Source organism: Mucilaginibacter dorajii, from assembly GCF_024808255.1.
Lineage (GTDB): Bacteria > Bacteroidota > Bacteroidia > Sphingobacteriales > Sphingobacteriaceae > Mucilaginibacter > Mucilaginibacter dorajii.
This window is the reverse complement of the sequence record NZ_JANTYS010000009.1, coordinates 180,915-238,585: the sequence shown is the minus strand read 5'-3', so window position 1 is coordinate 238,585 and position 57,671 is coordinate 180,915. Positions and strand designations below refer to the sequence as shown.

Below are 57,671 nucleotides of genomic sequence, written 5' to 3'. Positions count from 1 at the left end.
TTCAATTGGTTTTACTGCTTTTTCAATAATGTGCTCTGGTACAGTAATTTCCGGCATCCCGTTTTTTAGGCACAGGTACAATTTTTCTATCGTGTTGCGCTTCATGTGCGGGCAGTCGTTACAGGCACAGTTGTTGTTTGGCGGCGCCGGTATAAATGTTTTATCCGGGTTTTCCTTTTGCATCTGGTGCAAAATACCGGATTCGGTTGCTACTATAAATTCTTTATCCGGGTGGCTGCCTGCATATTTTAAAATCCCTGTTGTCGACCCAATATAATCGGCCATTTGCAGTATCACATCCTCACATTCGGGGTGGGCCAGTAGTTTGGCTCCCGGGTGTCTTTCTTTGAGCTTGGTGATCTTTTCACGACTAAAAATCTCATGTACCATACAGGCCCCATTCCACAATACCAGGTCGCGGCCGGTTTTTTTGGCTACATACGCGCCAAGGTTTTTATCGGGGCCAAAAATGATCTTTTGATCCTTTGGCAGGCTCTCCACTATACCTACCGCGTTGCTCGATGTGCATACAATATCACTTAAAGCTTTCAGTTCCGCCGTACAGTTTACGTAGGTGATCACCAGGTGATCGGGATAGTTTTCCTTAAATTTTTTAAACAAATGAGGCGGACAACTATCTGCTAATGAGCAACCTGCCTTTAAGTCTGGCAGTAAAACCTTTTTTGTTGGTGATAGGATCTTGGCTGTTTCGGCCATGAAGTGTACACCGGCAAATACGATAACATCGGCATCGGTTTTAGCAGCTTGCTGCGATAACCCAAGGCTGTCGCCAATATAATCTGCAATATCCTGAATATCGGGATCCTGGTAGTAGTGGGCCAAAATGACTGCATTTTTTTCCTTTTTTAATTTTTCAATTTCATCAAACAGATCAAGCGTGGGGTCAATGTATTCGTCCACAAATCCTGTCACATTTATTTCTTCGAAGGTATCCATTTCAACAAATCAATTAATAACAACTAATTTTTTATATAAATAAAACTATTGTTTGTTATGGTGTTAGTTATGTGCAAAAGTGAGTATAGTTTTTGTTTTAAATGTTAGTTTTCACATTTTATTAACACTTATCAACATGTTTTGGGTTTGTATTCATTTGATTTTGTGATTTGTATGACAATCAAATTTTACTTTTAAAAGTTATATGTTAATATTTTGTTGGTGTGTAAAATGTTAGCTTTGGTGTTTAAACTATGCAAAAGTCGCTCAAAAATTGTTCAGTTAACAGCCCAAAAACGGGGTTATCCACACATTGATTATTTATTAGCTTTTTGTTTACACGAAATTAACATGTTTTACCCCTGTTATTAACACAAGTAGTACTTTTACACAACATACACGTATAATATGACCCGAACTGTTGATTTCCTGATCGTGGGATCAGGCATTGCCGGACTCAGTTTTGCCCTTAAAGCTGCAAAACATGGTAAGGTTCTGATAGTTACCAAATCAAACGAAGATGAATCAAACACTAAATACGCCCAGGGAGGTGTTGCGGTGGTTGTGGATAAAAAAGAAGATTCTTTTGAAAAACATATAGAAGACACCTTAATTAGCGGTGATGGCCTTTGCGACCGTGAAGTTGTGGAAGCCGTTGTTAAAGAAGGTCCGGAGCGGATTAATGAAATTATTGATTACGGAACCAATTTTGACAAGACAAACGAAGGTATTTATGACCTGGCTAAAGAGGGTGGCCACTCCGAATTTAGGGTGCTCCATTATAAGGATGTAACGGGTTTGGAAATTGAAAGATCGTTATTAGAAGAGATCCACAAAAATCCCAATATTGAGATACTAACACATTATTTTGCTGTTGATTTGATTACACAACACCATTTAGGTGAGTTGGTAGGTAAATCAAGTACCGATATTACCTGTTATGGTATTTACGCGCTAAATACAGAGACCAATGCTGTTGAAAAGATCTTATCAAAAGTAACGGTGATGGCAGCCGGTGGTGCAGGGCATATTTATTCCATTACCACCAACCCAACCATTGCCACCGGCGATGGTGTTGCTATGGTTTACCGCGCAAAAGGTAAAGTGCGCAATATGGAGTTTATGCAATTTCACCCTACAGCTTTATATAATCCGGGAGAATATCCATCCTTTTTAATATCAGAGGCGGTGCGTGGTTTTGGTGGTATTTTAAAGCGTACCAATGGCGAGGAGTTTATGCAGGAGTATGATTCGCGTAAATCACTGGCACCAAGGGATATAACAGCAAGGGCTATTGATGCCGAGATCAAAAAATCGGGTGAGGATTTTGTTTATTTAGATATTCGTCACCGCAGTAAAAAGGATATTTTAAATCATTTCCCTAATATATATGCCAAATGCCTGGAGATAGGTATCGATATGACCAAGGATATGATCCCTGTAGCGCCGGCCTGTCATTACATGTGTGGTGGCGTAATGGTTGATCATGTTGGGCAATCATCTATATTAAGGTTATATGCCTGTGGCGAATGCTCATCAACCGGCTTACATGGTGCTAACCGTTTGGCATCCAATTCGTTATTGGAGGCGTTGGTTTTTGCACATCGTATTTATGAAGATGCGGTCAAACAATTCGAAGATAATGTGATCCCTGATAATATTCCGGATTGGGACGAGCATGGTGTACAGTTATCAAACGAAGATATCCTGGTAACACACAATGTGCGCGAAATGCAAAAGCTAATGAATGACTACGTAGGTATTGTACGCTCCGATTTCAGGCTGGAAAGAGCATTGCGTAGGTTAAAGCTGCTTTATGAAGAAACCGAAGATTTTTATAAAAAGACAAAATTGTCTGTAAAACTGTGTGAGTTGCGTAATTTGATTCAGGTATCGTTCATCGTAGTAAAATCGGCCATGTTACGTAAGGAGAGCAGGGGCCTACATTATACAACGGATTATCCGGTACACGCGGAAGAGGTTAAGGATACGGTGTTTTAGCCAGTTATTGAGTTCTAATAGAACCGTTATTGCGAGGAGGCACGACGAAGCAATGACGGGTAGATAAAATGACGTACAAGAGGAAATATAAAGAGAATTAAGAGCGGAAAACGGGATTCGAACCCGCGGCCTTCAGTTTGGGAAACTGATGCTCTACCAGCTGAGCTATTTCCGCTTAAATTTGCATTCAAACATAAAGAAAAAATCACTAATTCACCCACTCACTAATTCACTAATTAAAAAACATATGCCTGTTATATTACCTGTTAAAGATAAAAGCCCAAGCTGGGGAGATGATTGTTTTATTGCGCCTAATGCTACTATTGTTGGCGATGTGGTAATGGGCAATAATTGCTCGGTTTGGTTTAACGCGGTGATTCGGGGGGATGTGCATTATATTAAGATAGGAGATAATACCAATATACAGGATAATGCCTGCATCCACGCTACTTATTTAAAGGCACCTACCAATATTGGCAGCAACGTATCTATAGGGCATAACGCTATTGTGCACGGCTGTACGGTTCATGATCATGTGCTGATAGGCATGGGCGCCATTGTGATGGATGATGCCGTGGTTAACGAGTTTGTGATCATAGGTGCAGGCTCCATAGTATTGGAGAAAACCATTTGCGAAAGTGGTTTTCTATATGCAGGATCGCCGGCTAAAAAGATAAAGCCCTTAACCGACGAACAAATAGCGCTGCTTAAGAAGCTCCCGAATAATTATATCATGTATTCGGGTTGGTTTAAGGAGTAACGCGCTCCTTAGGTACTACAATGGGCTCCTCGGCCTCCCAATTGGGGCGCAATACTATTTCTTTTTCGTTTATCCAGATGTTTTCTGGTTGCTTTTTTAAATGCACATTACCGCTATCCCATTTGCCGTTGCGGTTTTCGTCGTACACAACGCGTACCACATATTTGCCGGTCAGGATAGCTTTATAGGCTATTAACTTATTTTTGGTGATGGGGTCACTTTGAAGTATTACTTTTTGTTCGTTTAGCAACTCAACCACATAAGCCTTTGAAGTATCTGGCACCGTAACTTTTAAAGTTAATGAGCTATAGTTTTCGGGCTTATCAACGGTGAATCTTTTGAAGCTATATTTATTTTTGGTGCCGTAAATATCGGTAAAAGCGCCGGCAGCAAAATCGAGTTCGTATTTGGCATTTTGCCGCCACCTATATTTAAGGGTTAAACTTTTGACACCGCCGGTATCTTTTTGTAAGGTATAGTCTGATGACCCTAAACCAATAGAATCTTCCTTTAGGGTAATTTGTGCCGCATCGATATTATCTATCGGCAGGTTGCTGTAAATTTTAAGATCGGTACCTGGTTTCAGTTTATCGTTAGATATGTTGTATTTAAACTGGAATACCCTGGTAAACGTTTCCTTGAGCTGTTTCTTTAAAAAGGTAGTATCAACAGGTTTGCCATTGTCATATACGGCTACCCTTATCGAATCGAAATTCATGTACTTTACAAATACGGAAGCGGTATCCTTGGTTTTGCTGAACTCTACGTATTTCTGGTTATTAATATCAGCCGGGTAAAGAACTTTTAAGGAGGGGTTCAATAAGGCCTTATTGAATATAAAAAGCATCTTACCATCTATATCAAATCGTTTTTCAGAAAACCTGAATTTTTCTGGGTTTTGTTTAAACAGGTTCAACTTAACATTCGAGGTATCTGTTTTAAGGTTGATCGGCTTTTTAAGAAAAGCGATCAGTTCATTATCATTATCAAAAATTTTATTTGGGCTTGCTTCCTTCAACGCGTAAATACGGTACTTGTCTTCATGTAAATTATTCAGACTAAAATTACCCGATGAATCTGTTGTTGTGAATATGGCGGGTTTCTTTTTGCCAAATAGGAGGGAGTCCTGTTTCAAAGGAAAAATCATTACGGTGATATCTTTCTCTTTTTCCTGGGTGAGGGTGTTGGTCACCGTACCGGATATGCTCAACGAATCTATATGCGGACCGGTTGAAAAAACGTAGGTGAAATTTTTCATCACGTTACTTTCGTTCACGTCTTGTATGGCTTTTCCAAAATTAATCACGTAAGTGGTATTTTTTTGGAGCGTATCTTTTAACTGGATGCGCAGCTTCTTTTTGTTGGCCGTGTACTCGGGTTGTTTTTCCATGGCGGGGCTCATGGTAATTTCCTGGTAGGCATTGCTCAGTTTTATAAACTCGTCAAATTCCAGGTTAATTTCTTTGCCTACAAAATTTCTTGTTTTATTAGCCGGCGTTGCCTTCACCAAAACCGGTGGGGTAACGTCTCGTGGCCCGCCCTGGGGCTGTTGTTGCGCCGCGCAGCCGGAAAGGAGCAAAATGATAAAAAAGGCGAAGGAAAAATTGCAAAAATTAACCCGTTTTTTGTTTAACATAGTTTTTAGGCGATATAAGCTACTTTTATATTTTTACGACCTGTAATATTAAAAAATCAAAATAATTGATTTAATGCGATTTTTTATAAGTTACTAATTATCAGTATTTTATGATTTATCTTGATACATGAACCAGTAAAACTGAAATATCAGACGGCGAAACGCCCGAAATCCGGGAAGCCTGGCCTAAAGTGCGCGGTTTTATACGCGCCAGTTTTTCGCGGGCTTCTTTTGATAACGATACTAAAGTTTGATAATCAAAATCGGGATTGATGGCTCGGTCTTCCATTTTCTTCATCCGGTCAACAATCTCCAATTCTTTTATAAAGTAACTCTCATATTTGATTTTTATTTCAGCCTGCTCAATAGTTTCTTTATCATAGGCCGATAGCAATTCAGTTAAACCACTATCGGCTTTTTTCAGGTCGTTAAAACCAACCTGCGGGCGGCTTAATAAATTGAAAAGCTTGGCTCCCTGGTTAATGGCCGATGTACCTAACTCCTCCAATAAACCATTTACTACGGATGGATCAATAGACTTGCTGCGGGTGTAGGCAACAATATCATCGGAGTTTTTAACCTTTTGATTTACCTTTTCTAAACGCTCATCGCTGATCAATCCCAAATCATGACCCATAGGGGATAGGCGGATATCCGCGTTATCTTGTCTTAATAACAAACGATGCTCGGCCCTTGAGGTGAACATACGGTAGGGTTCTTCGGTACCTTTAGTTACCAGGTCATCTATCAATACACCGATGTAGGACTCTGATCTTTTAAGGATCAATTCATGTTTATCGTTGATCTTTTGGTGTGCGTTGATGCCTGCAATAAAGCCTTGTGATGCTGCTTCCTCGTACCCGGTGGTACCATTGATTTGCCCGGCGAAGTACAGGTTGCTGATCAATTTGGTCTCCAGTGTTAATCCTAATTGGGTAGGCGGGAAGTAATCATATTCGATGGCATAACCCGGGCGAAACATTTTGGCGTTCTCAAATCCGGGGATTTGGGTGAGCGCTTTGTATTGTACATCCTCGGGCAGGGAGGTTGAGAAACCATTTACATAGATCTCTACGGTGTTCAATCCTTCGGGTTCTACAAAGATCTGGTGACGGTCGCGCTCGGCAAAGCGGTTGATCTTATCTTCAATAGAGGGGCAGTAACGTGGCCCTAAACCTTTAATTCTACCGGTAAACATTGGCGACTTTTCGAAGCCTTCTTTCAGCGTTTCGTGTACATTGGTATTGGTGTAGGTGATCCAGCAGCAACGTTGTTCCTTAATCATTTCTACATCGGTGTACGAGAACCTACCACGATCTTCATCACCCCATTGTTCTTCCATCAGGGAATAATTCAGGCTCCTGCCATCAATGCGGGGAGGGGTACCAGTCTTCATTCTGCCGGCATCAAAACCCAATTCATTGAGTTGTTCGGTAAGGCCTGTTGCCGATTTTTCGCCTGCCCGGCCTCCTCCAAATTTCTTCTCACCTATGTGAATGATACCATTTAAAAAGGTACCATTGGTAAGCACAACAGAGTCTGCTTCTATCTCTACACCCAAGGATGTACGTACACCAGCTACCGTATTTCCTTTAACTAAAAGAGAGGAAACGGTGTCCTGCCAGAAGTCTACATTGGGTGTTCTTTCCAATGCCAAACGCCATTCTTCAGCAAATCTCATCCTGTCGCTTTGCGCTCTGGGGCTCCACATGGCAGGGCCTTTTGACTGGTTCAGCATCCTGAATTGGATAGAAGTTTTATCTGTAATAATGCCAGAATATCCTCCCATTGCATCTATCTCGCGCACTATTTGCCCCTTGGCAACACCGCCCATAGCGGGGTTACAACTCATCTGTGCAATGGTGCCCATGTTCATAGTAATGAGCAAAACAGACGATCCCAGGTTGGCTGCTGCCGCCGCCGCTTCACAGCCTGCATGCCCTGCACCAACTACAATTACATTGTATTTCCTAAACATTTTATACCTCCATGTTCCACGTGGAACAGTAAAATTCTTGTATTAAATTGATTTAAATAATGAATATTCAAAACGATTTTTAGCCCTTTATTATATATAACCTTTAACGTTCTTCGCGCAGAACTCGCTAAGGCGCTAAGAAAAATACTTTGCGCCTTAGCGATCTTTGCGCGAAAATTTCCTCTTTATTTGAGGTGATCCTTGTATTACTTAAACCAATGTTCCACGTGGAACATTGGTTTGTTTTAGCAAAATAGTTTAATCATATACACTGATCCAGGTGTTGTCGCTGTAATTTATACCCGATGTTCCACGTGGAACATCGGGTATAAGCGTTTATTTCCCTTTGATTATTGTTTACTATTTCTTTATTTAAACGTATACGTTAGTCGTTTTTTAATAGCTAATTAAATAGCTATTATTAGCTATAATTCACTTAATAATGGTGGTATTTACAGCTAAACATCGCAAAATTAGCGCCTTTATACCGATGTTCCACGTGGAACCCTTAATAATGACACCAATGCTACAGTACCCCAAACGCCTTCTAACACCACAAAAGGGTAGAAGCTTACCATGTACGATGCATAGCAGCAAGTGCCTGCACCAATTAAATTCAATAACATATATACCCTGCTTTTGGCCGATAATTTATTTGATAAATTAAGTACAAAAGCGATCAAAAGGATGATCACACCTATAGATGCTATGATATCAGATGTCTTCATTTTTATGCTTCATTTAACTCAATCAGTTCCATCCAACGGGCGCTTTTTGCATCCAGTTTTTTGGTTAATTCTGTTATTTGGGCTACGGTTTCGTTGAGCTTTACAAGCTCAATGCCTACCTTGTTTAACTCTTCGTTTTTAGCTTTTACCCGGTTTTCTAAAGCTGTAATTTCCGCCTCGATGGTCTCCAGCTCTTTAGCTTCTTTAAAGCTTAATTTACTTTTTTTAGCTACCGGAGCAGGCGCAGGAGTAGGGGCAACATTGCCTTTTTTGTTTTGCTGTTTAGCCTCGTCCAGCTCTACCCGGTACGATGAATAGTTACCATTATAGATACGTACATGACCGTTACCTTCCATAATAAACAGCTGGTCGGTTAGTTTATCTAATAAATATCTATCGTGCGATACCATCATTAATATGCCCGAATAGTTGGTTAAAAACTCCTCCAACACATTCAGCGTATCAATATCCAAATCGTTGGTAGGCTCATCCAGGATCAGAAAATTTGGATTCTTCATCAGGATGCTCATCAGCTGTAAGCGCTTCTTTTCGCCACCGCTCAGCTTAGATATGAAACCATATTGTTTTGCAGGCGGAAACAGGAACAAGGTAAGCAGGGCCGAGGCCGAAATCATTTTACCATCGGCCATGGTGATAAACTCCGCCACGTTTTTTACAATATCAATAACCCGCTCATCATCCTTAAAGGTAATACCTGACTGGTGGAAATAACCAATCACGGTAGTTTCTCCTTTGATCACCGCTCCCTTATCTGGCTGTAAACCGCCGGTAATAAGGTTCAGTAAAGTAGATTTACCGGTACCATTCTTCCCGGCTAAGCCAATCCGGTCGCCTTTTTTAAATACGTAGTTAAAATCGCTGATGTAGTTATTGCCATTAAAGCCTTTATACAGGTGCTCCATCTCCATGATCTTGTTACCCTGGCGTGCTGTTTTAACACTCAGTTCAACTTTATCACGGGCGCCACCTTGTTTTGTTTTCTCCTCCAGGTCATAATAAGCATCAATACGTGCTTTTGATTTGGTACCCCTGGCCTGCGGCTGGCGGCGCATCCACTCCAATTCCTTACGCAGTAAATTGCTGTTCTTTTGAAACGAGGCTTCATCAGAGGCATCACGCTCGGCTTTCTTTTCCAGGTAGTAGGCGTAGGTGCCATTGTAAGGCACCATTTTGCCGCGGTCAATCTCCAGTATCTCGTTACAAACATTATCCAGGAAGTACCTGTCGTGCGTAACCATCAATATGGTTTTTGATCCGTCGGTCAATAATTTCTCCAGCCACTCAATGGTATCGATATCCAGGTGATTGGTAGGCTCATCTAATATGTACAGATCTGGGTCCTCAATTAAAAGCTTAGCCAGGGCCAAACGTTTCTTTTGCCCGCCAGATAGGGTACTGATGTGCTGGTTAAGGTGGTGGATATCCAGCCTGCCCAAAATGGTTTTTATTTTGTACTCATATTCCCAGGCATCAACCTCGCTCATCTCTTCCATGATCTTTTCAAGCGCCTTGGCATTATCCGGGTCGTTTTCCAGTAATTCCTCGTACTTGCGAATCATCTGCTGCTGCACGTCATCGGCATGAAAAATATAATCGCTGATGGTAACGGCATCCTTAAAGCCGGGGTCCTGCTCCAGGTAACCCATGTTAAGGTCGCGGCTTTGAACCACCTTACCTTCAGTAGGTTTTATTTGCCCGGCTAAAATTTTTAATAAGGTTGATTTGCCGGCGCCGTTAACACCAACCAACGCTACCCTGCGGCCGCGGTTAATGCCTATGGTTGTATTTTTAAACAACCAGTTGTCATGAAATTGATGGCCAAGGTTCTCGGCAGATAGATAAGTACTCACGATAATTGTTTTATTTGATCAGACTCGTATATAAACGTGCCCGCATTGTTTTTAGTTGATTGTTTATACATGGCCATAGCCACAGCTTCGTCGGTAATGCTCCGGTACTTTTTCCAGCTGCCGGATAACAGGGGATCAATTACTTTATAGATAGCGATCAATGTTTTTTCCATTGGCCGCTGTTCCTGCCTGTCGCCAACTAACATGGACGGGCGGTAAATATGTAACGCGGGCAACCCCAGCTGCTGAATGTCGGCCTCGGTTTCGCCCTTGGTTTTGGGATAAAAAAATGATGACCCGGCATTGGCCCCGATGGACGATACCAGGTGATACTGCTCAACCCCATTTTTTAAAGCTAATTGAGCCAGGTGTAGCGGATAATCATGATCAATATGCCTGTAAACGACCTTATCCGGCGTTTTCTTGTTGGTTGTACCCAGGCAGCAAAACAGGGCATGCCCGTTTATAGCATCGGCATAGCTATCCAACTGCTCGAAATTGACCACCAGCTGCGTTAATTTTTTATGATTGAGATTGATTTTTTTCCTTACCAGGATCAAAACTTCATCATAAAAAGGTTCGTGCAGTAAAATATGGAACAATTTACTGCCAATTAGTCCGGTTGAACCTGCAATAATAGCTTTATTTGCCATTGATACTTAATTTTTTGCAAAAATACGCATAATTTAATAGGTGCAATTTTGTGAACGGCGTAGAAGACTCACCCGACGAGGCTGCGCCCGTCACCCTCTCTTCGGCTTCGCCGGAAAGAGGGGTTCGAAGATGATTTAGGTATTATAAACATACAATAAACCGTTCAAACCCCTCTTTCCACCGCAGGTGAAGAAGGGTGCCCCAGCGAAGCGATGGGCGGGTGAGTCTTCTGCGCCATGCAATATACGCCTCACTGTCTGCCAAAAATACATTGGCATGTCAATTGTATGTTTAAACATATATAAAAGGAAACATAACAATGAAAACAATATTTTATCCCGAAAATGATCGGGGCAAAAACGATATAGGCTGGTTAAAAGCCAATTTTTCTTTCAGCTTTGGCCCATATTACAATCCCGAATTGATGAGTTTTGGCGCTTTAAGGGTATTAAACGACGATGTTATAGCCGGGGGCAAGGGTTTCGGCCTGCATCCGCATGATAATATGGAAATAGTGACCATTCCGTTAGAAGGAGGCTTAGAACACCAGGACAATATGGGCAATAAAGGCGTGATCAACGCCGGCGATGTGCAGGTAATGTCGGCAGGTACCGGAGTTTATCACTCTGAATATAATGCTTCGGCAACAGATGCTGCCAAAACATTACAGATCTGGCTTTTCCCTAAAGAAAGGAATGTAACGCCTCGTTATGATCAAAAGAGTTTTAAAAATGAATTTGTAACCAATAGCCTGACCACATTGGTATCGCCCAATAGGGAAGAAGGAGGACTTTGGTTACACCAGGATGCTACCTTCAGCATGGGCAGCTTTGATGCCGGCCAATTATTAAATTACACTATAAAAATGCCGGGGAATGGTGCTTATGTGTTCCTGTTAGATGGTGTGGCCAAAATAAATGGTACAACATTAAACAAAAGGGACGCGGTGGGTGTTTATGATATCAGTTCATTTACAATTGAAACCGAAGAATTTTCCCGTTACCTAATTATTGACGTACCAATGTCATAAACCTTGCAAGCCGACCTCACTGGTTAATTTTCTTGAACTGCAAAACTTTTTGACCATACATTGTTGTATGTCAAATTATATCGTAAACTATGGCAGAACAGGTAATTACCGGCTGGAGGAAGTGGATGATGGGCATTGGCGAACAATGCGTTTTCTTCAGTAGGTTTTTCAGAAATATTTTTGCCGGCGGCTTCGAATGGTCGGAGTTTGTGCGGCAATGCTACGAAATAGGCTACAGGTCCCTGATGTTGGTGGGTATTACCTCCTTCATCATGGGCTTTGTATTAATCCTGCAGTTACGGCCATCGTTGGTTTCACTGGGCGCGGCCAGTATGCTGCCTAAAACCCTTGCTGTCTCTTTTGTACGTGAAATGGGCCCGGTTATTACAGCCATCATCTGCGCAGGCAAAATAGCATCAAGTATTGGTGCCGAGTTAGGCAGCATGAAGGTTACCGAGCAGATAGACGCCATGGAGGTATCAGGAGCTAATCCTATTCAATACCTGGTAGTTACCCGTATTATCGCTACCAGTTTAATGGTGCCCTTATTATCTATAATTGGCGATGTGATAGGACTTGTTGGCGGTTTCCTGGCACTTAACATCAATGATAGCATCAGCTTTACGCTGTATTTTCAGAAATGTATTGGCTCTCTTGATTTTTCTGATTTTCTCCCCGCGGTTATTAAAACTATATTTTTCGGCTTCGCGATAGGCTTTGTAGGCTGCTATAAGGGCTATAATTCAAATAAAGGTACCGAAAGCGTGGGTATAGCTGCTAATTCGGCCGTGGTTACCGCCTCGCTTTGGATTTTTGTGATTGATGCCATAGCTGTTCAGATCACCAGTTTTTTATTTTACAAATAACATGGCAGCAACAAAGGGAAATATCGAACCAAAGAAAAAAACACCTGCTGCTAAGGATGAGATAGTTATACATGCCAAAGGCCTCAAAAAGTCGTTTGGTGATAAAGAGGTATTGAAAAATATCACTTTCGACCTCAAGCGCGGCGAAAATATGGTGGTACTGGGCAAATCGGGCCAGGGAAAATCTGTTACCATACAATGTGTGGTAGGCATGCTCAAGCCAGATGGGGGCGATTTGGAGGTTTTTGGCGAAGGCGTAACTCAGATGAGTGACGAAGAACTTAAACAACTCCGTATTAAAATAGGCTTTCTTTTTCAAAGTGGCGCTTTATACGATAGTATGACTGTGCGTGAGAACCTCGAATTCCCGCTCACCAGGGTGTTAAAGCTGAAAGACCAGGCAGAGATAGACAAAAAGGTAGAAGAGGTGTTAGATAATGTAGGATTGCTTGACGCGATAGATAAAATGCCCTCTGATCTATCGGGAGGGATGCGAAAAAGAGTAGGGCTGGCCCGTACGCTGATTGTAAACCCTGAAATTATGCTTTATGATGAACCTACAACCGGTTTAGATCCCATTACCTCACGCGAGATCAGCGAACTGATATTGCATATGCAGCAAAAATATAAAACATCATCTATTATCATCACCCACGATTTGGAATGTGCCCGTATTACGGCCGACCGGATTGTTGTAATGAACGACGGCGAATATATAGCTGAAGGCTCCTGGAAGGAACTACAAAAGTCTGATAACGAACTTGTAAAGTCATTTTTTATCGAAACAACATGAAAACTACGTCATCTCAAAAAATAAAAATAGGATTGTTTGCCTTCGTAGGGCTGGTTGTGCTGCTATTGGCCGTATTTTTTATCGGCAGCAAAAAAAATATGTTTAGCTCAACATTTAACGTGTACGGCACCTTTAAAAATGTAAGTGGCTTACAGGTAGGGAACAATGTGCGCTTCGCGGGTATCAACATTGGGGTAGTAGAAGCAATTAATATAGTGACAGATAGTTCTGTTAGGGTTGATTTAACGCTTAACAACACCGTAAAAAAGTTTGTAAAAACTGATTCTAAGCTCAGCATAGGCAGCGATGGCTTGATGGGTGATAAACTGGTTGTTTTGGCGCCTGGCGGCATAACCAGTAACCAGGAAGTGGCAGATGGCGGTCGGCTGGCTTCTGTTAATCCGGTTGATGTAGACCGGATTATAGGCAAACTCACCCGCGTGGCCGATAACGCCGAAAAAATGACCGGAAGCCTTGCCGAAATTGTAGATAAGGTAAATAGCGGCAAAGGTAGTATAGGCCGGTTATTGAACAATGATAACCTTTCAAAAAGCCTGGAAAGCACCGTTGCACAAGCTAAAACAACGATGAAAAATGTACACGCCACCACAGGGACCTTAAATGAAGATTTGAAAGCGGCGCAATCAAACTTTTTGTTGAAAGGGTTTTTCAATAAAAAGAAAAAGGCAGCCAAGGCTAAGCAGGATTCTATTAAAAAAGCGCAGGAGAAACTGCAAAAGGATCAATAGCCCCAACCCCTAAAGGGCTACCGTGTACCCACATGTTGTTAAACTTTTGGCCACAATAAAAAGAGTTGTCATTTCGAACGAACCTGCAGGGATTTGTGCGCCGGAGGTGAGGAGAAATCTTCTACGTGCGGGCATTCGGCATAGCAAGGCGTCGAAGATTTCTCCTCGCTCACCGCTTTCCCCTGCGCATGCTCGTTCGAAATGACATTTTCTTTAATAAAAAAAATATGGGTACACGGTAGCCTAATGGGGGGTAGTAAAGATGTTTAAATAGAAAAAGCCTCGATAATTCAAGGCTTTTTTATTTAAATAAAAAGGGTTGAGTTTACAAGCTCAGCCATTTTTTACGCACCGCCAGCTGCTGTGGCGTTGGGCTATCTAACGATACAATTTTATATTTTACACGGTTGCTTTTTAATAAGGTAACCGGTAAGGTAATATTTTGGCCGTCGCGGCTTACGGTTACCTGTATTTTGTCGCCGGGCTTTTTGCCGGCTATAAGGTTGGCTGCGTCGGTAATGGGATTGCCGTCAATGGCGGTAATTTCGTCGTTAACGTTAATGCCGTCAATATAGCCTGCGGTACCGCGGGTTACACCTGTTACAATTACTTTTTTAGCTGCGGTTGTACCGGTTGTAATGCCCAGGGCAGCGTCGTTATTATCAGCAAGCTCGTCGTTAATTTTATAGCCCGCATAGCCAAGGTATTTGTTGTAATCAACCGGATCAAGGCCGTTAATGTATTTTTTATAAAAATCATCAAGCTTTTTGCCGGCAAACATTTCAAAGCCTTTTTTAAACTCGGCATCGGTATAACCGCGTTTTTTGGTTTTGTAATAGGTATTGTACATATACTTCATTACATCATCCAAATGGTATTTTTGGTTTGAGCTGTTGATAATCTCCAAATCAAGCATCATACCAATAATAGCACCCTTGGTATAGTACGATATGGTGGTATTGTTTGAGTTTTCGTTAGGGCGATATCCTTTTATCCAGGCATCAAAACTGCTTTCGGCCACGGTTTGTACGTTTTTGCCTGGCAGGTTTTCCAGTATATTAAACTCGTTGGCTATCTGATCAAGGTAGTTCTCTGGTGGGTACAGGTTAGTACGGCGTACCGCTATCTCCTGGTAATACTCGGTAAAGCCTTCGGCTATCCAAAGGTTAGTGGTATAATTTTCGTTATCGTAATCAAACGGGCCTAACACTATCGGTCTTAAGCGTTTAACATTCCAAAGGTGAAAATGCTCATGCGCAACCAACCCCAGGAAACCCTGGTAGCCTTTTTCTGAAGCATAATTATCGCGCGAAGCACCTAAAACAGTCGAACTCAAATGCTCAATACCACCGCCACCGCGCAGGTGATTGTGTACTATAAAAGTATAATGCTTGTTTGGGTTTTCGCCAAATACAGCAGCTTCCTGCTCAATAATGGCGTGCATATCTTTTTTAAGGCGTTCTTTATCATAGTTGCCGCCGCCATACATACATACCTCGTATTTGACGCCGTTTACATCAAAGCCAAAAATATCCTGGTTACCTACCTCGATAGGCGAATCGAACAGGATATCAAAATTAGGTGAATGCCTTACAAACGGGTTGTTGTTAACCATTTCTAAACTGGTTGATACTTTACTCCAGTCTTTATAAGGCACAATGGTAATGGTTGATGGTGAGTGCAGCATATTGGCAGGATAAATAAAAATACCCGATGTTGACAAAAACGCGTGCGATACGTCAAGGTAACTGGTGCGCACTGAGTTTTCATTGGCGTAAACGCGATATTTAATGGTTACCGCGGCTTTTCCCTTAGTATTAACGCGCCAGGTGTTTTTATTGATCTTAGGCGATGCTACAATTTGGCCGTTAATATTGGCGCTAAAGGCCTCTATATTTTTAGCGAACTCCCTTACTAAGTATGAGCCAGGTGTCCATACGGGCATCTTTAGGTCGAGTGTGTTTTGTTTTAGCCCGGTGATATGCATCTCAATTTCGGCGTAGTGTGCCTGCGCCTCGGGGAAGGAAACATTGTAGGATATATTGGCAGAGGGCTGCGCCTGCGCGGCGGATAAATTCATAAACAGTAAAATTAATGATACAGTTGCGGTCAGCTTAATTGGTTTCATGCCCGCAAGATATAAAATTTATGGTTTTTCGGGATGCCTGGGTTTTAGGCACTTGTAAAATGGTTGATACATGCAACTAATAATCTGGCGGGGTGTTATGTTTGCGGCACTTATAAACATGCAGATAGTAGAACCCATATCCCGGAAACTGATACGCCTTGGTAAGTTATACCTTAATGTATTGGCCAGGCATACCGAGCACCTGGATTTGAAACGGTACCATTTTATACTATCGCTTATTTATTATCACGATGGGCAGCTTACGCAAAACGCGCTGGCGCAAATATTGGATAAAGATAAATCGGCCATGGTGAGCATTATTAACCTGCTAAGCGCAAAAGGTTTTGTTTACCGCGACAGCAACCCTCACGATAAGCGCGAACATTTACTGCGCGTTACCGAAAAGGCAAAAATAGCAGTACCGCAAATTGTTGAAACCTTTGAACACATCAATAGCGATATCACCAAAGGTATAACAGCCCGCGAAATGAAAATTTTTGAAAGCGTACTGCAAAAAATGCAGCTGAACATAAAACCATTACAACCCAACCCAAATCAAAAAATCGCAAAATGATTGCCGATACAGTATGAAAACAAAATATATCATTTACACGGCCCTGGCTTTGCTGGTAGCTTATTTAGTTTACAACAAGTTTTTTAGTAAAGCCGCAAAGGAAAGTGCGGCTGCACAAGCCGGCGGCAAAAGCGGCAAAAAGAAGAACGGTCCGGTAAACGTTAATATTATGATTGTGAAGGATACCGCCGTAAACAATATTATTGATGTAACCGGCAGCATTGATGCCAACGAAAAGGTGAGTCTGGTAAGCCAAACCGCAGGTAACATTACCGGCATTTATTTTAACGAAGGCAGCAAGGTGCAAAAAGGGCAGCTGCTGGTTAAAGTTTATAACCAGGACCTGGAGGCATCATTACAACAAAACCAGTACCAGGTAACATTAGCCAAACAGGTGGAGTACCGTAATAAGGTATTGCTGCAAAAAGAAGCGATAAGCCAGGAAGAGTATGATACATCGCTTACCTCATTAAACTCATTAAAGGCTGCTGCCGATGTGATTAAAGCACAGATTGCACGTACCGAGATCCGCGCGCCGTTTTCGGGCACCATTGGTTTGCGCAACGTGAGTCCGGGTAGCTATCTGTCGCCCGCGGCTCCTATAGCCCAGTTGGTAAACATCGATCCGGCTAAAATTACATTTTCGGTACCGGAAAGGTACCTGACCATATTGGGTGTTGGCAGCAAGATAAGGTTCAATACCGAAAGTTCAAGAGAAAACTTTACAGGCACGGTTTACGCCATTGAGCCATCAATTGATGTTAACTCGCGTACCATTACCGTGCGGGCCAAAGCGCCAAATCCTAAAGGTTTATTAACCGCGGGCAGTTTTGCCAAAATAAATTTAACACTCGATCAAATTCCCAAAACCATCCTGTTACCTACCGAGGCCGTTATTCCCGATTTAAAGAGCAGTATCGTTTACGTTGCCCATAACGGAGTAGCGGTGTCAAGACCGGTAAAAACAGACTTACGTACCGATACCAGGATCCAAATAATTGACGGTTTAAAGCCTGGCGATAGCGTGGTTGTATCGGGTTTGATCCAAATGCGTCCTAAGGTGCCTTTAAAAATCAATAAAGTAATTAAGTAACACCATGAGTTTATCCTCAGTTAGTATAAAAAGGCCGGTATTGGCGACAGTAATGTCTGTAGTTATTGTTGTGTTTGGTATTATCGGCTACAAGTTTTTAGGTGTGCGGGATTTCCCATCGGTAGATCCGCCTATTATTTCGGTATCTACCAGCTACTCTGGCGCCAATGCCGATGTAATCGAATCGCAAATTACCGAGCCATTGGAGAAATCCATCAATGGTGTACCAGGTATCCGCAATATATCATCAACCAGCTCAGTTGGTTCAAGTAATATCACGGTTGAGTTTGACCTGGATGCCGATCTGGAAACTGCCGCGAATGATGTGCGCGATAAAGTAGCCCAGGCCCAGCGCCAGCTCCCACAGGACATTAACGCGCCGCCGGTAGTTACCAAAGCCGATGCCAGCGCCGATCAGATCATCACCCTTACCGTAAGCAGCGACACGCGTAACATTACGCAGTTAGATGATTATGCCGAGAACGTTTTGCAGGAAGGTTTGCAAACCATACCCGGTGTAAGTACCATTAACATACAGGGCCAGCGTCAGTACGCCATGCGTTTATGGATAGATCCTAATAAACTATCGGCCCTGGGCTTAACCGCCACCGATATTGGTGCGGCCTTATCTAAAGAAAACGTGGAGCTGCCCGCCGGTAAAATTGAAGGCAATAATACCGAAGTAACCATTAGGGCACTGGGTAAGCTATCAACAGAAAAAGACTTTAACAACCTTATTATACGTGCCGATAGCAGTCGGGTTATCCACCTGAGCGATATTGGCTACGCGGTTCTGGGTTCGGCTAATGAGGAAACCATCTTTAAAGAATCGGGGGTACCTATGGTGGGTCTGGCTATTGTGCCGCAGCCAGGAGCCAACTATGTACAAATTGCCAAAGATTTTTATACCAGGCTGGCCCAGATCAAGAAAGATCTTCCGCCGGATATTTCGGTAAAAGTAGCTTTGGATAATACCCGGTTCATTAACCAATCCATTACCGAGGTGCAGGAAACGTTGATCATATCGTTTATACTGGTGGTTATCATTATCTACCTGTTTTTCCGCGATTGGCTTATCGCTTTCCGCCCGCTGATAGATATCCCGGTATCCCTGATCGGCGCGTTTTTTATCATGTATATTTTTGGGTTCTCTATCAATATTCTTACCCTGCTGGGTATTGTACTGGCAACTGGTTTAGTGGTAGATGATGGTATTGTGGTAACCGAAAACATTTACAAAAAGGTAGAGGCTGGTATGGCTATCCGCAAGGCTGCTTTTGAAGGTTCGGCCGAGATCTTTTTCGCGGTGGTATCTACATCGGTAACACTGGCCGCTGTGTTTTTGCCAATTGTTTTTTTACAGGGCTTTACAGGCCGCTTGTTTCGCGAGTTTGCGGTCGTCGTCGCCGGCGCGGTGTTGATCTCTGCTTTTGTATCCCTGAGTTTAACACCTATGCTTAACGTAAAGCTGATTCGTAAGAGTAACAAAAAATCGAAGTTTTACGAACGGACCGAGCCGTTTTTTGTGAACATGACCACCTCGTATACAGAAACGCTCATCAGGTTTATGAAAGTGCGTTGGGTATCGTTTGTGATCCTGGCGGTATCATTGGTTATCATTGGCGTATTGGTTAAGGTTATCCCATCTGAGCTTGCGCCGTTGGATGATCGCAGTTTACTGCGTTACAGCGTAACCGGATCTGAAGGTGCCACTTACGAGTATATGACCAGATACATGGATAAGGTATCTAACCTGGTTGCCGATTCCATCCCTGAGGCCAATATCAACCTGGAAATTGTTTCGCCATCCTTTGGCGGTGGCGGTTCGGCAAACTCCGGCTTTGGCCGTATTGGTTTAACCGCACCAGACGAACGTACGCGTACCCAGCAACAACTGGCCGACTGGATGAATAAAAAATTAAGTAAAATGCCCGATGCCCGTGCCATTGTAGTGCAGGAGCAAACCATAAGCGGCGGCGGTAGCGGCGCACGTACATCATTACCGGTACAATATGTAATACAAAACCAGGATTTTGAAAAGATAAGGAAAGTGCTGCCGCAGTTTTTTGCTGAGGTATCGCGCAGCCCGGTTTTCCAGGGAACGGATGTAAACCTTAAATTTACCAAGCCCGAGCTGAGGGTTGTTACCGATAGGGACAGGGCAAGGGATTTAGGTGTTTCTGTTGATGATATTGCACAAACCCTGCAGCTTTATTATAGTGCCGGGAGGTTAGATTATTTTCTCATTAACGGAAAGCAATACCAGGTGATAGCCCAGGTTGATAGAGCCAATCGCGATCAGCCGTTGGATTTGCGATCTGTATATGTGCGCAGCACCAAGGGCAACCTGGTGCAGTTGGATAACGTAGTAAAAACAACCGAGGGTGCTACGCCTCCTGCTATTTATCATTTTAACCGCTACAAATCGGCCACCATACAGGCCGGCCTGGCACCGGGTAAAACCGTTGGCGATGGTATTGCCGAAATGGACCGGATATCAAAAAGTCTTTTAGACGATACTTTTAGCACAGCTTTAAGTGGGCCCTCACGTGATTATGCCGAAGGTTCGTCAAATATTTTGTTTGCCTTTGGTTTTGCACTGTTGCTGATATACCTGGTATTGGCCGCCCAGTTTGAAAGCTTTATGGATCCATTTATAGTAATGCTTACCGTACCGCTGGCAATTTCGGGCGCGTTCCTGTCTTTATGGTTGTTTAACCAAACACTTAATATTTTTAGCGAGATAGGCATCATTACCCTGGTAGGTTTGGTAACCAAAAACGGTATCCTTATTGTAGAGTTTGCCAACCAACGGATGGAACATGGCGTTGCCAAGTATGAGGCCGCCGTTGAGGCCGCAACCGCGCGTTTACGCCCAATATTAATGACCAGCTTAGCTGTGGTGTTGGGGTCGGTACCTATCGCGTTCGCGTTGGGAGCAGGTGCAAAAAGCCGTACATCGCTGGGGATAGTAATTATGGGCGGCATGCTGTTTTCATTGGTGTTAACCTTATACATTATACCATTGATGTATGTGATCTTCGCCTCAAAAACCCGCCGCGACCCTGATGAAGAACCGGAAGAAGAAACCGCGGCAGAACACAAAGAAATAAAATTGATTGAAAATCTTTAAGCGATATGATCATTAAAAAAATAGCGTTCCTGGTTTTTTGCTGTGCCATTTTGGGTGTACAGGCCATGGCGCAGGATGCCCCGATGCTTACCCTTAAGGAAGCGGTGGAGATAGCCCTGAAAAACAACTATAATATTAAGCTATCGCAAAATAATAAAACCCTTGCTGCTAACAATGTTACATTGGGTAATGCCGGTGTTTTGCCAAAGGTTAATGGCAATTTTGCATCAACCAACAGCCGTTTAACCACAAAGCAAACCCGAAGCGATGGTACTGTTAATAATATCAATAACGCGCCTAATACAGGGATTAACTATGGCGTAGCCCTCAACTGGACCATTTTTGACGGCTTTGGAATGTTTGCCAACTACGATAGGTTAAAGCAGCTTGATCAGTTAGGCGCTTTACGGTTGCAGGATACCATACAAAATACGGTAGCCACGGTTATCAATACCTATTACGACCTTATCAGCCAAAACGAGCAGATCAAGGCTTTAAAAGGAGCCATTGATATTTCGCACACCCAGCTGCGTTACGCCAATGATAAATTTCATGTTGGCCGGGCATCTAAATTAGATGTGCTGAATGCGCAGGTAAATTTAAATACCGATACTGCTAACCTGGTTACCCAGTCCCAGCTGTTTAAAACCTTAAAAATTCAGCTAAACCAGCTCCTGGTACGCGATCTGCAAACCGATTTCTCTGTTGCCGATACCATCATGATTGATGAAAAGCTGATGTTAGGCGACATCATCAACAACGCGCAATCACAAAACCCGGCCATATTATCGGCCCAGTTAAACCGCCGCCTGGCCGAGATCAACCTGAAACAGGTGCGCGCTACCCGTTACCCGCAGGTGGGCGTAACCACAGGCTATACCTTTAGTGATAATAAAACGCCTGCAGGTTTTACCCTGGCGCAAAATCAACATGGGCTAAACTACGGCTTAACCGCCACCATCAATATTTTTGATGGCTTTAACCAAACCCGTAAGGAACGAAATGCCAAAATCCAGATAGATAATGCCAATATTTCGGCCAAACAAATCCAGCTTAATATCGAAACGCAGGTAAATACGCTGTTTGCCGCGTACCTATCAGGCCTGGATTTGATAAGGCTTGGGCAGGCTAATGTGGTTATAGCCAAAAAGAACCTTGATATTTCATTAGAAAAATACAAACTGGGCAATATTACCCCGTTGGAGATCCGCGAGGCACAGCGTAATTACCTTGCAGCACAGTCAACTTTCTTTGCCGCCCAGTATCAATCTAAACAAGCCGAAATTACTTTGAAACAAATTACCAACAGTATCAGTATACAGTAAATACCCAAAAAGTATTGTTTTTTATTTGTTTGTAAACGCATATCTTTGAAAAGATGTCAAATCGCTACAAAACCTGCCTGCTGATTGATGATAACTACATCGATAACTTTGTGACGCGCAAGGTTTTGGAAGCCAGCAATTTTGCCGAAACTATCATTGTACGCCAATCGCCAACAGAGGCTATTGATTCGTTGCGTTTCGGTGTGATCAGGCCCGACGTTATTTTCCTGGATATCCGGATGCCTACTATGAGCGGGTTTGAGTTTTTACAGGAGTATGATCGGTTGGATATCGAAAAAAAAGACATCAAAATATTTATGCTTTCATCATCGCTTGACCCTGTTGATATGAAACAATCGGCAAGCAATAAATATATTACACAGTTTATCCATAAGCCATTAACTACAAAGGCTCTTGAGGAACTTATTGCATGATTTTAGTAGCTGATAGCGGATCTTCAAAAACAGACTGGTTACTACATATTCCTCAACAGGAACCGGTTTCATTCAAAACATCGGGCTTAAACCCATATTTTTTAAGCGAAAAGGAAATTGCCCGTATCATTTATGACCAGGTGCCAGAGATGCTGGCTTATGCCGATAGGGTAGAGGAGATCTATTTTTTTGGGGCAGGCTGCTCCAGCCCTGATAGACATGAAATTGTATCAAACGCCATAAGCGGCTATTTTCCTAAAGCCTATATTTGTGTAGATAGCGACCTTTTGGGTTGCGCCTATGCAACCTGTGGACATGAAAAAGGCTTATGCTGTGTGTTGGGCACCGGCTCAAATATTTCTTTTTTTGATGGCGAAGATATTTTTGAAGGCCACCACGGTTTAGGGTATGTTTTGGGCGATGAAGGAGCCGGTACCTGGTTTGGCAAAACCCTCATCACCGATTTTTTGTATGGGCTTATGCCTGCCGATATCAACCGCAAATTTGAGGAGACCTATCACCTTAACAAGGATATTGTTATCAAAAACGTATACCAAAAACCTAACGGGAATACTTACCTGGCTACATTCTCTAAATTTGTGAGCGAGATTAAGACAACTCCCTACGGACAGGCACTTTTAGAAAAAGGCTTAACCGAATTTATTGAAACCAATATTAAATCGTACCCCGAATATCATAAGTACAAATGCCATTTTGTAGGCTCCATAGCCTATTTTTTTGCCGAAGAACTTACCTCCCTTTGCCACCAGGCAGGTGTAAAAACCGGCAAAGTGATCAAACAACCCATACACGATTTGCTGGCGTTTATTATTAAAAGGAATGAGAGGTAGATTTTTGGATGTGCAGATTTCAGATGTGCAGATGAAAAAGCATTGGCCGCCGGCGCTGCCGCAAGCGTCCCGCTTGTGGTCCGCGTTTCGATTGTCGATAATCAAGTGGTTAGGCGTATGCAAAGTATACTCCTAACCTAAAAAAGCGGTCATTCTGAACGTTTGAAGAATCTAATCTGCGCCATGCCTGTTCGTCTTGCGCCGTTCGCTAATAGATGCTTTATTGCTACCCATGACGTGTTTAAAAACCACCTGTCATGCTGAGGAACGAAGCATCTATTTACGCCATACATTTTCGCCCTGTAAAGTTCGCTAATAGATGCTTCGTTCCTCAGCATGACAGGGTGGAGAGGGTAGCTTTATATTGTCATTCCATCTTCAGAATTTCGCGAAATTTTACAACTCGGCATAACAGGGGGAGAGGTTGAGTTGGTGAAGGAAGCCTGGGTTTTTACGCCACAATCATTTTACACAACCGCTACTTTCTTCCTCAACCATGGCTTCACCCCAATAAACAATATCAACAAAACAGCAATTGCGCTGCCCGCTTTGGGCAGATAATCACCGTGTTCCACGTAGAACGTAATATCGGAGTTGAGGTTGATATCCTGTTTAATGGCGGTTTTTGTCCACCATTTGGTTTGTTGTACAACATCGCCGCGCTGGTTGATAAATGCCGAGATGCCGGTATTGGCCGACTGCGCCACCCACCTGCGGGTTTCAATAGCACGAAGCTTGGCATAATCAAGGTGCTGATCTTTCCCCGATGTGTTTTCCCACCAGCCATCATTGGTAATAATGGCGATGAACTGCGCCCCTTTTTTTACTGACCGGGCCACGTAAGCACCATAGATAGATTCGTAGCAGATAACCGGATCGACCCCAATACCGCTTTGCGAATAAAAAACCTCGGCGTCCGACTGGGTACCATACACCCCCGTAGCACCGCCAAGGTGTTCAAATACCGGCTTCAAAAATGAAAGCGCATTACCAAACGGCATTGATTCTGCTCCAGGTACCAGGCGCGATTTATGATAAAACTGGGGTTTGCCCTCGTTTTCGATATTGATAGCAGTGCTAAAGTTATCCATAAAAACACCCTGCTCCTGTGTTGGGCTTGCGGTTGGTGTTGCGCGGTTGTTGTATAGCTTATAGGTTTCGCCGCCGGTAAGCAGGTTGCCGTTTTTATAATCGCGTAAAAAGTAATGGGCCTGTTTATAATAACGGTCGGTTAAGATCCTGTCCTCGTCCATATAGTCGGGGATGGCAGTTTCGGGCCATAAAAAAAACTCGGTATTAGGCTGCGCTATATCCCGCGAGAGGTGGATCATGATATCTATTTGCAATGCAGTTGGGATGGTTCCTTCCTTATCGTATGGATCGATATTGGGCTGAACAGCAACAATATTCGATGGGTCGGGCTGTTCAGTATAATTATAATAGGTATATAAAGAAAAGCTGATAGGGCATACAATAGCCAGCACAAAAGCACTGATGAGCCTTAACCTTACTTTTTTTGTTTGCGCCTCGCGCAGCCCCATATAAATTAAAAACGCCAGGATATTTACAATCCATATCCAAACGGTACCGCCATAAACCCCGGTATACTCATACCACTGCACCCATTGGTGGCTTACCGCAAAACCGTTGCCAAGCGTCATCCATGGAAAATTGAGGTCCCAGCTTTGGTGCAGGTATTCGTAGCCTATCCACAGGCAAACCAGGCCGGCCAGACTCCAGTTACGGCCGGTTAATAGCCTTAGCCGGTAATACAACCAGCAAGCCGTAGCCATTAACAACGGGCCGAGCGAGTAAGGAATGAGCGTAATGGGTATAGCCACCACCTGGCCAACTATTTTAAGCGCGTTATAAACCCAGTAAACAGAGGCGGTATTCCAAACAAAAAAACCAATGAAAGCCGTATTGAAGATCTGCCTTCCTTTTTTTGCCGATGTGGATTGAATGACGTTTTCTATCGCCAGTAGCATCGGTACAAAACCAATAAAAAGCAGGAAGGTTGTATAAGGCGTTGGCGGCCATCCTATCCATAGTAATAAACCGGAAAGAAAGGCTAAAGGAAGATTTTTTTTCATTAATATGTGTTGTCGAAACTATTTGAACGTGCCGCCCGGGTTGGCAAATTTATCGGCGTTGTATTTTTCGGAATTGCCTTTGGGGATTGATAGTGATTGCCACTTGCCGCCGGCAATCATCTTGCCTATAAAAACTATCTGCCCAACATGGTATGGATAATGCGCCAGCTGCCGGTTGATGGCATCTTCAATGCGGTGCGGCTCGTTGCGGATGTAAATGGTTTTTTCCCAGTCGTCGGCACTAATGGAGTTTAAGGCATCAAACAGGCAATCCCAGCCGGTGTTCCAGGTATCCAACAGGTTTTCGCGGGTACTTACCGTATCCTCAAATTCGGTATCGCGATTGCGCCAGGTTTTTTCGCCATCTGAGGTTAAAAAATCCGTCCAGCGGGAAAGCATATTGCCGGCCATGTGCTGTATGATAATGGCAATGCTGTTGCTCTCGTCATTAAAGCGCCAAAACAGGTCGGCATCATTCAATTGCTCAAATGTTCTTTCGCCTAATTTGCGGTAATAGGCAAACTGGGTTATTGCGCTGTTAAGGTATGCTTCCATGGCGTGTTAATCTTCAGTGTCGTATTTATATTTGTCTTTTGACGATTTTACCTCCGGTTCGGCCCCGGCAACGCACATTACAAACTCACCTTTCAGCGGATGTGTTTCAAAGTACAGTTTTACCTCTGCAACTGTGCCTCGTACCGTTTCCTCAAACATTTTGGTCAGTTCGCGCGACACCGAGATCTGGCGGTCGGCACCAAAATAGGTAGCCATTTCTTCCAGTGTTTTCAATAAACGGTGTGGCGATTCGTATAGTATAATGGTGCGCTCCTCGGTGGCTAAAAATTTAAAGCGTGTTTGGCGGCCTTTTTTAAGCGGCAAAAAACCTTCAAAGCAAAACTTATCTGTAGGGAAGCCCGAATTAACCAGCGCCGGTACAAAAGCCGTGGCCCCGGGCAAACATTCAACAGCGATATTAAATTTTAAAGCCTCGCGCACCAGGAAAAAGCCAGGATCAGATATGGCCGGCGTACCCGCGTCAGAGATCAAAGCAATGTTTTGTCCCTGCAGCAAAAACTTGATGATCTCGTTTGATGATTGATGTTCATTATGCTGATGGTGCGCGAATACCTTTTGCTGAATGTCAAAGTGCTTTAATAAGGGTGCCGAAGTACGTGTATCCTCAGCCAGGATCAGGTCGACTTCTTTCAATATACGAAGCGCGCGAAGGGTGATATCTTCTAAATTACCTATTGGTGTTGGTACTAAATATAATTTGCCTGTTTGGTTCATAGTTAATAGTTCATGGTTCATAGCCTATGGAGTATCGTTTATAATAAAAGCTACCGTACAATATTCACAGATCTGCTATGAACCATGAACTATACGCCATGAACTAAATTCACAAATCAGCCATGAACTATGAACTATAAACTATGAACTAATTATATCTTTGCCTAAAAAATAAAATAATGCTGCAAGTTAGTTATATCCGTGATAACAGGGAACAGGTTTTAGAGCGTTTGGCTGTAAAAAATTTTAAACAGCCAGAGTTAGTTGATGAAATAATTGAGTTAGACGATAAACGCCGTTCAACCCAAACCAGCATGGATAACGTATCGGCCGAGGCCAATGCAGCTGCCAAACAAATTGGCGAACTGATGCGCGGTGGCAAAAAAGCCGAGGCGGAAGAGATCAAAGCAAAAACCGGTGCCTGGAAAGAAGACATCAAAAAATTTGGTGACCTGCTTGCCGCTACCGAAGAAGAGCTTTACCAGAAATTGGTTTTATTGCCCAACCTGCCACACAGCTCGGTACCCAAAGGCTTAACGCCCGAAGAAAACGAGGTTGTTTTAGAGAATGGTGCCAAGCCCGAGCTGCCAGCGAATGCATTGCCGCACTGGGAACTGGCCGCTAAATATAACCTGATAGATTTTGAATTGGGTGTTAAAATAACCGGCGCGGGTTTCCCGGTATATAAAAACAAAGGGGCCAAGCTGCAACGCGCACTTATTAATTATTTTATTGACGAAGCCGAAAAAGCTGGCTACAGCGAAGTAAGCGTACCGCTGATGGTGAACGAAGCATCTGGGTTTGGTACATCACAGTTGCCCGATAAGGAAGGCCAGATGTACTATGTTGGTATAGATAACCTATACCTGATCCCAACTGCCGAAGTGCCGATCACCAACATGTTTAGGGATGTGATCTTGAAAGCCGATGAGTTGCCGGTAAAAAATTGCGGTCATACACCATGCTTCCGCCGCGAGGCTGGTTCATATGGCGCACACGTGCGCGGGTTGAACCGCTTACACCAGTTTGATAAGGTAGAAATTGTACAGGTTGTACACCCCGATACTTCATATGATACGTTGGAGCAAATGAGCGCCCATGTACAGGGCCTGTTGAAAAATCTGGGCCTGCCATACCGCGTGTTGCGCCTTTGCGGTGGCGACATGGGTTTCGGCTCGGCCTTAACTTACGATATGGAAACCTGGAGCGCCGCCCAGCAACGCTGGCTGGAGGTATCATCAGTATCAAACTTCGAGACATTTCAAAGCAACCGCCTAAAACTGCGTTTCCGCAATGCCGAAGGGAAAACGCAATTAGCGCACACCCTTAACGGCAGCGCCCTGGCCTTGCCACGTATTGTTGCTACTTTGTTAGAAAATAACCAAACAGAGAATGGCATTAAGATACCGGAGGTGTTGGTGCCTTATACTAAGTTTGAGTGGATTTAGCCTCCTAAAGCTACCGTGTACTCACATCTTTTTGGAGTCATATCATTAACAAAAAACGTTGTCATTTCGAACGAACCAGTAGGGATTGCGCGCCGGAGGTGAGGAGAAATCTTGTAAAAGCGGACATTCGGCCGTGCAAGGCGTACAAGATTTCTCCTCGCACCCCCGCTTTTTCCCGCGCTTGCTCGTTCGAAATGACATTTTCTTTAAACAAAAAAGATGTGGGTACACGGTGGCCCCTAAAGGGGTAGCTTTTTGAATTTAGAACCTGTTTGTCATTGCCGCCCTGCGCTCGCCATGACAAATTTTACTAAATAATTTTAATTCGAAGCCTTCGCCAGCAAACTCATTACCGTAGCATCAAAAACATTGGTAACAGCGGCTACCATGTTTTTGCCTTTTTGGGGTTGTTTAAAATCGTGAGGATAAAAGATCTGATCAACACCTAACACTTTTAACAGGGCATCTACTTTGGTGTGTTCCTTTTGTTTATAGCAGCAGATCTTTATTTTGTTGTAAGCTGTATTTGATTGAATGCGGCGTAGAATCTTTTCAATGTCGGTGCTCAAATGATCGTAATCAAAAATCACTACATTGGGTTTTTGTTCATGAATGGATGGGAAAATGTTACCGGTAGCAGAAATGTGGCGGAACTGTTTATTGTTCGGCAACAGCTCTACCGAAAAATTATCGGGAGCAACCAATAGCACGTTCTTAGACCGTATACGGATCATGACATTTAATTAAGGGGACTTAAAAGTAATTCATAAACCCCACTTTGTCAATAATTTATTACTTTTTATAATAAATTAATACTAAATACTCAATTTTGTTACAATCGTGACGATTTCATGTCCATTGGCTTTCTCAGAAGTAAAACAACTTAACTCAACACCGGGTTTTGTTGCATTGGGCGACGCCAGACCGCTCTCTTTCCCAAATAATTATGTTGTAATATTTAAGATACTTCTATTACGCAATCGATTGAAATGATATCTTTGGGGCCGAAATTATTGTCAAAAAACTGATAAAACCTTTTATTAACCCTATGCGATTAAAACTTACTTTACTGCTGGCGCTTTGTGTGCTGGTATTTAATTTTGGTAAAATAGTCACCAAACCCAAAGTGCTTGTTTTTACCAAAACATCCGGCTTCCATCATGCTTCTATCCCGGTGGGTGCTGCAGCAATTATTAAACTGGGTGTCGAAAACAATTTCTCGGTAGATACCACATCTGATGCCGCGAAAATTACCGAAACCAACCTGTCAAAATATTCGGCGGTTGTGTTTTTAAGCACCACCGGCTATATGCTTAACAACTATCAGCAAGCCGACCTGGAGCGCTACATGCAGGCAGGCGGAAACTACGTTGGCGTACATGCTGCCGCCGATGCGGAGTACGACTGGCTTTGGTATGGGCGCTTAGTGGGCGCTTACTTTGACAGCCACCCTGCCCAGCAAGAGGCTGTTTTAAAAGTGATTGATAAAAACCACCCCGCAACCCGTGCTTTACCTGATGAATGGAAAAGAAAAGATGAGTGGTACAATTTTAAAATGATTAGCCCGGATATTCATGTACTCATCAATATTGATGAAAGCAGCTATCAAGGCGGTACAAATGGCGCAAACCACCCAATGGCCTGGTTCCATAATTTTGAAAATGGCAGGGCCTTTTATACCGAACTTGGCCATACCGACGAATCATACAGCGATCCTGCCTATTTAAAACACCTGCTTGGCGGCATTCAATATGCCATTGGCGATAATAAAAAGTTGGACTATTCAAAATGTACCACGCTGCGTGTGCCCGAAGAAAACCGCTTTAGCAAAACATCGTTGATCCAGGGCACCTTTTACGAGCCGACAGAAATGGCCGTATTACCTAACCTTGATATTTTGGTAACTCAGCGACGCGGCGAGATCATGCTGTTTAAAAATGCCACTAAAACGGTTAAACAAGTTGGCTTTTTAGATGCCTATTTTAAAACGGTACACACCAAAGGCGTTAATGCCGAAGAAGGTGTTCTGGGCTTGCAGATAGACCCTAATTTTAAGGATAACCACTACGTTTACATTTACTACAGCCCTTCAGATACATCGGTTAACCGCCTTTCTCGTTTTACCATGACCGGTGATACTATTGATAATAAAACCGAGAAGGTAGTTTTACAGCTGTATTCGCAGCGCGAGATCTGCTGTCATACTGGTGGTTCTATCGCTTTCGGGCCAGATCATATGCTGTATGTATCTACCGGGGATAACAGTACCCCTTTTGACGAAGGCAAAAACCAGCCGCATGATACTCACGCTTTTGCTCCTTTAGATGATCGTCCCGATTATATAAATCACGATTCAAGGCGTTCGGCTGGTAACACCAACGATTTACGCGGCAAGATATTAAGGATTAAAATGAAGGATGATGGTACATATACCATCCCCGCCGGTAACTTATTTAAGCCAGGCACAGCCGGTACCAAGCCAGAGATTTATGTAATGGGCGATAGAAACCCGTACAGAATTGCCGTTGACAAAAAGAACAGCTACCTGTACTGGGGCGAGGTTGGTCCCGATGCCAATAACGATAGCTTAGCCACTCGCGGACCGCGCGGTTACGATGAGTTTAACCAGGCCAAAGCCGCAGGCTTTTTTGGCTGGCCTTTGTTTATCGGTCCCAATATTCCTTATCGTCCGTATGATTATGCAACCGGTGTGTCTGGACCAGCGTTCGATCCCTTGCACCCTATTAACGATTCAAAAAATAATACTGGATTAAGAGAATTACCACCGGCACAAAAAGCGATGATCTGGTACCCTTACGGCGATTCTAAAGAGTTTCCACAGGTAGGTTCGGGCGGCCGTACTGCCATGGCCGGGCCGATCTATTATTCGGATATGTTCCCTAAAGGCGCGCGTATGCCCGATTACTATAACAAAAAAGTATTTTTTTATGATTGGATCCGCGGCTGGATAAAAGTACTTACCCTGCAGCCAAACGGCGATTTGGATAAAATGGAGCCGTTTATGGCAGGCACTAAATTTAACTCGCCTATTGATATGGAAATGGGTCCGGATGGCCGGATCTATATATTAGAGTATGGCTCTGGTTGGTTCAGTAAAAACAAAGATGCCGGTTTAGCCCGGATTGATTACAATACGGGCAACCGTGCGCCAGAGATAAAAAGCATTGCGGCTAATAAATTATACGGCAAACTGCCATTACCGGTAACGCTTACCGTTGCAGCAACCGATCCGGAGAAAAACAAAATGACCTATACCTGGAACTTAGGTAACGGGGTTAAAAAAACTACTACAGTACCTAAGTTGCTTTACACGTATGTTAAACGGGGCAATTACAATGTATCGGTTTCGGTAGCTGATGATGAAGGCGCGGCCACGCAAAGTAAAACCATAGCCATTTTGGCGGGACAGGATTCGCCTGACCTGAAGCTGAAACTGGCCAATGTAAAAGCCAACGCCGCGGGCATGGCATTAATGATGTCGCTTGATTGCAAGGCCTGCCATAAGGTAGCCGAAAAATCTGTCGGCCCGGCGTTTACCGAGGTTGCTAAAAAGTATCCTAACAACGCGGTATCAACCGGTCACCTTACCAAAAAAGTGATAACCGGGGGGCATGGTGTTTGGGGCGATGTAGATATGCCAGCCCATCCCAACCTGAAACCTGCAGAACTCAAGCAGATCATAAACTGGATCTATTCGCTTAAATAAGCAGTTATGATCATATAGAACGGCCTTGCTGCATTCCGCAGCAAGGCCGTTTTTATTATATGCAAATCCAATATATCATGTCATTGCGAGGAACGAAGCAATCGCGAACTTTGCAAATCTGCCCTGTAAAGCATGAGATTGCTTCGTGCCTCGCAATGACATGGTTTATAAATGGTAATTAAGCCGTAAACGCCTCAACCGCTTTCCCTATTCTGCTCACAGTTTCATCTTTACCCAACAATGCCGCAATATCAAACACATGCGGACCAAACTTGCCGCCAACCAGCATAATGCGGAAAGGCAGCATTACATCGCCAACCTTCAGGCCTTTTGTTTCGGCAAGAGCTTTAAATTTGGCTTCCAGGTCATGGGCTTCAATGGTGTTTTCGGCTTTTAATAACCCCGTAAACGCGCCAAAGAAATCTGTTTTAGCATCTGTCCATTTAGGTTTTACGGCGTTCAAATCGTATTCTTTAGGCTGCTCAAAAAAGTAGCCTGCCTGCTGATAAAAATCGGGCAGTACTACGCAACGATCTTTAATGAGGTTAATAACCGTTTCCAATTTAGCATCATCCGTAACCACTATTCCCTTATCCGCCAAAACAGTGCTAACTGCCAACTTCAAACTGTCAACGGAAGATCGTTTGATCCACTCGGCGCTAAACCATTTGGCTTTTTCAAAATCGAATTTCGCGCCGGCTTTGCTTACTCGATCCAAAGAGAATTTTTCAATCAGTTCGTCAATCGTAAATATTTCCTGGTCGGTACCGTCGTTCCAACCTAAGGTTGCTAACAGGTTAATGAAAGCCTCGGGCAAAAAGCCCAGCTCGCGGAAACCCGGTGTTAACTCATCGGTTTTGGCATCAAACCAACTCATGGCATAAACCGGGAAGCCCAGGCGTGCGCCATCGCGTTTGCTTAGCTTGCCATGACCATCGGGTTTTAATATCAATGGTAAATGCGCCCATTGCGGCATATCGGCTTTCCAACCTAAATATTCCCAAAGCAGCAAATGCACAGGTGCCGATGGCAACCATTCTTCACCGCGGAAAGCGTGGGTTATCTTCATCAGGAAATCATCAACCACAACAGCCAAATGATACGTAGGCATACCATCAGCCTTTAACAATACCTTATCATCAACCTGGTTGGTTTCAAAACTTACATGCCCACGGATGAGGTCATTAAAGCTCACCGTTTCATCGGCAGGCATTTTTATACGTATCACGTGGGGAGTATGCGCATCTAACAGCGCATCAACCTCATGCTGCGGCAACGCGATAGAATTGCGCAAGGCTTCGCGGTGAGCCAGGCCGTATTGAAAGTTGGGGATCTCCTTACGGTTTTTGTCCAGCTCTTCGGCGGTATCAAACGCGTAGTAAGCATGGCCTTGCATAACCAATTGCTCGGCATACTGGCGGTAAGCCGCTTTACGTTCGCTTTGGCGATACGGGGCATAGGGGCCACCGGCTACAGGGCTTTCATCCGGCTGTAAACCGCACCAGGCCAGGCAATCTAAAATATATTGTTCGGCACCTTCCACGTAACGGGTTTGGTCGGTATCCTCAATTCTCAAAACAAAATCGCCGTTGTGTTTTTTGGCGAATAAATAGTTAAACAACACAGTACGCACCCCACCCAGGTGTAAACCACCCGTCGGGCTTGGCGCAAAACGAACTCTTACTTTTTTATCGGTCATGATGAGGGCAAAGATAAGTTGAAAAAGCTTATGGTTCATGGATCATAGTTCATGGTTTTGCTCTTTTACTATTCGGCTATGAACTATTATCCATGAACTATGAACCCCTGCTAACAAAAATTATATTTTACAGCGCAATTTTACGTTATTTGAACCGTGGCCAGTTTAAACCCGTATCAGCGAAAAAGAAGATGGAAGTATTTACTGCTTGCGTTTGCAAGTGTAATTGCCAGCGGTAGTTTATTTTATACCAATTATTTGGTGCATAACATTGCCAAATCCGAACGTACACGGGCACAGGTTTGGGCCATGAGTATGCGGCAAATCCTCAACTCAGATGATAACGACTTTTTACAGTACACCCTTGCCGTTCGTGATAGTTTAACGGTGCCTGCTATTGTTGCTGATGCCAAAGGCGATATCAAAGGGGTACGCGGATTGGATACTACCAAAAATTATATTGACCTGCCTTCGCCTGGTAAAAAATACGATCCCGCCTATTTTAAGGAAGAGCTGGAGTATATGAAAAGTCAGCATGAGCCCATTAAATTGAAAATTTTAGGAGAAGAAACTTTTGTTTATTATAAAGATTCGGCCTTGTTGCAGCAATTACGCCTGTTTCCGTATGTGCAACTCACAGTTATCGCTATATTTTTACTGATGGCTTATACGGCATTCAGTTCGTCGCGTAAGTCAGAGCAAGACCAGGTTTGGGTTGGTTTGGCCAAAGAAACCGCTCACCAGTTGGGAACGCCAATATCATCCTTAATGGCCTGGATTGAGCTGATGAAGGAAAAATTCAACGCCGAAGATGATGTATTAGTTGCCGAAATGGAAAACGATGTAAAACGCCTTGAAATTGTGGCCGATCGTTTCTCAAAAATCGGATCTAAGCCGGTGTTAGAGGAGCATGGGGTTTATGCCGTTGTAAAAGATTTTGTTGATTATTTTAAAGTGCGGGTAAGTAAAAATATTGGTTTTGAGTTATCAGGAAACCCGCATTTAAAAGCGGGACTTAATATTCCGCTGTTTGATTGGGTGATAGAAAACCTGTTGAAAAATGCCGTAAATGCTATAGATGGCAAGGGAAGCATCAAAATAGAGATTGGCGGCAATAAAGTAAAAAACCAGGTATTTATTGATGTAACCGATACCGGCAAGGGCATACCGCGCTCAAAGTTCGATACCGTTTTTCAGCCGGGTTATACTACCCGTAAACGCGGTTGGGGGTTAGGACTGTCGCTCACCAAACGTATGATAGAAAACTATCACAACGGGCAGATATTTGTAAAAGACTCTGAATTAGGTAAGGGCACAACATTTAGGATAGTATTAAAAAACACACGTAATGATAAGCAGACCAAATCCTGACGAATATTCACCGTTTGCAGCGGGTTATGTAGCATTGGTACCCGATGAAAATGTTATCGAAAAATTAGAGGATCTGATGATCTCAAGCTACCAATTATTCAGCAGTCTTACAGAAGAACAAGGTGCTTACGCCTATGCCCTAGGCAAATGGACGATTAAACAAGCCCTTGGCCACATGATTGATACTGAGCGCACGTTTGCATACCGCGCCATGGTATTCTCTCGCAACCATATTGAGCTGCCCGGGTTCGACCAGGATGTGTATGTGGCCAATTCCGATTCGGATAGTCGTACGGTGCAGGATCTGGCTGCAGAATTTAAGGCAGCAAGGGAGTCAAACATCTACCTGGTTAAATCATTCAGCGACGAGCAATTGCTGCGCGATGGGATTGCCAGCCAGGCTCGCTTTACCGTAAGGGCATTTGTGTATATGATGGCCGGGCATGAGTTACACCATCTGAATATATTCAGGGGGCGGTATAGTATTGGGTGATATATAATAGAGCATAAATAAAAATGTCATTGCGAGTTGAAAAATCCGCGGACTGTGAAGGTGGAAATGACGTAGATCGCATGGCGGCGAAGACTCACCCGCCAGCGCTACGCGCGGCACCCTCTCTTCGGCTTCGCCGGAAAGAGGGGTTTGGAAATTCTTGAATTTATATTACTTGTAATCAATTGATTAACTGTTAAATCCCCTCTTTCCACCGCAGGTGAAGAGAGGGTGGCGGGCGCAGCCTCGCCGGGTGAGTCTTCGCCCGCGTTCAAAGCCAATGTTTGTGTAAAGTACAAAATGTCATTGCGAGGAACGAAGCAATCGCACGTTAGCAGGATTGATCTGCATAGTTCGCGATTGCTTCGTTCCTCGCAATGACATAATTAGTCACTAACGCTGTTGATCTTTTTACTTTTCTAACCTCGCTTCTTCTCTATCCAACACTTCCTTTTTCTCTATCCTGTATGACAGGAACAGGCCTGCTCCACCAAATATGGCTATTAAGGACAAGTAAAGGAAAAACACTTCATCGTCCATATCTCTGAAAACGCCATGGCTTAAAACAAAGGCCAAAAACAGGCCGATGCCGGAGCCGATCAACAGTAAACCCCATTTTAAATTCTGATAAGGTGCCGATTGTGGTTTGTACGCGCGTGGATCCATGCCGCGTTCAATCATGGCCATTCTTTCACGTTTGTATAAGTAGATGATTGCAAATATCATCATGAAAAAGCCAAGCGATATCACAATGCCTGCTAATATTCCTAAGTTCCCGGTATTCATTTTATTTAAGTTTTAATAAGTTAATAAATTTCTCTTTTTACAATCACCCTAATGGTGTATTTGTAGACTGTGACAACACGATTTAAAAATAGGTTACACCTGCCTAAAAAAAAGGCGGATGTAACAGGGATCGTTATTCCATGCCAATTCAGACGGTTAAGCACCACGATTGATATTGAACAGATTTTATCCAACCCGCAGATAAAAAAGGAAATGAAGGGCCCCGGCCGGCACTCATAAATAGATATTTATATATAGCCTGTTTAAAAATAAAAAGATCGTCATTGCGGGTTTTGAAATCCGGCGGCCTCCGAAGGAAGGCATGACGTAAACCGGGCGCAGAAGACTCACCCGGCGAGGCTTCGCCCGCCACCCTCTCTTCACCTGCGGTGGAAAGAGGGGTTTTAATAGTTAATCAATTGATTACAAGCAATATAAATTCAAGAATTTCCAAACCCCTCTTTCCGGCGAAGCCGAAGAGAGGGGGCCGCGCGTAGCGCTGGCGGGTGAGTCTTCGCCGCCATGCTATCTGCGTCATTTCCACCTTCACAGTCCGCGGATTCTATAACTCGCAATGACGGGTGTAGACGTGCTCAATGGAGGATATAAACATATTTTTGAAAGAAATTTAAACAGGCTCTATAGTTTATCAATCTTCATTTTCTGTTCATCTATCTGCCCAAAACTTAATCCAAAACTCATTTAAGGCAGATAGTTTTATCAAAAAAACATATTATGAAAAAGTTAACCTGTTTGTTTTGTATGCTTTTGTTTGTCTCATTGGCTTCGATAAAAGCCTATGCGCAAATTAGCGTGGGTATATCTATAAATGTTGCGCCGCCTGTTTTGCCTGTATATACGCAACCCGCTTGCCCGGTAGATGGTTATTTATGGACACCGGGCTACTGGGCCTATGATCAGGATGGTGGTTATTACTGGGTTCCTGGTGTTTGGGTAAGTCCGCCGCAGCCGGGTTATTTATGGACACCAAGTTATTGGGGATATGATGGAAACGTTTACGTGTACCACGAAGGCTATTGGGGGCGGCATATTGGCTTTTATGGTGGGGTTAATTATGGATATGGCTACGCTGGAAGCGGATATGTTGGTGGCCGTTGGGCTGGTAATTCATTTCAGTATAATACAGCTGTGGTAAATGTAAACACAACCGTTGTGCACAACACATACGTTAATAAAACAGTGATTAATAATGTTACCGTAAATAATAATACAAGCTTTAATGGCCCAGGCGGGATAACCACCAAACCAAAACCACAAGAGATTGCTGCCAGTAAGGAAGATCACGTACAACCAACTGCCGACCAGGTTACCCACAGGCAGGTTGCTGTAAAAGATCAAAACCAGTTTGCTAAAGTTAACAACGGCCGCCCCACTACAACGGCTATGAATAAGGTTAACGGTAGTCGCTTTACGTCAGAAGGGCATAATGCAGCGAATTCGCTTAATCCGGGAAATAAACCAGATGCTAATACTGCAAAAAAAGATAATCCGGGCAATGTCGTAAAAAAACAAAACGTCGATAATTCTCAACCGGAAGGAAGCGATAACAACCAACACCGCGGCAACAATAAACCGGCAAAAGCAAACAACAATGCTCAGCATGTGCCTTCTGTTCCGTCAAGACACCCGGTAAATCAACAACATCGATCACAAAACAAACCAAAACCACAGGAACACGAAAAGCACAGATAACCCCGTACATACCAGGCAAAAAAGGCTGATTTTCATCGATGAAAATCAGCCTTTTTTGCCTGGTATTATTGTTTACAAAAGATGCTCAAAATAAGCTTATGCTTTAATGAAAGCTAATAAATCTTTATTAATGGTATCTGCTTCTGTAGCCGGCATGCCATGAGGGAAACCAGGATAAGAGATCAGCGTGCCATGTTTCAGTAATTTAAATGCTTTAGCGCCCGAAATAGGGAAGGGAACAATCTGGTCATCTTCGCCATGCAAAACCAGAACCGGGATATCTACACTTTTCAAATCTTCGGTAAAATCTGTTTCCGAAAAAGCCTTAATACCATCATGTTGCGCTTTTACGCCGCCCATCATACCCTGGCGCCACCAATTATCCTGAATGCCTTGCGATATTTTGGCACCTTCACGGTTGTATCCATAAAACGGAACAGTAAAATCTTTAAAGTATTGGGCCCGGTTAAATGCGGTACCCTGCCTAATTTCGTCAAATATGGCCATTGGCACGCCATCGGGGTTATTTTCGGTTTGTACCATTAACGGGGTAACGGCGCTAATCAATACTACTTTAGCTACACGGCCTTTACCAAGGTTAGCTGCATAGTGAATGGCTTCGCCGCCACCTGTAGAGTGCCCTATATGAATGGCGTCTTTCAAGTCAAGCGCTTCGGTAAGTGCGGCAACATCTGCTGCGTAAGTGTCCATATCATGTCCGCCGGCAACCTGGGTCGACCGGCCATGACCACGGCGATCATGTGCAATTACACGGTAGCCTTGTTTAAGGAAAAACATCATTTGGGCATCCCAGTCGTCGCCCGATAATGGCCAGCCATGATGAAATACCAGTGGTTTTCCTGTTCCCCAGTCTTTGTAATAAATTTCGGTTCCGTCTTTTGTGGTGATAGTGCTCATGTTTTTAATTGTTTAAGTGATGTATTGTTTTGTTGATTCAAAGATGGGGCCATTTTAACCGGTAGCACTTGACGTAGATTAAGAAATGATATTTATTTTTTTATTTCGCTAATCAGCAGGTTTAAAATCACAGAACACTCCCTTAAACAATAAAACCCCGGCAAACAATTACCTGGGCTTTTATATTTTTTCTCCCCCTTTAGGGCTACCGTGTACCCATATCCTTTTGGAGTCATATCATTAACAAAAAACGTTGTCATTTCGAACGAACCAGTAGGGATTGCGCGCCGGAGGTGAGGAGAAATCTTGTAAAAGCGGACATTCGGCCGTGCAAGGCGTGCAAGATTTTTCGCTGCGCTCAAGAGAGAGTTTCTCCTCGCACCCCCGCTTTTTCCCGCGCTTGCTCGTTCGAAATGACATTTTATTTAAACAAAAAGGATGTGGGTACACGGTAGCCTTTAGGGGGCCGGGGAGCTAATTCATCCTATACGGAGCAATCAGATAAAATTCCGGGATCAGTACATTAAAACTGGCGTTATCCAGCAAGCGGTTCATTTGGTATTCGCCTTTCATGCTGCCCATATCGGTTTTAAGGTTGCAGCCCGATACATATTCGTGGGCGTGACCAGGCTCAATGATTGGTTGCTGACCAACTACACCTTCCCCCTCAACTTCGCGTTTGGCGCCATTTGAGTCGAAAATGTACCAGTGGCGGCTAATTAATTGTATAGCGTAGTTGCTCATGTTCTCGATATGTACCTTGTAGGCAAACATAAAGTGATCATTAGCCGGGTTTGAGTATTCGGGCTGATATATGGTTTCGATGGAAACCTTAACACCTTCAGTTATAGTGGTAACCATGTGGATTTTGTGTCGTTAAATTCAAATATATAATTTCCGAACAAATATTACGCCATTTCGATGGCATATTTTTCATCTATTTCAGCCAGTATCTGGTTAACCTCTTCTAAGTTAGCTGCCGTTACCAGCCTCATCCTGTACTCTTTAAAGTGATCAACCCCTTTAAAATAGTTTGAATAGTGCCTGCGCATTTCAAAAATGCCCGTTTTGGGTCCTTTCCACTCCACAGATTTTTGCAAGTGGGTTGAGCAGGCTGCAATCCGTTCGGTGATGGTTGGCTTATCTAAATGCTCGCCGGTATTAAAAAAGTGCTTGATCTCGCGGAAAATCCAGGGATAACCAATGGCCGCGCGGCCAATCATCATGCCATCTACGCCAAATTCCATTTTCCAGTTTGCGGCTTTTTCGGGCGAATCGATGTCGCCATTACCGAAAATGGGGATTTTTATACGCGGGTTCTTTTTAATATCACGTATCAACGACCAGTCGGCAACACCTTTATACATCTGTGCACGGGTACGGCCATGGATGGTTAGGGCTTTAATGCCCACATCCTGTAAGCGCTCGGCAACTTCGTAAACGTTTTTGGTGTTATCATCCCAGCCTAAACGGGTTTTTACCGTTACCGGAAGGTGCGTAGCGTTAACAACTGCTTTGGTCATGGCTACCATTTTATCAATATCCTGCAATAAACTGGCACCGGCACCACGGCAGGCTACCTGTTTTACCGGGCAGCCGTAGTTGATATCCATCAAATCGGGACCGGCTAAAGAAGCGATTTCCGTAGCTTCGCGCATATGATCAATATCACTGCCGAAGATCTGGATACCGATAGGGCGTTCGTATTCAAAAATATCAAGCTTTTGACGGCTTTTTGCCGCGTCGCGAATCAGGCCTTCGCTTGAGATAAATTCGGTGTACATCATATCCGCACCGTTTTGCTTACACACGTAACGGAAAGGAGGATCGCTCACATCTTCCATCGGCGCCAGCAACAGCGGGAACTCCCCTAAATCAATATTTCCTATTTGTACAGACATCCTTATCTTTATCCCTGCAAAAATACGATTTTTACCCCAAATGATACAAGAGCCCATCAAGGAGTATATACCACAACGCAGTTATATCAGTCCTTTTATACAATTTTTGACATTGGTGGGAATAACCATTGCCGCTTTATTTGTTTTTACGGCTATCGCTGCTGGTATAATCCTGGCGCTCTTTGGTTTAAAAACGTTAACCAACACTTTCGGGTTTAATACGCAAGACCCTCATGTAGGCGTTGCCTTGTGGATATTACAAATAGTAAGCACCACCATACCCCTGTTTATAGCGCCGGTTATTTTTGCCCGGCTCATTGTTCATCAGCCACAGGAATATCTTAAACCAACATTTAAATTCACCCCTGTTTTGTTGGCCATCGTATTCAGCATTATGCTTTTCTCCATGCCAACAATGGAGGTGCTAAGCAATATTAACCAAAAACTGGTATTACCCCATGCGTTAAAAGGCCTTGAAGACTGGATGCGCAACGCCGAGCAGGCCGCACAAAAAGCCACCGAGGCCATGCTGCATATGAATACCATTTGGGATATGCTTTGGGCCGTTTTTGTAGTTGGTTTATTAACCGCCATTGCCGAAGAATTTTTGTTTCGCGGAGTTATTCAAACGATATTTTTAAAGTGGACAAAAAACAAACACGCTGCTATTTGGATAACCGCCATTTTGTTCAGCGCGTTTCATATGGAGTTTTTTACCTTTTTGCCAAGGGTTTTCCTGGGCGTTATATTTGGTTATTTTGTGGTGTATAGCGGCAGCATCTGGACGAGTGTTTGGGCGCATTTTTTAAACAATAGCTCGGCAGTGGTTATAACCTACCTGTTTCAGCATAAAGCCATTAAATTAGATCCTGATGATCAGCATGTATTTAATTTGGGGGCCTATGCTTTTAGCTTGATAATTGTTTTATTTTTGCTGTTTGTATACCGTAAAGTGGCTATGGATAAAAAGCTTACATTGAATTGATGGAAAAAAACTGGGTCAAAATTTTTGCGTCATCCAATTTTTACCAATCAGAGATTGTTAAGCAGGTACTTACCGGCCACCATATTGATACCGTATTATTAAACAAACAAGATTCATCGCACAAGGCCTTTGGCGATATTGAAGTTTACATTCACCAGGAGGATTTTAGCAAGGCCATCGAGATCATGATCCTCAATCAAATTAGTTTATGAGATTACGCGCCATAACCGGCTTCTTTTTTATCATTGTAATGATTGGCTCTAACTTGTTGGGCCCCTATGTTTTCAGCATTTTTTTCCTGGCACTGTCTTTACTTTGCCTGTTTGAGTTTTACAAGCTGGTACGCGAAAGCGGCATCAAAGCAAGTCGCGAAACCGGGATTATTAACGGAGGACTGCTGTTCCTGTTCTTTGCGGCCAATTGTTATTTCCCGGCATGGCCTTTTATTTTTTGCCTGCCCGTAACGTTTAGCGCTGTTTTTATACAAGAGCTTTATAAAAAAACACAGGCCCCGTTCAGTAATATCGCTTTTACTTTCCTGGGTATCCTGTTTGCAGTAATGCCTTTTATGTTTTTCCACGCCATGGCGTTTATTAAGGGCAGCGAAAGCTTTAACTTTCATGTACCGCTGGCATTTTTGATCATGCTGTGGAGTAACGATACCGGCGCTTACCTGGTAGGCAGCAAATTGGGTAAAACCAAGCTGTTTGAAAGGCATTCGCCTAAAAAAACCTACGAAGGTTTAATTGGCGGCATCATCATCAGCGCTGTAGCGGCATTGATATTAAGCCATTTTTATGTAGAATATACCTGGAAACAATGGGTAACCATGGCCATCCTTATTTCGTGCTTTGGTACCATGGGCGATCTGGTAGAATCAATGTTTAAACGCAGCATTAATGTGAAGGACAGCGGCGGCATATTACCAGGCCATGGCGGCTTGTTAGACAGGTTCGACGGGCTGTTAATGGCTGCACCAATTGTTTATGCGTACCTGTACTTCATTTCAAATTAGTAGTTTTGTAATAAATCACCTATAATATGACTTTTCATAAAGAAGGCTATACCTCACTCGCGCTAACAGTACTGGTTATTTTTGTACTGAATGCTTTAGTTCAATTCTATCTTCCGCAGGCACATGTGCTTAAATGGATCATCTATATTCTATCCGGATTTTTATTCCTGGTGATAGTACAGTTTTTCCGCAGCCCGTTCTTTGATATTACTACCAGCGAGACAACCGTGCTTTGCCCCGCCGACGGTAAAGTTGTTGTGATTGAAGAAACCGACGAAACAGAGTTTTTGAAAGACAGGAGGATCCAGTTATCGGTATTTATGTCGCCGGTGAATGTACACGTTAACCGTAACCCAATTGCGGGCGTGGTAAGCTATTTTAAATACCATAAAGGCAAATACCTGGTTGCCTGGCACCCAAAATCATCTACCGAAAACGAACGAACCACTATCTGCGTTCAAAACAGCGAAGGCGTATCGGTATTATTCAGACAAATTGCCGGTGCGTTGGCCCGCAGGATTGTATGGTATGTAAAAGAAGGTGATATTGTGGAGCAGGGCCAGCAGTTTGGCTTTATCAAATTTGGATCGAGAGTTGACGTATTTTTGCCATTAGGTACCAAAATACTGGTAAACATTGGCGATGTGGTAAAAGGCGGCCGTACTGTTTTAGCCGAATTGCCAAGCGCGTTATCTGACGTAACTGCCAAGCCTGCCGCTAAAGTGATGCCGGTTAATGATCCCGAGCCCACCGTGATTGCTAATGAGAGCCACCAGCAGGAATTGCCTTTAGTAATTGATCATCCCGAAGTTGAAAAACCGGTTAAAAAGGCTGCCCCTGCAAGGAAACCTGCTGCAAAACCCAAAAAGGATAAAGAATAAAAATAGGGTTAATAGCGCTGGGCGCTTCGCATAAGTTAATAAACGGAGTCCTTGCTGAGCTGTGAAATTTCGCGAAATTCTGAAGGTGGAATGGCACTATAAAGCTATGTCATTGCAAGTTGTAAAATCCGGCGGACTGTGAAGGAAAGCATGACGTAAACCGGGCGCAGAAGACTCACCCGCCAGCGCTTCGCTGGCCACCCTCTCTTCACCTGCGGTGGAAAGAGGGGTTTCAATAGTTAATCAATTGATTACAAGGAATATAAATACAAACAATCTTCAAACCCCTCTTTCCGGCGAAGCCGAAGGAGGGTGCCGCGCGTAGCGCTGGCGGGTGAGTCTTCGCCTCCATGTGATCTACGTCATTTCCACTTTTACGGTTTATAACCCCAATAACAAGGAGTCCCCAATATAATACCTCAAAAAAGACAGGCAACCGCCGCCGTGTTTTTCAAATAAAACAGCCCGAAAACGCGATTTTTCATACTTAAATTATATTTTTATATCCTGTGCTAATTGTGCCGATACAGGCAGGGTTGGAAAATTAAGATTGACTGATAATAAAATGCCATCACCCGCTGCTTTAAAAAAGATACGGCCTATACAGCTCATCGCTGTCATCTTCTTTACTGTATCTGGCGGCCCCTACGGTTTGGAGCCTTTGCTCAGTTATGCCGGTGATCATGGCGCGCTGTTGATACTGCTGCTTACTCCTTTGCTTTGGGATGTACCCGCTATTTTTACCGTGTTGGAACTAAATAGTATGATGCCCGTAACCGGCGGCTATTACAAATGGGTAAAATATGCTTTAGGCACCCGTTGGGGATTTTATGAAGGCTGGTGGACCTGGCTTTACACCTTTGTTGACCTGGCCATTTACCCGGTGCTGTTTGTGATGTACGCCTCTTTCTTTTACCCCGAATTGGCTGGTTATAAGATCCCTGTTTGCCTCATGATCATCTGGGCTTCGGCGGGCTTAAATATATTGGGTATCGTGCCGGTAGGGAAGGTGTCGCTGTTTTTAAGTGCCATTGTGCTGGCACCGGTTATTATTGTAATTGTGCTGGCGGTGCATCATCATGCCGGGCCAATGTCAATCCCTGCGCCATCGTTAAAAGGCATTAACTTTCCGTCATTCGGGATGGCGTTGTACACGGTAATGTGGAACTGCCTGGGCTGGGACAATATTACTACCTATGCGGAGGAGGTTGAAAAGCCCATCCGCTCTTATATGATATCCATGTTTATCGCCTTTGTGCTGGTGATGCTGGTATACTTTTTTATTACCTGGGTAGCCCAGCAATCGGGGATTAACCACGATACTTTAACTAACGATGGTTTGCCGTCGTTAGGTGTGCGGATAGCCGGGCACTGGCTGGGTGTGTTGATTGCGGTGGGTGGTATGGCAAGCTCATTGGGTATTTATTCGGCAGTGCTGCTCTCGGTATCACGGGTACCGCAGGTAATGGCCGAAGATAATTTGCTGCCGCGAAAGCTTAACCGCCTGCACCGCAGGTTTAAAACGCCCTATATTTCTATCATCATCTGCTCCATTGTAGTAAGCTTCATGGTACTATGGACCTTTGCCGATTTGCTCATTATCGATGTAACCGTTTATGGTGCGGGGCTTTCTTTAGAGTATATCTCGCTGGTAAAACTCCGGTTGAAGGAACCTCATAAACCCCGGCCATTTAAGATCCCGTTAAGTGTAACAGGCCTGTGCCTGGTGATAGCCTTGCCTTTTGTAGTTTACGCGGTTGCCCTGGGTGGCGCGCTGTCCTCAACCCCCGAGGCATTGAAGGCTGCTGGTTTTGCCATTGCCGCCCTGCTAAGTGCCGAGGTGGTATGGCAAATCATTTTGCTCAACCGCCCGCAGTTTAAAAAGTGATTCACCTGGTGGCCAACAAACAGATCGTTTGGTATGTTGGCCGGAGAAATAGTTTTTAAACCTAAATGTGGGATAGGAGGCACCTACAGAGCCAAAGTTCCGAAATGAAAAAGCTATAAACACGTGACTCCGCTGGAGTCTGAAAATAGTTTTTCCGGCTCCGTAGGTGCCCCGGGTTTATAGCAATACCTTGTTGTGGTTTTGGCTCCATAGGTGCCTCCTTTTTAAAAGTGGTTTCCCTGGTGATGTCGTCCCCAAAACTTCTTAAAGGATACCGTAAGGATAAGTTTGGTGATAGAAAGGGGATAGTTAAGGACATTATGAGTGTGAGAAGAGAATCTGTAAGGTATTCACAGGTAGCCTTTTCAACAATAAAAACCTGTTTTAAAAAGAATAGGGCCATTATTGGCCCTGAATTAAATTTTAAAAATAAGCAGAAGCGAATTTGTAAAAATTTGGAGTGGGTGGCACAGAAATAATCGTCCGGCTGCCAATCAAAAATTCTACGTTTTATTTAAATTTGAACAAACACCACCTTCATGAATGTAAAACAAAACTTTCTGTTAATGATTACCGGCCTTGCTATTGCTGCGGGCTGTAAGCAAAACAGCAAAACCGAGCACATTGACAAAGCCATTAGTGCCGATGAGATCAAATCACAAATAGCAGTGCTGGCTGCCGATTCGCTGATGGGGCGTAAGCCCTTCACCGGCGGCGAGAATAAGACGATAGCCTATATTTCATCCCAGTTTAAAAAGGCAGGTCTGGAACCTGGCAATAATGGCAGTTACTTTCAGGATGTGCCCATGGTTGAAGTTACCAGTACGCCATCGGCCACCATGCAGATCACAGGTGGTAAAACAGCTATGAACTTTACTGCCGACTCTGATTTTGTAGCCTCTACCCGGCAGGAAGTACCCGCTGTAGGGCTTAACAAGTCGCCGCTTGTGTTTGCAGGTTACGGCGTTGTTGCGCCTGAATACGGCTGGAATGATTACGCGGGCCTGGATGTCAGAGGAAAGACGGTTATTGTTTTGGTTAATGACCCCGGCTATAAAAATGGCAATCCTACGTTTTTCAAGGGCGATACCATGACCTACTATGGCCGCTGGACCTATAAATACGAAGAGGCTGCCCGGCAGGGCGCTGCAGGCGTGATCATTGTACACCAAACAGATCCGGCAAGCTATGGTTGGAAAGTGGTACAAAACAGCTTTACCGGTGCCAAACTTTATCTTACCGAAAAAGATAAACACATGTCGCGCTGTAAGGTTGAGGGCTGGATGACCGAGGCTGCAGCAACAAAACTTTTGGCCGATGCCGGCATAACCGGTGATATTCGCGCTATCGCCCGTAAAAAGGGTTTCAAAGCCATGCCGCTTAACCGGGAGGTTTCATTAGGTATCACTACTAAGCTAAAATACTCAACTTCGCACAATGTAATTGCTATGATAAAGGGAAGTGCCCGCCCCGATGAATGCGTGTTATACACAGCCCATTGGGATCACCTGGGCATAGGGAAACCCGATGCCAAAGGCGATAGTATATACAATGGCGCGGTTGATAATGCCAGCGGTGTTGCAGCTATCATCAGCATAGCTAAAGCCTTTAAAACGGCTAAAGAAAAGCCACAGCGCTCCATTGTGTTCCTGGCCGTTACTGCCGAGGAACAGGGCTTGTTAGGATCTGAGTACTATGCCACACACCCCATATTTCCGTTAAATAAAACTGTTGCCGATCTTAACATGGACGCTCTTGGCGATTATGGATCGACCAAAGACATTGCTATAACCGGGAAAGGGCAGAATGAACTGGAAGATTATGTACAGGAAATTGCTACGGCCGAGGGCTTAACCACTGTGGGCGATAGGAAACCCGGCTCGGGCAGCTATTACCGCAGCGACCATTTTAACTTTGCTAAATTAGGCGTGCCCGCATTAGATATCAATAACGGCAGCATCAGCGTAGCCAACGGTGCCGATTTTGGCGAGGCCCGCCAAAAGGATTATACAGACAACCGCTATCACCAGCAACAAGACAATTACAGCGATAGGATGGATGTAACCGGTATGATGCAGATTGCCGAAATTATGTACCGGATAGGGACTAAGCTTAGCGACGAAACCACATTCCCCGGCTGGAAACCAGGATCGGAATTTAAAGCTGTTAGAGATAAAGCGATGGGGAAATAGAGCCAATAGAATCAAGAGATTAGAGTCAAGAGTTAAGACTGAAAAATAGCACGCAAAAAAATCCACCCCGTAACAGAAGGTGGATTTTTCATTGTATATATATGTTGAAACTGTGCCCGCTATAGGGGATCTTAGTTGGTCATTTTAGCCATGTTGAAGCTTTCGAAAGCCATTTTTTGATTGTACTCGTTGGCGATAGCTTTATAGTTGATCAGGTCGATAATGGTACCGATAAAGCAAAAGCCTGCTGTAAAGAAATATAGTAAGCCCATGCCAATCTGATCCGTCATGAAACGTTGTACGCCTGCTGCGCCCACAAAGCCCAATAAGGTAGCCAGCATCAGATCTTGCGGGTTACGGCGTTTGCCATAGTAAACATTCATAAAATACCGTTGTTGATTTTCATCAAGTGAAGCGGTAGCCTGTTGCAAAAAGGCAAATTCTTCGGGAGTGATCCCATCGAACATCATATATGGATTTTGGTAAGTGCTCATCGTTTTAAAGATTATTTGTTGTTTGTTTTGATGATATAAAGGTACTACAGCACGCCAAAAATGCCTATGGGAGATAGGTTAGCACGGCAAACAAGTCGGTGAAATGGCTGGTTTGGGCGGTGAAAAAAAGAATCAGGAGATTAGAGTCAAGAATCAAGACAAGAACCGGCGTTATCGGGTAGTGCTTTTCGATGTCGAGGGGAAGACGTGAAGTCGGCTTAGTACATATATCCTATGAGATATAACCAACACAGCCGGAACGCCAAGCCAATGCGCGTGAAATGAATTGCGCAGCTGGCCGTGAAAAAGATAAATGATGGAATGCCCCAGTCCGCAGCCGGGGCACCAGGTAATGCCCATGAGCTTTAATGGGCATAAAGTAAAATGCGATGTGGCTTGTGGCGGAGTTAGAGCCAGGCACAACATGCCGGTGATCCAGAAAACGAGTTCGAAATATTTTCTAAAAAGCCGTTTAATCAACCTTGTTTGATTTGTTGGTGAATAGTAAAGATACCGCAAATGCCAATATTACGCCAACAAGTAAAGCGCCAAATATCCGGCCCGAGAAATCGCGGAGCGTATTGGCTGTTGATATATAGCTGAAGTATAATATAACCGCGAAAACAGTTACAATACCACCGGCTATCAGTATTTTAAAGCTCTGTATCAGGGCTTCTAAAAAGCCCATCTGATTTTTACATTCGTTTTTGCGATAGGTGTAAATGCCAAAAAACAAACCAATGGCCGGGATCAGGAACGAAAAGTACTCTAATGGCGCTACCTGGTCATTAACCGGCCCTATACCCGCGCTGTGCATTACATAAATCCAGATTCCGCTTAATACGCCAATCATCGCGCCCCATAAAATCGCATTTTTCATGATGTTAAAATTTGGTTTAAATATTTAGGTTGAGCTCAGGGAATTATTCCATGAATTTATCATTAAAAAGTAAATAAACCATCATATTGTTTGCACTGATTTATACAATTTAACCCGATTTATTTAAAGTGCCTTTTTTGCGTACATTTGCATCAGTTTGAACATCCGTGATATATTAGATAGATATAAAGCTGATGACCGGATCAAAGCATTGGCCACCGCGCTTAATGCTTCAAAAAATCCAAGGGTACAGCTTCGTGGTTTAGTCGGATCGAGTGATGCGGCCATGGCGGTAGCATTGTATTTTTTACAGCACAAACACATGGTGTTCGTATTGCCCGACAGGGAAGAAGCGGGCTATTTCCAGGCCGATCTGGAAAACCTTACCGGTAAAGAAGTTTTACTTTTCCCATCATCATACCGCAAGCCTTTTGAATTTACCCAGCCCGATAGCAGCAATGTACTTGCCCGTGCCGAGGTATTGAATGAATTGAACCATTCATCGGAGTTTGGCCAGCTGATAGTTACCTACCCCGAGGCTATGGCCGAAAAGGTGATAGACCGCGCATCACTGGAGAAAAACACGCTCGAAATTGCGGTAGGCAACAAATTAAGCATCGACTTTATCAACGAGTTTTTAATTGAGTACGATTTTGAACGGGTTGATTTTGTGTACGAGCCCGGGCAGTTCTCTGTACGTGGCGGTATAGTTGATATCTTTTCTTTTTCGCATAACCTGCCTTACCGGGTGGAGTTCTTCGGTGATTTTATTGAATCTATCCGTACGTTCGAGATTGAAAGCCAGTTATCTGTTGAGCAGGTAAAAAGCATCACTATTGTGCCTAATGTACAATCTAAATTTTTAACAGAGAGCAATATCTCTTTGTTGGAGTATGTAGATCCCGGCACACAGGTATGGATTAAAGATGTACAGTTTACCTTAGATATCATCCAATCCGGCTTTAAAAAGGCGGTTAACCTGTGGAAGGCTTTATCTGCCGATGAAAAAACGCAAAACCCTGATTGGATTGATCCTAAATTTGGCTTTACCGACGAAAAATTAATTGCCGATCAGCTTTTTGATTTCCCTGTGGTGGAGTTTGGTAAACAGTTCTTTTACCAGGCCAATACCACTATAAATTTTGATATGCGCCCGCAGCCATCTTTTAATAAAGATTTTACGCTGCTTATCCACAACTTTAAAAATAACGAGGCAGCTCAGATAGAGAATTTTATACTTACAGACTCGGCCCGCCAGGTGGAACGTTTATACGCCATACTGGAGGATCTGGATAAAACGGTGAAATTTACCCCGGTAAGTATTTCTATACGGGAAGGATTTGTTGACCAGGAACAAAAGTTAGCCTGCTATACAGATCATCAGATTTTTGACAGGTATTATAAATATAAACTCAAAAAAGGCTATCAACGGTCGCAGGCCATCACCCTAAAGGAACTGCGCGACCTTAAACCAGGCGATTTTGTAACCCATATTGACCACGGCATTGGCAAGTACGCCGGCCTGGAAAAGGTGGAGGTTAACGGCAAGCAACAGGAAATGATCCGGCTGATTTATGCTGATAACGACCTGCTTTACGTAAATATTAATTCGCTTAACCGCATCAGCAAATACAGCGGAAAAGAAGGCACCCAACCCAAAATGAACAAGCTGGGTACCGATACCTGGGAGCGCCTGAAGAAAACCACAAAAAAAAAAGTTAAAGACATAGCCCGCGACCTGATTAAGCTATACGCCCTGCGTAAAGCCCAGCATGGTAACGCGTTTTCCCGCGATAGCTACCTGCAAACAGAGCTGGAAGCTTCATTCTTGTACGAGGATACCCCCGACCAGGAGAAAGCCACTGCCGATTTTAAAAAAGACATGGAATCGCCGCACCCTATGGATAGGTTGATATGTGGCGATGTGGGTTTTGGTAAAACAGAGGTTGCCGTACGGGCGGCATTTAAAGCCGTTGCCGATAGCAAGCAGGTGGCCATATTGGTGCCTACCACCATTTTAGCCGCGCAGCATTATAAAACCTTTACCGATAGGCTGAAGGGCTTCCCCGCTAATATTGATTACATCAACAGGTTTAAAACCAGTAAACAGATTAAGGATACTTTAGAGAAGCTGAAGGATGGTAAGGTAGATATCATTATTGGTACCCACCGCCTGGTGAGCAAGGATGTAAAGTTTAAAGACCTGGGGTTGATGATTATTGATGAGGAGCAAAAGTTTGGGGTAAGCACCAAAGAAAAGCTGAAGCAAATGCGCGCCAATGTTGATACGCTTACGCTTACGGCTACGCCTATCCCGCGTACGCTGCATTTCTCTTTAATGGGGGCCCGCGATCTTTCTATCATATCAACCCCGCCGCCTAACAGGCAGCCGGTGGTTACCGAGCTGCATGTGTTTAATGATAAATTGATTAAAGAAGCGGTAGAGTTTGAAATAGAACGCGACGGCCAGATCTTTTTTATCCATAACCGGGTTGCCGATTTGCCCCAATTAGGTGGAATGATCCGTAAATTGGTGCCCAAAGCCCGCATTGGCATAGCTCACGGGCAGTTAGAAGGCGACGCGCTGGAAGACGTAATGCTGAAGTTTGTGAACCACGAGTACGATGTACTGGTGGCTACAACCATTATTGAGGCTGGTTTGGATATCCCTAATGCCAACACCATTATCATCAACTACGCCCACATGTTTGGCCTGAGCGATTTGCACCAGATGCGCGGTAGGGTGGGCCGGAGCAATAAAAAAGCATACTGTTACCTGTTGAGTCCGCCGTTATCAACGCTCACCAGCGAGGCCCGTAAGCGGCTTAGCGCTATTGAAGAATTTAGTGACCTGGGCAGCGGCTTTAACGTAGCCATGCGCGATCTGGATATCCGCGGCAGCGGGAACCTGTTAGGTGCCGAACAAAGCGGTTTTATTGCCGAGATCGGTTTTGAAATGTACCACAAAATTTTGGACGAGGCTATTCAGGAATTAAAGGAAGATGAGTTTAAAGGCGTATTCCCCGATGATAAGCCAAGGCCTTATATTTCCTTTACCCAGATTGATACCGACCAGGAGATCCTGATCCCGGATGAGTACGTAACCAATCTGTCTGAACGTTATAACCTGTATACCGAGTTATCCAAACTGGAAACAGAGGTAGAACTCACCGCTTTTCAACAGCAACTGCATGACCGTTTTGGCCCGATACCGCCACAGGTGCACGATCTTTTAAACACCATGCGCCTGCAATGGATGGGTAAGGCTATCGGTTTTGAAAAGATCTCCTTGAAAAAGAACGTACTGCGTGGCTACTTTATCACCAACCAGCAATCATCTTACTTTGAAACCGAGGCATTCCATAACGTACTGGCATTTGTGCAGGCCAACCCAAGGCGCACCAATTTAAAAGAAGTTAAAAATACCCTGCGCTTAAGTGTTGAAGGTGTGCATAGTATTGATCAGGCGCTGCTGTTTTTGAATGAAATGGCAGGGTTAGTGGGAGCGTAGAGGATACTTTTGTAATCAATAAATCTTCAAATCCACAATATCCTTAGCATTGTTATCCAACCCTATTGAGGGTGCAAATACTTTATCCCGGGTATTGATTACACCGTCGTGGTTATTATCCCTGAAACGGATGTCGCCAATTGAAGGGGAAGGGGTTTGCGAGGGGGAGTTATTGATATCTGCCTGGGTGGTGAAAATTCCTGCAGGCACATAGCCATTGTAAAAGTTTTTCAGACTGCCGTTTTCAATTAAGATAAAACAACGGGGTTGGAAACGGGCGGTAATGGTTGCGATACCGTCTGCCCCTGTCGTGGCCTGGTATGTTGGTTTATTGTTCAATACAGACGCGGAGTCTTTATATAAATGAATGGTAGCGCCTGCGGATACAGCGCCGGTGCGTCCATCGGTTACGGTAATTTGCAGGATGGTAGTATTGTCATCCTTACGGCAGGAGCCAAACAAGGTGATCATTAAACAAGCTAATAATAAGGTTTTAATTGCCGGCATAGCGCTAAAATACAAACGGTGGCGGATAAATAACAGCTTTGTTTTTAACAGGATTGAAAGACATTTGTCGTTATTTAACCTATAGGATTAAAGTGCCGGAGTTTGTCAGTTACCAATAAAAAAGCAGCGATTATGATTATAATCGCTGCTAATATTTTTAATGATATTTTCATGGCTTCGGCCGTGGGTTAACCTCAAATTATACCTTCTTATAAATGGCATCCAGGTTCCGCCCCATTTCTTTATAATCTAAACCATATCCAACCACAAATTCATTTTCAATCTCGAAGCCTACGTATTTCAGTTCATCTATCTTTTTTTGCAGAGCATCGGGTTTTAGCAGTAGCGAACAAACTTTTATGGAAGCCGGTTCGCGTTCTTTTAGCTTGTCTATCAGGTAATGAACAGTATTGCCGGTATCTACAATATCTTCAATAATTAACACATCACGGCCTTTAATATCCACAATCAAATCAATATCGTCGCGAATTTTAAGCTTGCTGGTTGTGCCGCCATAGTAGGAAGCCAGTTTGGTAAAGGAAATTTCGCAGGGGATGGAGATTTGTTTGATAAGGTCGGCAATGAATAAAAAGCTGCCGTTAAGCACACCAACAAATACAGGTACGCTATTTTTAAAATCTTCGTTTAGCTGTAGGCCAATGGTTTTTACACGCGCTTCAATGGTTTCGGCGCTTATAAGGGGTTCAAACTCAAGGTCTGCAATTTTAATTTTCATATGGTGCGGTTATAGGGGTATTTAAATGGTCGGCATTTTTTTATGGATGCTGAAAACGGTAAAAAATTAATCTACTAAAATACTAAAAACGCCTAAGAGTTGCACCACAATTAATTGTAACATATATAACACTATCTTTGCCCTTCCATGATCGACTACCAGGCCCACACCTTACCCAATGGCATCCGCATTTTGTTTAAGCCATCGCCCTTTACCATAACGCACTGCTGCTTTATTGTTAACGCCGGCTCGCGCGATGAAATGCCCGGGCAGGAGGGTTTAGCTCATTTTATTGAGCACCTGCTGTTTAAAGAAACCGAAAGGCGCAACACCAATCAAATCTTAAACCGGCTGGAATTAGTTGGAGCGGATTTAAACGCCTATACTACCAAAGAATATACCTGTATTCACGCATCGCTGCTAAATCAGCACCTGGAACGTAGTATGGATTTGTTTGAAGATATCCTGTTTCACTCCACCTTTCCCGAAGAGGAACAGGAAAAAGAACGGGGCGTAATACTGGATGAAATAGCATCCTACCTCGATCAGCCGGAAGAAGCTATCCAGGATGATTTTGAAGAGTTGCTGTTTAAGGACGATCCCTTCGGCAAAAACATTTTGGGTACACCCGAAACCGTTGGCCGCATGAACAGCGATGATATGCGGACTTTTATCAAGGCCAACTACAGTACATCTGAAATGATTTTTGCGGTACATGGCAATTACGATTTTAAAAAGGTAGTGAAACTGGGCGAAAAGTATTTTGGCGGGGTTGCCGAGCATTACCCTAAAAAAAACAGGGTAAAGCCACAGCTTAATGATAGCGGTATTTTTATAGTTAAAAAGCCCATTTCCCAAACACATTGCATTATAGGCGGACAGGCTTATGAATCACTGCATGAGTATAAAAATGCGCTGTTGCTGTTGAACAACCTGTTGGGCGGCATGGGAATGAGCAGTCGGTTAAACCTGGAAATAAGGGAAAAACATGGCATAGCCTACACCATCGAATCAAACTACACCACGTTTACGGATACCGGCATCTTCTCCATTTATTTTGGAACCGATACCGAGAAAGCCGACAAAGCAACACGACTGGTACACAAAGAGTTGAAAAAACTGCGCGAACAAAAGTTAGGCACTCTGTTACTGCACCAGGCTAAGCAAAAATTTATAGGACAGATAGCGCTGGCCGAAGAGAACCGCCTGAGCCTGATTATCTCTATGGCTAAAAGTTTGCTCGATTTTAATCATATTGATACACTTGAGGATATTTTTGCCAAAATTAACGCGGTTACAGCCGAACAATTGCTGGAGATAAGCAACCAGATATTTGATAATGACAGGCTTATTACATTGAAGTTTGAGCCTAAATAATAAACCCGTATTTTTGCAAAATGAAGTACCCTATCATCGCCTACGGAGACCCTGTTTTAAGAAAAAAAGCTACGGCCATTGAACCGGATGAATATCCTCATATAAAAGAGCTGGTTAACAACATGTTTGAAACCATGTATGGTGCCCGTGGCGTAGGATTGGCAGCCCCGCAGGTGGGGATGTCCATGCGTTTGTTTGTGATTGATGCTACCCCTTTTGATGATGAAGACCCGGATTTGAAGGACTTTAAAAAGGCGTTTATCAACGCTACTATTTTAGAAGAAACCGGCGAAGAATGGCCATTTAATGAAGGCTGTTTAAGCATCCCCGATATTCGCGAAGACGTTTACCGTAAACCAGTAGTCAAATTATCATACTATGACGAGGACTGGAAACACCACGAAGCAACATTTAAAGGTATGGCTGCCCGCGTAATCCAACACGAGTATGATCATATTGAAGGCAAGCTGTTTACCGATAAACTAACGCCCTTACGCAAACGCCTGATTGAGAAAAAACTCAACAATATATCAAAAGGCGAAGTTGACGTAGATTACAAAATGAAATTCCCGGCCGCTAAGAAGGGGAGATAGTTTGCAGTTTGCAGTTTGCAGTTTTCCGGATAGCGATGGGTTTAAAACCTTGAGTGTTCGAAACGTTGAATAAAAGTCAATCAGCGAAGCACTATATCCGGATTGCCTCCGCATGCTTCAACAATAATGATTGTTAAGAGTTCTTCCAACTCCATTTTGACCCTTCTTTTGGCTGTCTTGTATCCTACATTATTATGCTTTTTGTAGATATGGATCAGCATAGCCAGAATAAGGGTCATATAAAGGATTATTTTGATCCCATTTAAGTTAGTTGATAAGAAGTGACTGAAGTTAAGTTCCTGTTTAATAAACCTAAAAAATACTTCGATGTCCCATCGCTGCTTGTAGATCATGATAATATCCTGCACGGGAATAAGTTCTTTATCAGTATCTTCCTTCATGTTAGTAACAAAGAGAATTAGCTTGTCTTGTTCATCTTTAGTTGTTATTAAACGAAATGGAACATCGACTCTTTTATTCTTACTGCCATAAAGATATACCCATTCGTCTTTTAGTATGGTCAGATTACCCACCTTTCGGTTTACAGGAAGTAATAACTCTTCTATGACTTTAGATCTGCTATTTGTTCTTACCCTGGTAACAAATCGTAATTCCTTTTCATCCAAATCGACATATGCTTGCCGGTTCTGTACCCCCCGGTCAAATACAAATACATTATCCTTGTGCGTATCAACAAGTGCGAGAATTGCCTTCGGGATGGTTTTATCTTCACTTAGTTCTGCCTGCTCTGTAAAGACTTTTACACTGCTTGGCAATAATCCATCAAGAGATATCGTATACTTAATTTGTTTCTTCCCGTCTTTTTTTATTCCTGTGGTCATTCCTTTTTCCAGCTTGCTGGCGGTTTCAGTCACCATCGTAGAATCTACCCGGGTGATATTATACTTTAATGTTTCTTTCGGTTTAAAATGTTCATGGAATAAGCTATATATCATCTTGTATGACTCTTCAAAAAAGTCCAGGTTCATGGTCGCAAGCCGGTCAGAAATGGAATTGTAACGGGTAGTCTGGCCGGGATCAAGATTAAACAAAAGTTTGAATCGGCGGGAGTTGAAAGTATCTTCCAGGCTCCGTAAACTTGTACGCTCATTTTCTGCAAGACCATACAAAAGCAGATAAAACATACTTCTGCCGAATAAAACTTTAGCCTGATAATCAACACCTGTTTTGGCGGCCAGGGCACTAACAGACTGGTCAGGTATAAATGTCAGTAATTGCTTAACGGTTACTTTATCGAGATTCTCAGTTGTCATTGATGCCCGAAAGATACATTGATAGCTGTTAAAAAAAATCACGGAAGCTTATCTTAATAATCACATTATCAGAATATTATCAACATAAAATGTGAATAAATGCCGGAAATAAAAAATGAAAATCCACTTATAATGTTTCGAACACTCAAGGTTTAAAACCCATCGCTATCCGGAAAACCGATAATCAGGCTTCATGAAAATTCCAATAATTTTTTAAGTCGATAAATTCCGGTTCAGACAATCAAAATCCTGTAAAATCTGATAAATCCGTTTAATCCCGGTTCAGAAAAAAGTCAAATAATCAAAACAAACAATCCCCGAAAGGAATTATTCTTAAC

The 57,671-nt window shown here is 43.5% G+C and carries 47 protein-coding genes, 1 tRNA gene and 1 pseudogene (1 of these 49 only partly in view); 26 read left to right on the top strand and 23 right to left on the bottom strand.

Annotated elements, in window-relative coordinates:
* Nucleotides 1-957 carry the 5' portion of a quinolinate synthase NadA gene (nadA, locus tag FHS10_RS14660; protein WP_259091717.1) on the bottom strand. It extends 36 nt beyond the left edge of the window, so 957 of the gene's 993 nt are visible here — the first part of the coding sequence; it begins with the start codon at nt 955-957; the stop codon falls past the left edge of the window.
* 408 nt (nt 958-1,365) lie between these two features.
* On the opposite strand from nadA, the gene nadB reads away from it, so the two are divergent.
* Nucleotides 1,366-2,958: an L-aspartate oxidase gene (gene nadB, locus FHS10_RS14655; RefSeq protein WP_259091716.1), complete on the top strand. Its 1,593-nt coding sequence runs from the start codon at nt 1,366-1,368 to the stop codon at nt 2,956-2,958.
* A gap of 102 nt (nt 2,959-3,060) precedes the next feature.
* On the opposite strand, the gene FHS10_RS14650 is transcribed toward nadB, so the two are convergent.
* A tRNA-Gly gene (locus FHS10_RS14650) sits at nt 3,061-3,133 on the bottom strand.
* Between the two features lie 72 nt (nt 3,134-3,205).
* Here FHS10_RS14650 and FHS10_RS14645 point away from each other — a divergent pair.
* Nucleotides 3,206-3,718: a gamma carbonic anhydrase family protein gene (locus FHS10_RS14645; RefSeq protein ID WP_259091715.1), complete on the top strand. Its 513-nt coding sequence runs from the start codon at nt 3,206-3,208 to the stop codon at nt 3,716-3,718.
* Here FHS10_RS14645 and FHS10_RS14640 read toward each other — a convergent pair.
* The 5 genes from FHS10_RS14640 to FHS10_RS14620 form a co-directional block, all read right to left on the bottom strand.
* The gene (locus FHS10_RS14640) at nt 3,708-5,354 is read right to left on the bottom strand and encodes an Ig-like domain-containing domain (RefSeq protein WP_259091714.1); all 1,647 of its coding nucleotides are present in this window, start codon (nt 5,352-5,354) and stop codon (nt 3,708-3,710) included. The two genes, FHS10_RS14645 and FHS10_RS14640, sit on opposite strands and share 11 nt — an antisense overlap.
* 115 nt (nt 5,355-5,469) lie before the next feature.
* Entirely contained in the window at nt 5,470-7,332 is a 1,863-nt protein-coding gene (gene mnmG / locus FHS10_RS14635; RefSeq protein ID WP_259091713.1) for a tRNA uridine-5-carboxymethylaminomethyl(34) synthesis enzyme MnmG, read from the bottom strand.
* 482 nt (nt 7,333-7,814) lie between these two features.
* Nucleotides 7,815-8,060, bottom strand: a complete 246-nt coding sequence (locus tag FHS10_RS14630) for a CBU_0592 family membrane protein (RefSeq protein ID WP_259091712.1) — start codon at nt 8,058-8,060, stop codon at nt 7,815-7,817.
* 2 nt (nt 8,061-8,062) lie between these two features.
* Nucleotides 8,063-9,931 (bottom strand): ABC-F family ATP-binding cassette domain-containing protein, encoded by a 1,869-nt coding sequence (locus tag FHS10_RS14625; RefSeq protein ID WP_259091711.1) that lies wholly within the window; start codon nt 9,929-9,931, stop codon nt 8,063-8,065.
* Complete coding sequence (locus tag FHS10_RS14620; protein WP_259091710.1) at nt 9,928-10,584, bottom strand: oxidoreductase; 657 nt, start codon at nt 10,582-10,584, stop codon at nt 9,928-9,930. The genes FHS10_RS14625 and FHS10_RS14620 overlap by 4 nt, the downstream gene beginning before the upstream one ends.
* A gap of 320 nt (nt 10,585-10,904) precedes the next feature.
* Between FHS10_RS14620 and FHS10_RS14615 the strand changes: the two genes are divergently transcribed.
* From FHS10_RS14615 to FHS10_RS14600, 4 genes are all read left to right on the top strand, one after another.
* Nucleotides 10,905-11,615: a pirin family protein gene (locus tag FHS10_RS14615; RefSeq protein ID WP_259091709.1), complete on the top strand. Its 711-nt coding sequence runs from the start codon at nt 10,905-10,907 to the stop codon at nt 11,613-11,615.
* Nucleotides 11,616-11,704: 89 nt separating this feature from the next.
* The gene (locus tag FHS10_RS14610) at nt 11,705-12,481 is read left to right on the top strand and encodes an MlaE family ABC transporter permease (protein WP_259091708.1); all 777 of its coding nucleotides are present in this window, start codon (nt 11,705-11,707) and stop codon (nt 12,479-12,481) included.
* A 1-nt stretch (nt 12,482) separates the two neighbouring features.
* Nucleotides 12,483-13,274, top strand: a complete 792-nt coding sequence (locus FHS10_RS14605; RefSeq protein ID WP_259091707.1) for an ABC transporter ATP-binding protein — start codon at nt 12,483-12,485, stop codon at nt 13,272-13,274.
* Complete coding sequence (locus tag FHS10_RS14600) at nt 13,271-14,023, top strand: MlaD family protein (RefSeq protein ID WP_259091706.1); 753 nt, start codon at nt 13,271-13,273, stop codon at nt 14,021-14,023. Before FHS10_RS14605 ends, FHS10_RS14600 begins: the two co-directional genes overlap by 4 nt.
* Nucleotides 14,024-14,348: 325 nt before the next feature.
* Here the strand turns inward: FHS10_RS14600 and FHS10_RS14595 are convergent, their stop codons facing one another.
* Nucleotides 14,349-16,103 carry a M61 family metallopeptidase gene (locus FHS10_RS14595; protein ID WP_259091705.1) on the bottom strand — a complete coding sequence of 585 codons (1,755 nt, stop codon included), beginning with the start codon at nt 16,101-16,103 and terminating at the stop codon, nt 14,349-14,351.
* Between the two features lie 166 nt (nt 16,104-16,269).
* On the opposite strand from FHS10_RS14595, the gene FHS10_RS14590 reads away from it, so the two are divergent.
* The 6 genes from FHS10_RS14590 to FHS10_RS14565 are packed head-to-tail and all read left to right on the top strand — an operon-like array spanning nt 16,270 to nt 23,561.
* The gene (locus FHS10_RS14590) at nt 16,270-16,725 is read left to right on the top strand and encodes a MarR family winged helix-turn-helix transcriptional regulator (protein WP_259091704.1); all 456 of its coding nucleotides are present in this window, start codon (nt 16,270-16,272) and stop codon (nt 16,723-16,725) included.
* Nucleotides 16,726-16,738: 13 nt separating this feature from the next.
* On the top strand, nt 16,739-17,818 hold the full coding sequence (locus FHS10_RS14585) for an efflux RND transporter periplasmic adaptor subunit (RefSeq protein WP_259091703.1): 1,080 nt from the start codon (nt 16,739-16,741) through the stop codon (nt 17,816-17,818).
* A 4-nt stretch (nt 17,819-17,822) separates the two neighbouring features.
* Complete coding sequence (locus FHS10_RS14580) at nt 17,823-20,951, top strand: efflux RND transporter permease subunit (RefSeq protein WP_259091702.1); 3,129 nt, start codon at nt 17,823-17,825, stop codon at nt 20,949-20,951.
* A 5-nt stretch (nt 20,952-20,956) separates the two neighbouring features.
* A complete protein-coding gene (locus tag FHS10_RS14575) occupies nt 20,957-22,276 on the top strand; it encodes a TolC family protein (protein ID WP_259091701.1) in 1,320 nt (439 codons plus the stop codon).
* Nucleotides 22,277-22,329: 53 nt separating this feature from the next.
* On the top strand, nt 22,330-22,710 hold the full coding sequence (locus FHS10_RS14570; protein ID WP_259091700.1) for a response regulator: 381 nt from the start codon (nt 22,330-22,332) through the stop codon (nt 22,708-22,710).
* Nucleotides 22,707-23,561, top strand: a complete 855-nt coding sequence (locus FHS10_RS14565; protein ID WP_259091699.1) for an N-acetylglucosamine kinase — start codon at nt 22,707-22,709, stop codon at nt 23,559-23,561. The genes FHS10_RS14570 and FHS10_RS14565 overlap by 4 nt, the downstream gene beginning before the upstream one ends.
* A gap of 467 nt (nt 23,562-24,028) precedes the next feature.
* Here the strand turns inward: FHS10_RS14565 and lnt are convergent, their stop codons facing one another.
* The 3 genes from lnt to rsmI are packed head-to-tail and all read right to left on the bottom strand — an operon-like array spanning nt 24,029 to nt 26,944.
* Nucleotides 24,029-25,654 carry an apolipoprotein N-acyltransferase gene (lnt, locus tag FHS10_RS14560; RefSeq protein ID WP_259091698.1) on the bottom strand — a complete coding sequence of 542 codons (1,626 nt, stop codon included), beginning with the start codon at nt 25,652-25,654 and terminating at the stop codon, nt 24,029-24,031.
* A gap of 18 nt (nt 25,655-25,672) precedes the next feature.
* A complete protein-coding gene (locus FHS10_RS14555) occupies nt 25,673-26,209 on the bottom strand; it encodes a DUF1572 domain-containing protein (protein ID WP_259091697.1) in 537 nt (178 codons plus the stop codon).
* 6 nt (nt 26,210-26,215) lie between these two features.
* Nucleotides 26,216-26,944 (bottom strand): 16S rRNA (cytidine(1402)-2'-O)-methyltransferase, encoded by a 729-nt coding sequence (rsmI, locus tag FHS10_RS14550; protein ID WP_259091696.1) that lies wholly within the window; start codon nt 26,942-26,944, stop codon nt 26,216-26,218.
* Nucleotides 26,945-27,123: 179 nt separating this feature from the next.
* On the opposite strand from rsmI, the gene serS reads away from it, so the two are divergent.
* Nucleotides 27,124-28,392, top strand: coding sequence for a serine--tRNA ligase (gene serS / locus FHS10_RS14545; protein WP_259091695.1), 1,269 nt, complete (start codon nt 27,124-27,126; stop codon nt 28,390-28,392).
* Between the two features lie 320 nt (nt 28,393-28,712).
* Here serS and FHS10_RS14540 read toward each other — a convergent pair whose 3' ends face one another.
* Nucleotides 28,713-29,126, bottom strand: a complete 414-nt coding sequence (locus FHS10_RS14540) for a hypothetical protein (protein ID WP_259091694.1) — start codon at nt 29,124-29,126, stop codon at nt 28,713-28,715.
* Between the two features lie 314 nt (nt 29,127-29,440).
* Here FHS10_RS14540 and FHS10_RS14535 point away from each other — a divergent pair, with 314 nt between their 5' ends.
* Complete coding sequence (locus FHS10_RS14535) at nt 29,441-32,119, top strand: ThuA domain-containing protein (protein ID WP_259091693.1); 2,679 nt, start codon at nt 29,441-29,443, stop codon at nt 32,117-32,119.
* Between the two features lie 178 nt (nt 32,120-32,297).
* On the opposite strand, the gene gltX is transcribed toward FHS10_RS14535, so the two are convergent.
* On the bottom strand, nt 32,298-33,857 hold the full coding sequence (gene gltX, locus FHS10_RS14530; RefSeq protein ID WP_259091692.1) for a glutamate--tRNA ligase: 1,560 nt from the start codon (nt 33,855-33,857) through the stop codon (nt 32,298-32,300).
* A 117-nt stretch (nt 33,858-33,974) separates the two neighbouring features.
* On the opposite strand from gltX, the gene FHS10_RS14525 reads away from it, so the two are divergent.
* Both FHS10_RS14525 and FHS10_RS14520 read left to right on the top strand, forming a co-directional pair.
* Entirely contained in the window at nt 33,975-35,189 is a 1,215-nt protein-coding gene (locus FHS10_RS14525; RefSeq protein WP_259091691.1) for a sensor histidine kinase, read from the top strand.
* Nucleotides 35,167-35,682, top strand: coding sequence for a DinB family protein (locus tag FHS10_RS14520; RefSeq protein ID WP_259091690.1), 516 nt, complete (start codon nt 35,167-35,169; stop codon nt 35,680-35,682). The genes FHS10_RS14525 and FHS10_RS14520 overlap by 23 nt, the downstream gene beginning before the upstream one ends.
* A 411-nt stretch (nt 35,683-36,093) precedes the next feature.
* Here FHS10_RS14520 and FHS10_RS14515 read toward each other — a convergent pair whose 3' ends face one another.
* On the bottom strand, nt 36,094-36,468 hold the full coding sequence (locus FHS10_RS14515; RefSeq protein ID WP_259091689.1) for a DUF6249 domain-containing protein: 375 nt from the start codon (nt 36,466-36,468) through the stop codon (nt 36,094-36,096).
* A 735-nt stretch (nt 36,469-37,203) separates the two neighbouring features.
* Between FHS10_RS14515 and FHS10_RS14510 the strand changes: the two genes are divergently transcribed.
* Nucleotides 37,204-38,181, top strand: coding sequence for a YXWGXW repeat-containing protein (locus FHS10_RS14510; RefSeq protein WP_259091688.1), 978 nt, complete (start codon nt 37,204-37,206; stop codon nt 38,179-38,181).
* 96 nt (nt 38,182-38,277) lie between these two features.
* On the opposite strand, the gene FHS10_RS14505 is transcribed toward FHS10_RS14510, so the two are convergent.
* From FHS10_RS14505 to dusB, 3 genes are all read right to left on the bottom strand, one after another.
* Nucleotides 38,278-39,099 carry an alpha/beta fold hydrolase gene (locus FHS10_RS14505; protein WP_259091687.1) on the bottom strand — a complete coding sequence of 274 codons (822 nt, stop codon included), beginning with the start codon at nt 39,097-39,099 and terminating at the stop codon, nt 38,278-38,280.
* Between the two features lie 474 nt (nt 39,100-39,573).
* Complete coding sequence (gene apaG, locus FHS10_RS14500) at nt 39,574-39,960, bottom strand: Co2+/Mg2+ efflux facilitator ApaG/CorD (RefSeq protein ID WP_259091686.1); 387 nt, start codon at nt 39,958-39,960, stop codon at nt 39,574-39,576.
* 47 nt (nt 39,961-40,007) lie between these two features.
* Nucleotides 40,008-41,000, bottom strand: a complete 993-nt coding sequence (gene dusB, locus FHS10_RS14495) for a tRNA dihydrouridine synthase DusB (protein WP_259091685.1) — start codon at nt 40,998-41,000, stop codon at nt 40,008-40,010.
* Between the two features lie 40 nt (nt 41,001-41,040).
* On the opposite strand from dusB, the gene FHS10_RS14490 reads away from it, so the two are divergent.
* From FHS10_RS14490 to FHS10_RS14465, 6 genes and pseudogenes are all read left to right on the top strand, one after another.
* Entirely contained in the window at nt 41,041-41,985 is a 945-nt protein-coding gene (locus tag FHS10_RS14490) for a CPBP family intramembrane glutamic endopeptidase (RefSeq protein ID WP_259091684.1), read from the top strand.
* The gene (locus FHS10_RS14485) at nt 41,985-42,197 is read left to right on the top strand and encodes a putative signal transducing protein (RefSeq protein ID WP_259091683.1); all 213 of its coding nucleotides are present in this window, start codon (nt 41,985-41,987) and stop codon (nt 42,195-42,197) included. The genes FHS10_RS14490 and FHS10_RS14485 overlap by 1 nt, the downstream gene beginning before the upstream one ends.
* Entirely contained in the window at nt 42,194-43,000 is an 807-nt protein-coding gene (locus tag FHS10_RS14480; protein ID WP_259091682.1) for a phosphatidate cytidylyltransferase, read from the top strand. Before FHS10_RS14485 ends, FHS10_RS14480 begins: the two co-directional genes overlap by 4 nt.
* A gap of 26 nt (nt 43,001-43,026) precedes the next feature.
* Nucleotides 43,027-43,680 (top strand): annotated as a pseudogene (locus FHS10_RS14475) (phosphatidylserine decarboxylase family protein); the annotation flags it as partial.
* Between the two features lie 766 nt (nt 43,681-44,446).
* Nucleotides 44,447-45,769: an APC family permease gene (locus FHS10_RS14470; RefSeq protein ID WP_259091681.1), complete on the top strand. Its 1,323-nt coding sequence runs from the start codon at nt 44,447-44,449 to the stop codon at nt 45,767-45,769.
* 539 nt (nt 45,770-46,308) lie between these two features.
* Nucleotides 46,309-47,961: a M28 family metallopeptidase gene (locus FHS10_RS14465; RefSeq protein ID WP_259091680.1), complete on the top strand. Its 1,653-nt coding sequence runs from the start codon at nt 46,309-46,311 to the stop codon at nt 47,959-47,961.
* A gap of 131 nt (nt 47,962-48,092) precedes the next feature.
* Here FHS10_RS14465 and FHS10_RS14460 read toward each other — a convergent pair whose 3' ends face one another.
* The 3 genes from FHS10_RS14460 to FHS10_RS14450 form a co-directional block, all read right to left on the bottom strand.
* The gene (locus FHS10_RS14460; protein WP_259091679.1) at nt 48,093-48,455 is read right to left on the bottom strand and encodes a TM2 domain-containing protein; all 363 of its coding nucleotides are present in this window, start codon (nt 48,453-48,455) and stop codon (nt 48,093-48,095) included.
* 171 nt (nt 48,456-48,626) lie between these two features.
* Nucleotides 48,627-48,881: a DUF2752 domain-containing protein gene (locus FHS10_RS14455; RefSeq protein ID WP_259091678.1), complete on the bottom strand. Its 255-nt coding sequence runs from the start codon at nt 48,879-48,881 to the stop codon at nt 48,627-48,629.
* A gap of 46 nt (nt 48,882-48,927) precedes the next feature.
* Nucleotides 48,928-49,335, bottom strand: coding sequence for a DUF4199 domain-containing protein (locus FHS10_RS14450; protein WP_259091677.1), 408 nt, complete (start codon nt 49,333-49,335; stop codon nt 48,928-48,930).
* 157 nt (nt 49,336-49,492) lie between these two features.
* Between FHS10_RS14450 and mfd the strand changes: the two genes are divergently transcribed.
* Complete coding sequence (gene mfd / locus FHS10_RS14445) at nt 49,493-52,846, top strand: transcription-repair coupling factor (protein WP_259091676.1); 3,354 nt, start codon at nt 49,493-49,495, stop codon at nt 52,844-52,846.
* Nucleotides 52,847-52,861: 15 nt separating this feature from the next.
* Here the strand turns inward: mfd and FHS10_RS14440 are convergent, their stop codons facing one another.
* Together FHS10_RS14440 and hpt are read right to left on the bottom strand one after the other, a co-directional pair.
* Nucleotides 52,862-53,353 (bottom strand): hypothetical protein, encoded by a 492-nt coding sequence (locus FHS10_RS14440; protein WP_259091675.1) that lies wholly within the window; start codon nt 53,351-53,353, stop codon nt 52,862-52,864.
* 199 nt (nt 53,354-53,552) lie between these two features.
* Nucleotides 53,553-54,089 (bottom strand): hypoxanthine phosphoribosyltransferase, encoded by a 537-nt coding sequence (gene hpt / locus FHS10_RS14435; protein ID WP_259091674.1) that lies wholly within the window; start codon nt 54,087-54,089, stop codon nt 53,553-53,555.
* A 150-nt stretch (nt 54,090-54,239) separates the two neighbouring features.
* Here hpt and FHS10_RS14430 point away from each other — a divergent pair, with 150 nt between their 5' ends.
* On the top strand, nt 54,240-55,466 hold the full coding sequence (locus FHS10_RS14430) for a M16 family metallopeptidase (RefSeq protein ID WP_259091767.1): 1,227 nt from the start codon (nt 54,240-54,242) through the stop codon (nt 55,464-55,466).
* Between the two features lie 20 nt (nt 55,467-55,486).
* Entirely contained in the window at nt 55,487-56,059 is a 573-nt protein-coding gene (gene def, locus FHS10_RS14425) for a peptide deformylase (protein WP_259091673.1), read from the top strand.
* A gap of 80 nt (nt 56,060-56,139) precedes the next feature.
* Here def and FHS10_RS14420 read toward each other — a convergent pair whose 3' ends face one another.
* Complete coding sequence (locus tag FHS10_RS14420; protein ID WP_259091672.1) at nt 56,140-57,333, bottom strand: IS4 family transposase; 1,194 nt, start codon at nt 57,331-57,333, stop codon at nt 56,140-56,142.
* Nucleotides 57,334-57,671: the final 338 nt, after the last annotated feature.

Excerpts from the sequence above, each read along its gene's own strand:
- nadB (WP_259091716.1), top strand. The coding sequence starts at position 1,366 with ATGACCCGAACTGTTGATTTCCTGATCGTGGGATCAGGCATTGCCGGA.
- FHS10_RS14645 (WP_259091715.1), top strand. The coding sequence starts at position 3,206 with ATGCCTGTTATATTACCTGTTAAAGATAAAAGCCCAAGCTGGGGAGAT.
- FHS10_RS14640 (WP_259091714.1), bottom strand. The coding sequence starts at position 5,354 with ATGTTAAACAAAAAACGGGTTAATTTTTGCAATTTTTCCTTCGCCTTT.
- mnmG (WP_259091713.1), bottom strand. The coding sequence starts at position 7,332 with ATGTTTAGGAAATACAATGTAATTGTAGTTGGTGCAGGGCATGCAGGC.
- FHS10_RS14630 (WP_259091712.1), bottom strand. The coding sequence starts at position 8,060 with ATGAAGACATCTGATATCATAGCATCTATAGGTGTGATCATCCTTTTG.
- FHS10_RS14620 (WP_259091710.1), bottom strand. The coding sequence starts at position 10,584 with ATGGCAAATAAAGCTATTATTGCAGGTTCAACCGGACTAATTGGCAGT.
- FHS10_RS14615 (WP_259091709.1), top strand. The coding sequence starts at position 10,905 with ATGAAAACAATATTTTATCCCGAAAATGATCGGGGCAAAAACGATATA.
- FHS10_RS14610 (WP_259091708.1), top strand. The coding sequence starts at position 11,705 with ATGGCAGAACAGGTAATTACCGGCTGGAGGAAGTGGATGATGGGCATT.
- FHS10_RS14605 (WP_259091707.1), top strand. The coding sequence starts at position 12,483 with ATGGCAGCAACAAAGGGAAATATCGAACCAAAGAAAAAAACACCTGCT.
- FHS10_RS14600 (WP_259091706.1), top strand. The coding sequence starts at position 13,271 with ATGAAAACTACGTCATCTCAAAAAATAAAAATAGGATTGTTTGCCTTC.
- FHS10_RS14595 (WP_259091705.1), bottom strand. The coding sequence starts at position 16,103 with ATGAATTTATCCGCCGCGCAGGCGCAGCCCTCTGCCAATATATCCTAC.
- FHS10_RS14590 (WP_259091704.1), top strand. The coding sequence starts at position 16,270 with ATGCAGATAGTAGAACCCATATCCCGGAAACTGATACGCCTTGGTAAG.
- FHS10_RS14585 (WP_259091703.1), top strand. The coding sequence starts at position 16,739 with ATGAAAACAAAATATATCATTTACACGGCCCTGGCTTTGCTGGTAGCT.
- FHS10_RS14580 (WP_259091702.1), top strand. The coding sequence starts at position 17,823 with ATGAGTTTATCCTCAGTTAGTATAAAAAGGCCGGTATTGGCGACAGTA.
- FHS10_RS14575 (WP_259091701.1), top strand. The coding sequence starts at position 20,957 with ATGATCATTAAAAAAATAGCGTTCCTGGTTTTTTGCTGTGCCATTTTG.
- FHS10_RS14570 (WP_259091700.1), top strand. The coding sequence starts at position 22,330 with ATGTCAAATCGCTACAAAACCTGCCTGCTGATTGATGATAACTACATC.
- FHS10_RS14565 (WP_259091699.1), top strand. The coding sequence starts at position 22,707 with ATGATTTTAGTAGCTGATAGCGGATCTTCAAAAACAGACTGGTTACTA.
- lnt (WP_259091698.1), bottom strand. The coding sequence starts at position 25,654 with ATGAAAAAAAATCTTCCTTTAGCCTTTCTTTCCGGTTTATTACTATGG.
- FHS10_RS14555 (WP_259091697.1), bottom strand. The coding sequence starts at position 26,209 with ATGGAAGCATACCTTAACAGCGCAATAACCCAGTTTGCCTATTACCGC.
- rsmI (WP_259091696.1), bottom strand. The coding sequence starts at position 26,944 with ATGAACCAAACAGGCAAATTATATTTAGTACCAACACCAATAGGTAAT.
- serS (WP_259091695.1), top strand. The coding sequence starts at position 27,124 with ATGCTGCAAGTTAGTTATATCCGTGATAACAGGGAACAGGTTTTAGAG.
- FHS10_RS14540 (WP_259091694.1), bottom strand. The coding sequence starts at position 29,126 with ATGATCCGTATACGGTCTAAGAACGTGCTATTGGTTGCTCCCGATAAT.
- FHS10_RS14535 (WP_259091693.1), top strand. The coding sequence starts at position 29,441 with ATGCGATTAAAACTTACTTTACTGCTGGCGCTTTGTGTGCTGGTATTT.
- gltX (WP_259091692.1), bottom strand. The coding sequence starts at position 33,857 with ATGAACCATAAGCTTTTTCAACTTATCTTTGCCCTCATCATGACCGAT.
- FHS10_RS14520 (WP_259091690.1), top strand. The coding sequence starts at position 35,167 with ATGATAAGCAGACCAAATCCTGACGAATATTCACCGTTTGCAGCGGGT.
- FHS10_RS14515 (WP_259091689.1), bottom strand. The coding sequence starts at position 36,468 with ATGAATACCGGGAACTTAGGAATATTAGCAGGCATTGTGATATCGCTT.
- FHS10_RS14510 (WP_259091688.1), top strand. The coding sequence starts at position 37,204 with ATGAAAAAGTTAACCTGTTTGTTTTGTATGCTTTTGTTTGTCTCATTG.
- FHS10_RS14505 (WP_259091687.1), bottom strand. The coding sequence starts at position 39,099 with ATGAGCACTATCACCACAAAAGACGGAACCGAAATTTATTACAAAGAC.
- apaG (WP_259091686.1), bottom strand. The coding sequence starts at position 39,960 with ATGGTTACCACTATAACTGAAGGTGTTAAGGTTTCCATCGAAACCATA.
- dusB (WP_259091685.1), bottom strand. The coding sequence starts at position 41,000 with ATGTCTGTACAAATAGGAAATATTGATTTAGGGGAGTTCCCGCTGTTG.
- FHS10_RS14490 (WP_259091684.1), top strand. The coding sequence starts at position 41,041 with ATGATACAAGAGCCCATCAAGGAGTATATACCACAACGCAGTTATATC.
- FHS10_RS14485 (WP_259091683.1), top strand. The coding sequence starts at position 41,985 with ATGGAAAAAAACTGGGTCAAAATTTTTGCGTCATCCAATTTTTACCAA.
- FHS10_RS14480 (WP_259091682.1), top strand. The coding sequence starts at position 42,194 with ATGAGATTACGCGCCATAACCGGCTTCTTTTTTATCATTGTAATGATT.
- FHS10_RS14470 (WP_259091681.1), top strand. The coding sequence starts at position 44,447 with ATGCCATCACCCGCTGCTTTAAAAAAGATACGGCCTATACAGCTCATC.
- FHS10_RS14465 (WP_259091680.1), top strand. The coding sequence starts at position 46,309 with ATGAATGTAAAACAAAACTTTCTGTTAATGATTACCGGCCTTGCTATT.
- FHS10_RS14460 (WP_259091679.1), bottom strand. The coding sequence starts at position 48,455 with ATGAGCACTTACCAAAATCCATATATGATGTTCGATGGGATCACTCCC.
- FHS10_RS14455 (WP_259091678.1), bottom strand. The coding sequence starts at position 48,881 with ATGTTGTGCCTGGCTCTAACTCCGCCACAAGCCACATCGCATTTTACT.
- FHS10_RS14450 (WP_259091677.1), bottom strand. The coding sequence starts at position 49,335 with ATGAAAAATGCGATTTTATGGGGCGCGATGATTGGCGTATTAAGCGGA.
- FHS10_RS14440 (WP_259091675.1), bottom strand. The coding sequence starts at position 53,353 with ATGCCGGCAATTAAAACCTTATTATTAGCTTGTTTAATGATCACCTTG.
- hpt (WP_259091674.1), bottom strand. The coding sequence starts at position 54,089 with ATGAAAATTAAAATTGCAGACCTTGAGTTTGAACCCCTTATAAGCGCC.
- def (WP_259091673.1), top strand. The coding sequence starts at position 55,487 with ATGAAGTACCCTATCATCGCCTACGGAGACCCTGTTTTAAGAAAAAAA.
- FHS10_RS14420 (WP_259091672.1), bottom strand. The coding sequence starts at position 57,333 with ATGACAACTGAGAATCTCGATAAAGTAACCGTTAAGCAATTACTGACA.